The 57,671-nt window shown below is 38.6% G+C and carries 54 protein-coding genes and 1 pseudogene (1 of these 55 only partly in view); 32 read left to right on the forward strand and 23 right to left on the reverse strand.

All coding sequences use genetic code 11. The features are described from left to right. The 6 genes from argH to BN2458_RS04890 all read right to left on the reverse strand — a co-directional run. Positions 1 to 711, reverse strand: partial view of an argininosuccinate lyase gene (gene argH / locus BN2458_RS04865; RefSeq protein WP_034327269.1) — the 5' portion only. It extends 696 nt beyond the left edge of the window; the window shows 711 of its 1,407 coding nt (coding positions 1-711); it begins with the start codon at positions 709 to 711; the stop codon falls past the left edge of the window. 9 nt (positions 712 to 720) lie between these two features. Beyond that, the gene (hemJ, locus tag BN2458_RS04870) at positions 721 to 1,161 is read right to left on the reverse strand and encodes a protoporphyrinogen oxidase HemJ (protein WP_034327267.1); all 441 of its coding nucleotides are present in this window, start codon (positions 1,159 to 1,161) and stop codon (positions 721 to 723) included. A 149-nt stretch (positions 1,162 to 1,310) separates the two neighbouring features. After that, on the reverse strand, positions 1,311 to 2,591 hold the full coding sequence (locus BN2458_RS04875; protein WP_034342115.1) for a hypothetical protein: 1,281 nt from the start codon (positions 2,589 to 2,591) through the stop codon (positions 1,311 to 1,313). A 19-nt stretch (positions 2,592 to 2,610) separates the two neighbouring features. Beyond that, the gene (locus BN2458_RS04880) at positions 2,611 to 3,747 is read right to left on the reverse strand and encodes an Opr family porin (protein WP_034327263.1); all 1,137 of its coding nucleotides are present in this window, start codon (positions 3,745 to 3,747) and stop codon (positions 2,611 to 2,613) included. A gap of 223 nt (positions 3,748 to 3,970) precedes the next feature. Further along, positions 3,971 to 4,945, reverse strand: coding sequence for a radical SAM/SPASM domain-containing protein (locus tag BN2458_RS04885; RefSeq protein WP_034327261.1), 975 nt, complete (start codon positions 4,943 to 4,945; stop codon positions 3,971 to 3,973). Positions 4,946 to 4,960: 15 nt separating this feature from the next. Continuing rightward, complete coding sequence (locus BN2458_RS04890; protein WP_052082030.1) at positions 4,961 to 6,184, reverse strand: patatin-like phospholipase family protein; 1,224 nt, start codon at positions 6,182 to 6,184, stop codon at positions 4,961 to 4,963. Between the two features lie 231 nt (positions 6,185 to 6,415). On the opposite strand from BN2458_RS04890, the gene htpG reads away from it, so the two are divergent. Further along, positions 6,416 to 8,272, forward strand: a complete 1,857-nt coding sequence (htpG, locus tag BN2458_RS04895) for a molecular chaperone HtpG (RefSeq protein ID WP_034327259.1) — start codon at positions 6,416 to 6,418, stop codon at positions 8,270 to 8,272. A 358-nt stretch (positions 8,273 to 8,630) separates the two neighbouring features. Then, a complete protein-coding gene (locus BN2458_RS04900; RefSeq protein WP_034342113.1) occupies positions 8,631 to 10,739 on the forward strand; it encodes a methyl-accepting chemotaxis protein in 2,109 nt (702 codons plus the stop codon). A gap of 1,019 nt (positions 10,740 to 11,758) precedes the next feature. Here the strand turns inward: BN2458_RS04900 and BN2458_RS04905 are convergent. From BN2458_RS04905 to BN2458_RS04935, 7 genes and pseudogenes are all read right to left on the reverse strand, one after another. Next, a complete protein-coding gene (locus tag BN2458_RS04905) occupies positions 11,759 to 12,346 on the reverse strand; it encodes a phosphoribosyltransferase (RefSeq protein WP_034325745.1) in 588 nt (195 codons plus the stop codon). A 125-nt stretch (positions 12,347 to 12,471) separates the two neighbouring features. Continuing rightward, positions 12,472 to 13,059, reverse strand: coding sequence for a dTMP kinase (tmk, locus tag BN2458_RS04910; RefSeq protein ID WP_034325743.1), 588 nt, complete (start codon positions 13,057 to 13,059; stop codon positions 12,472 to 12,474). After that, positions 13,059 to 13,556, reverse strand: coding sequence for a pantetheine-phosphate adenylyltransferase (coaD, locus tag BN2458_RS04915; RefSeq protein ID WP_034325741.1), 498 nt, complete (start codon positions 13,554 to 13,556; stop codon positions 13,059 to 13,061). The genes tmk and coaD overlap by 1 nt, the downstream gene beginning before the upstream one ends. Beyond that, a complete protein-coding gene (locus BN2458_RS04920) occupies positions 13,557 to 14,144 on the reverse strand; it encodes a UbiX family flavin prenyltransferase (RefSeq protein ID WP_034325740.1) in 588 nt (195 codons plus the stop codon). A gap of 23 nt (positions 14,145 to 14,167) precedes the next feature. Beyond that, on the reverse strand, positions 14,168 to 15,097 hold the full coding sequence (gene flgA / locus BN2458_RS04925; protein WP_034343739.1) for a flagellar basal body P-ring formation chaperone FlgA: 930 nt from the start codon (positions 15,095 to 15,097) through the stop codon (positions 14,168 to 14,170). Between the two features lie 48 nt (positions 15,098 to 15,145). Then, positions 15,146 to 17,250: pseudogene (locus BN2458_RS04930) on the reverse strand (ATP-dependent helicase). Continuing rightward, the gene (locus tag BN2458_RS04935; protein WP_034325735.1) at positions 17,251 to 17,748 is read right to left on the reverse strand and encodes a DUF2147 domain-containing protein; all 498 of its coding nucleotides are present in this window, start codon (positions 17,746 to 17,748) and stop codon (positions 17,251 to 17,253) included. Between the two features lie 121 nt (positions 17,749 to 17,869). Between BN2458_RS04935 and BN2458_RS04940 the strand changes: the two genes are divergently transcribed. The 3 genes from BN2458_RS04940 to BN2458_RS04950 are packed head-to-tail and all read left to right on the forward strand — an operon-like array spanning position 17,870 to position 19,789. Continuing rightward, positions 17,870 to 18,547, forward strand: coding sequence for a hypothetical protein (locus BN2458_RS04940; protein WP_034343735.1), 678 nt, complete (start codon positions 17,870 to 17,872; stop codon positions 18,545 to 18,547). Between the two features lie 10 nt (positions 18,548 to 18,557). Then, entirely contained in the window at positions 18,558 to 19,172 is a 615-nt protein-coding gene (gene pyrE / locus BN2458_RS04945; RefSeq protein WP_034325729.1) for an orotate phosphoribosyltransferase, read from the forward strand. Positions 19,173 to 19,177: 5 nt separating this feature from the next. Then, the gene (locus tag BN2458_RS04950) at positions 19,178 to 19,789 is read left to right on the forward strand and encodes an RDD family protein (RefSeq protein ID WP_034343732.1); all 612 of its coding nucleotides are present in this window, start codon (positions 19,178 to 19,180) and stop codon (positions 19,787 to 19,789) included. A gap of 47 nt (positions 19,790 to 19,836) precedes the next feature. On the opposite strand, the gene BN2458_RS04955 is transcribed toward BN2458_RS04950, so the two are convergent. Beyond that, positions 19,837 to 20,499, reverse strand: a complete 663-nt coding sequence (locus BN2458_RS04955) for a Crp/Fnr family transcriptional regulator (RefSeq protein WP_034325726.1) — start codon at positions 20,497 to 20,499, stop codon at positions 19,837 to 19,839. A gap of 126 nt (positions 20,500 to 20,625) precedes the next feature. Here BN2458_RS04955 and mnmG point away from each other — a divergent pair, with 126 nt between their 5' ends. From mnmG to BN2458_RS04970, 3 genes are read left to right on the forward strand one after another with little or no spacing between them, the layout of a single operon-like run. Continuing rightward, positions 20,626 to 22,524, forward strand: coding sequence for a tRNA uridine-5-carboxymethylaminomethyl(34) synthesis enzyme MnmG (gene mnmG, locus BN2458_RS04960; protein WP_034343730.1), 1,899 nt, complete (start codon positions 20,626 to 20,628; stop codon positions 22,522 to 22,524). Between the two features lie 27 nt (positions 22,525 to 22,551). Then, positions 22,552 to 23,157 (forward strand): UPF0323 family lipoprotein, encoded by a 606-nt coding sequence (locus tag BN2458_RS04965; RefSeq protein ID WP_034325722.1) that lies wholly within the window; start codon positions 22,552 to 22,554, stop codon positions 23,155 to 23,157. Position 23,158: 1 nt separating this feature from the next. After that, on the forward strand, positions 23,159 to 24,334 hold the full coding sequence (locus BN2458_RS04970) for a glutathionylspermidine synthase family protein (RefSeq protein WP_034325720.1): 1,176 nt from the start codon (positions 23,159 to 23,161) through the stop codon (positions 24,332 to 24,334). A gap of 100 nt (positions 24,335 to 24,434) precedes the next feature. On the opposite strand, the gene BN2458_RS04975 is transcribed toward BN2458_RS04970, so the two are convergent. The 4 genes from BN2458_RS04975 to BN2458_RS04990 are packed head-to-tail and all read right to left on the reverse strand — an operon-like array spanning position 24,435 to position 27,965. Continuing rightward, complete coding sequence (locus BN2458_RS04975) at positions 24,435 to 25,319, reverse strand: LPP20 family lipoprotein (protein ID WP_052082207.1); 885 nt, start codon at positions 25,317 to 25,319, stop codon at positions 24,435 to 24,437. A gap of 13 nt (positions 25,320 to 25,332) precedes the next feature. Further along, positions 25,333 to 25,908, reverse strand: coding sequence for an LPP20 family lipoprotein (locus tag BN2458_RS04980; RefSeq protein WP_034325717.1), 576 nt, complete (start codon positions 25,906 to 25,908; stop codon positions 25,333 to 25,335). 22 nt (positions 25,909 to 25,930) lie between these two features. Further along, positions 25,931 to 26,542 carry a penicillin-binding protein activator LpoB gene (gene lpoB / locus BN2458_RS04985; RefSeq protein WP_034325715.1) on the reverse strand — a complete coding sequence of 204 codons (612 nt, stop codon included), beginning with the start codon at positions 26,540 to 26,542 and terminating at the stop codon, positions 25,931 to 25,933. Continuing rightward, the gene (locus tag BN2458_RS04990; RefSeq protein WP_231944727.1) at positions 26,532 to 27,965 is read right to left on the reverse strand and encodes a hypothetical protein; all 1,434 of its coding nucleotides are present in this window, start codon (positions 27,963 to 27,965) and stop codon (positions 26,532 to 26,534) included. The genes lpoB and BN2458_RS04990 overlap by 11 nt, the downstream gene beginning before the upstream one ends. Before the next feature lie 167 nt (positions 27,966 to 28,132). Here BN2458_RS04990 and BN2458_RS04995 point away from each other — a divergent pair, with 167 nt between their 5' ends. From BN2458_RS04995 to BN2458_RS05010, 4 genes are read left to right on the forward strand one after another with little or no spacing between them, the layout of a single operon-like run. Beyond that, positions 28,133 to 29,722 (forward strand): TolC family protein, encoded by a 1,590-nt coding sequence (locus BN2458_RS04995; RefSeq protein WP_052082194.1) that lies wholly within the window; start codon positions 28,133 to 28,135, stop codon positions 29,720 to 29,722. Next, positions 29,719 to 31,014: an efflux RND transporter periplasmic adaptor subunit gene (locus BN2458_RS05000; protein WP_034325713.1), complete on the forward strand. Its 1,296-nt coding sequence runs from the start codon at positions 29,719 to 29,721 to the stop codon at positions 31,012 to 31,014. Before BN2458_RS04995 ends, BN2458_RS05000 begins: the two co-directional genes overlap by 4 nt. Before the next feature lie 8 nt (positions 31,015 to 31,022). Continuing rightward, positions 31,023 to 31,814, forward strand: a complete 792-nt coding sequence (locus BN2458_RS05005) for an ABC transporter ATP-binding protein (RefSeq protein ID WP_034325711.1) — start codon at positions 31,023 to 31,025, stop codon at positions 31,812 to 31,814. Beyond that, the gene (locus BN2458_RS05010) at positions 31,811 to 33,028 is read left to right on the forward strand and encodes an ABC transporter permease (RefSeq protein ID WP_034325708.1); all 1,218 of its coding nucleotides are present in this window, start codon (positions 31,811 to 31,813) and stop codon (positions 33,026 to 33,028) included. Before BN2458_RS05005 ends, BN2458_RS05010 begins: the two co-directional genes overlap by 4 nt. Positions 33,029 to 33,173: 145 nt before the next feature. On the opposite strand, the gene BN2458_RS05015 is transcribed toward BN2458_RS05010, so the two are convergent. Further along, positions 33,174 to 35,075, reverse strand: a complete 1,902-nt coding sequence (locus BN2458_RS05015) for a motility associated factor glycosyltransferase family protein (protein WP_034325706.1) — start codon at positions 35,073 to 35,075, stop codon at positions 33,174 to 33,176. Between the two features lie 39 nt (positions 35,076 to 35,114). Beyond that, positions 35,115 to 36,659, reverse strand: a complete 1,545-nt coding sequence (locus BN2458_RS05020; protein ID WP_034325704.1) for a flagellin B — start codon at positions 36,657 to 36,659, stop codon at positions 35,115 to 35,117. A gap of 177 nt (positions 36,660 to 36,836) precedes the next feature. Here BN2458_RS05020 and topA point away from each other — a divergent pair, with 177 nt between their 5' ends. Then, positions 36,837 to 39,047 carry a type I DNA topoisomerase gene (gene topA, locus BN2458_RS05025; protein ID WP_034343711.1) on the forward strand — a complete coding sequence of 737 codons (2,211 nt, stop codon included), beginning with the start codon at positions 36,837 to 36,839 and terminating at the stop codon, positions 39,045 to 39,047. 59 nt (positions 39,048 to 39,106) lie between these two features. On the opposite strand, the gene BN2458_RS05030 is transcribed toward topA, so the two are convergent. The 3 genes from BN2458_RS05030 to BN2458_RS05040 all read right to left on the reverse strand — a co-directional run bounded on the left by BN2458_RS05030 (position 39,107) and on the right by BN2458_RS05040 (position 42,582). Then, the gene (locus BN2458_RS05030; RefSeq protein WP_173644077.1) at positions 39,107 to 40,162 is read right to left on the reverse strand and encodes a radical SAM/SPASM domain-containing protein; all 1,056 of its coding nucleotides are present in this window, start codon (positions 40,160 to 40,162) and stop codon (positions 39,107 to 39,109) included. A gap of 265 nt (positions 40,163 to 40,427) precedes the next feature. Then, positions 40,428 to 41,096, reverse strand: a complete 669-nt coding sequence (locus tag BN2458_RS05035; protein WP_231944728.1) for a hypothetical protein — start codon at positions 41,094 to 41,096, stop codon at positions 40,428 to 40,430. Continuing rightward, positions 41,026 to 42,582, reverse strand: a complete 1,557-nt coding sequence (locus BN2458_RS05040; RefSeq protein ID WP_064504577.1) for a DEAD/DEAH box helicase — start codon at positions 42,580 to 42,582, stop codon at positions 41,026 to 41,028. Before BN2458_RS05040 ends, BN2458_RS05035 begins: the two co-directional genes overlap by 71 nt. 157 nt (positions 42,583 to 42,739) lie before the next feature. Between BN2458_RS05040 and BN2458_RS05045 the strand changes: the two genes are divergently transcribed. The 19 genes from BN2458_RS05045 (at position 42,740) to BN2458_RS10570 (ending at position 57,600) form a co-directional block, all read left to right on the forward strand. Next, positions 42,740 to 43,450, forward strand: coding sequence for a cytochrome c biogenesis CcdA family protein (locus tag BN2458_RS05045; protein WP_231944729.1), 711 nt, complete (start codon positions 42,740 to 42,742; stop codon positions 43,448 to 43,450). A gap of 19 nt (positions 43,451 to 43,469) precedes the next feature. After that, positions 43,470 to 44,714 (forward strand): metal-dependent hydrolase, encoded by a 1,245-nt coding sequence (locus BN2458_RS05050; protein WP_034343714.1) that lies wholly within the window; start codon positions 43,470 to 43,472, stop codon positions 44,712 to 44,714. After that, a complete protein-coding gene (mscS, locus tag BN2458_RS05055) occupies positions 44,714 to 45,538 on the forward strand; it encodes a small-conductance mechanosensitive channel MscS (RefSeq protein ID WP_034325697.1) in 825 nt (274 codons plus the stop codon). Before BN2458_RS05050 ends, mscS begins: the two co-directional genes overlap by 1 nt. After that, positions 45,538 to 46,815 carry an aminofutalosine deaminase family hydrolase gene (mqnF, locus tag BN2458_RS05060; RefSeq protein ID WP_034325696.1) on the forward strand — a complete coding sequence of 426 codons (1,278 nt, stop codon included), beginning with the start codon at positions 45,538 to 45,540 and terminating at the stop codon, positions 46,813 to 46,815. Before mscS ends, mqnF begins: the two co-directional genes overlap by 1 nt. Further along, on the forward strand, positions 46,812 to 47,315 hold the full coding sequence (locus BN2458_RS05065) for a low molecular weight protein-tyrosine-phosphatase (protein WP_034325693.1): 504 nt from the start codon (positions 46,812 to 46,814) through the stop codon (positions 47,313 to 47,315). Before mqnF ends, BN2458_RS05065 begins: the two co-directional genes overlap by 4 nt. A gap of 12 nt (positions 47,316 to 47,327) precedes the next feature. Then, positions 47,328 to 47,711, forward strand: coding sequence for an arsenate reductase family protein (locus BN2458_RS05070; RefSeq protein WP_034325691.1), 384 nt, complete (start codon positions 47,328 to 47,330; stop codon positions 47,709 to 47,711). Beyond that, entirely contained in the window at positions 47,712 to 49,076 is a 1,365-nt protein-coding gene (locus BN2458_RS05075) for an NlpC/P60 family N-terminal domain-containing protein (protein ID WP_034343716.1), read from the forward strand. It abuts the gene before it with no gap. Beyond that, positions 49,073 to 49,969: a metal ABC transporter solute-binding protein, Zn/Mn family gene (locus BN2458_RS05080; RefSeq protein WP_034343717.1), complete on the forward strand. Its 897-nt coding sequence runs from the start codon at positions 49,073 to 49,075 to the stop codon at positions 49,967 to 49,969. Before BN2458_RS05075 ends, BN2458_RS05080 begins: the two co-directional genes overlap by 4 nt. After that, the gene (locus BN2458_RS05085; protein ID WP_052082206.1) at positions 49,966 to 50,706 is read left to right on the forward strand and encodes a metal ABC transporter ATP-binding protein; all 741 of its coding nucleotides are present in this window, start codon (positions 49,966 to 49,968) and stop codon (positions 50,704 to 50,706) included. The genes BN2458_RS05080 and BN2458_RS05085 overlap by 4 nt, the downstream gene beginning before the upstream one ends. Further along, a complete protein-coding gene (locus BN2458_RS05090; protein ID WP_034325685.1) occupies positions 50,699 to 51,511 on the forward strand; it encodes a metal ABC transporter permease in 813 nt (270 codons plus the stop codon). Before BN2458_RS05085 ends, BN2458_RS05090 begins: the two co-directional genes overlap by 8 nt. Next, the gene (locus tag BN2458_RS05095) at positions 51,508 to 51,702 is read left to right on the forward strand and encodes a DUF5408 family protein (RefSeq protein WP_034325682.1); all 195 of its coding nucleotides are present in this window, start codon (positions 51,508 to 51,510) and stop codon (positions 51,700 to 51,702) included. Before BN2458_RS05090 ends, BN2458_RS05095 begins: the two co-directional genes overlap by 4 nt. 25 nt (positions 51,703 to 51,727) lie before the next feature. After that, positions 51,728 to 54,250, forward strand: a complete 2,523-nt coding sequence (locus BN2458_RS05100) for an RNA ligase (protein WP_034343718.1) — start codon at positions 51,728 to 51,730, stop codon at positions 54,248 to 54,250. Between the two features lie 25 nt (positions 54,251 to 54,275). Beyond that, positions 54,276 to 54,650 (forward strand): hypothetical protein, encoded by a 375-nt coding sequence (locus tag BN2458_RS10145; protein WP_175576933.1) that lies wholly within the window; start codon positions 54,276 to 54,278, stop codon positions 54,648 to 54,650. Beyond that, entirely contained in the window at positions 54,650 to 55,021 is a 372-nt protein-coding gene (locus BN2458_RS05110; protein WP_034325678.1) for a hypothetical protein, read from the forward strand. Before BN2458_RS10145 ends, BN2458_RS05110 begins: the two co-directional genes overlap by 1 nt. A 15-nt stretch (positions 55,022 to 55,036) precedes the next feature. Further along, positions 55,037 to 55,336 carry a hypothetical protein gene (locus BN2458_RS05115; protein ID WP_034325676.1) on the forward strand — a complete coding sequence of 100 codons (300 nt, stop codon included), beginning with the start codon at positions 55,037 to 55,039 and terminating at the stop codon, positions 55,334 to 55,336. Positions 55,337 to 55,574: 238 nt separating this feature from the next. After that, positions 55,575 to 56,207 carry a hypothetical protein gene (locus BN2458_RS05120; RefSeq protein WP_138109578.1) on the forward strand — a complete coding sequence of 211 codons (633 nt, stop codon included), beginning with the start codon at positions 55,575 to 55,577 and terminating at the stop codon, positions 56,205 to 56,207. Between the two features lie 26 nt (positions 56,208 to 56,233). Continuing rightward, the gene (locus tag BN2458_RS05125; RefSeq protein ID WP_231944730.1) at positions 56,234 to 56,404 is read left to right on the forward strand and encodes a hypothetical protein; all 171 of its coding nucleotides are present in this window, start codon (positions 56,234 to 56,236) and stop codon (positions 56,402 to 56,404) included. Next, positions 56,401 to 57,201, forward strand: coding sequence for a hypothetical protein (locus BN2458_RS05130; RefSeq protein ID WP_034343720.1), 801 nt, complete (start codon positions 56,401 to 56,403; stop codon positions 57,199 to 57,201). Before BN2458_RS05125 ends, BN2458_RS05130 begins: the two co-directional genes overlap by 4 nt. 276 nt (positions 57,202 to 57,477) lie before the next feature. Continuing rightward, entirely contained in the window at positions 57,478 to 57,600 is a 123-nt protein-coding gene (locus tag BN2458_RS10570; protein ID WP_268902963.1) for a hypothetical protein, read from the forward strand. Positions 57,601 to 57,671: the final 71 nt, after the last annotated feature.

Consider the following 57,671-nt stretch of genomic DNA (forward strand, 5'->3'; position numbering starts at 1 on the left):
ATCAAGGGCAAAATCTCTATCACTTACAGAATCCATTGCATTAAGCGTAGGTGCGCTAAACCCCAAAATCTCTGCAAGATATACCCTATCATTACCATAAGGAGTGCCAGCTAATGCTCCACTGCCTAATGGGCAAAAGTTATTGCGTTTATAGTCATCTTCCAAACGCTCTATATCGCGTTTAAAATTACACGCCCACGCCACGAGATGAAAGCCAAAATTTACAGGTTGAGCGTGTTGTAAATGAGTCATACCCGGCATAATGCTTTGTGTATGCTCTTTAGCAAGATTCAAAATAGATTCCATAATCTCTAAAAGCAAGGAGCGAATGAAACAATTATATTTTAAAACATACAAACGAAAATCAAGTGCGACTTGGTCGTTGCGACTTCTTGCAGTATGAAGTTTTTTACCTACATCACCAATACACTCTGTAAGAGCAGATTCTATTGCCATATGTATATCTTCATCACTTGCTTTAAATTGAAAATGACCCTCTTCTATATCCTGCGCGATTTTTGTAAGTCCATCTAAAATAAGCTCCACTTCATTAGGCTGCAAAACACCGATTTTACCGAGCATTTGCGCGTGAGCTTTTGAACCAGCTATATCCTCGCGCCATAGTGCATTGTCAAAGAAAATCGAAGCATTAAATTCCTCTAAAAGTGAGCTAGATTCTTGGCTAAATCGCCCTCCCCATAACTTCGCCATTACATTTCTCTATATAGGTTTGCACACTGTCAAAATAGCAATGATGATAAGCAAAATAGTGGGTATCTCATTAAAAAATCGAAAGAATTTGTGGTTTTTTGTGCAAGAAGCATTCCCCAAAGTTTTTATAAAGTATCCACACATAAAATGATAGATAATGAGACAGAATACACATACAAGCTTGATATGAAGCCACAAACCAGATTCAGATACTTTAAGAAAGACAGGATTTAACACAATCATTGTTATTCCCGTAAGTAAAGTAAGCACAAACGCAGGCATACCTATATATTTATAAAGTCGTAACTCTTGTAATTTTACGATATTTATAAAAGATTCGTTATCACGATGTTGCGCGTGATACACAAATAAACGCGGAAGATAAAATAACATTGCCATCCAAGAAACAAGCATAATGATATGAAATGCCTTAATGTATAAAAACTCCATTTTTGCTCCTTAAGCTCTAATAAAATTACTATTATACATTAACTTTTAAGGAAATTTGTAAGTTTGCTGCTTTATTTGCAGTTTATAATGGAGAGAAGAAAGAATAAGGCTAGAGACAACCCTCTAGCCTTTGAAAGTTTCAAAGGATTTTAGAATCCAAATTTAGCAAATGCAAGAGCTGAATGCTGCCATTTATCATTAGATACAGCATTGTAGAAAGGACTTCCTTTACCTGTCCCAACATATCCAGCACCTACTGAGAAATACATATTATCGCCATTTGTCCAAAGTTTTACTGAACCAACCGCAGAAAGCTCTTCGTAATCACCGCCAGCATAGAGCAAATCAAGTGCAACGCGTTTTGCTTCTACACCACCAAATACATACCAAGTGCTATGGTTATTTAGACCACTTCCTCCTAGATAAGCACCATAGCCTGCGCCGCTTAAGCCACCACGATAGCCATAGAATCTTGCTCTATCACCAAAATTTAAAAGATGGGCATCTTTGTTTTGGCTTACATATCCGGCTCCGAGCTTCCAAATATCATTAAATCGTAATTCCTCATCAACCCAAAAAGTTACTCCGTTTGTGTTCTTGCCCTTGCCTACTATATTATTTGTGCCATAAATACCTCGTAATGTAGTGATTGATTTGAGATTCCCACTACCAAGCTCGAGTTGCGCCTTTGCTCCAGCATTTAATATATCATCTGTGCCTAGACTATTTTTTGTTGTGTCGATAGAAGTGTTCATATCAGTGAGATAAGCCACAAAAGGTGAAACCTTTAACATACCAAAATCAAAATCCAACCCTGCACTTACAAGCTCACCAATTTTTGTGCTACTCTTATAATTTTGATAAGTATTAAAGCTTGAAAGTTCATAACCCATTCTATTATAGGCTTGTCCCGCACCAAGTTGAGAGTTTCTCCAATATGCCCAAAAGCTCACTGCCTTGCTACCGACATTGAGTGCAGCACCTTGCACATTGCCATAAATCCAATCTACGCCTGTATAATTTTTACCATCTTTGCCAAGATAAAACTGCCCCATATCAAAGCGTCCAAGAATAAAGCTTAAACTTCCACCATCATAGCGCAAATACGCATCGGACACATCACCATTTTTAGGAATAGCAATATCGCCTACATAATTATTTTGATGTCCTGTGGTATAGAATGGATATGCACCCCAACCACCAAGTCCCACGCTAAGAGATTGACTTAAACCAAGCTCAATTCCAACTCTTGCACTTACATCAGCATAAGCTCGTTGCACTTCTTTGCCATTTTTATCAGTAGTAGGCAACCCGCCAAACCCTTGATGATAAAAAGCACCTAAATGCCCAAATGGAATAACTTCTACAGCATTTGCACTCATTGCCAAAGCCGAAGCTGCAACAAGTGAAACATATACTACTTTCTTCATTTTGTCTCCTTATAAGTTTTTAAAAACTAACTTGTCCAAAAAGACGAGTTAGGAGATAATTCCTGCCATCGTTAGCAAAAACAGAATCATCTAGTGTAAAATCGGCATTATTTATCATTCCTATAACTTTAACACCCACTTTTATATTACTTTGTGGCTCAGATATCAATCCAACTTCCCAGTTAAAAATATTTTTTGTGCTAATAGAAGTGTGTCGTATAGCCGCATCAAGCTGCACATACTTTTTTAAATCATATTCCAAGAATCCATACAATGTGGTAGCATTATTATAAAATAAACCTTCTCGCCTTTCAAAGTAGCTACTTTGCCCAAAAGCATCAATGCCCCTTGCGCCACTTTTATTCATAGAGATGACGCCTCCACCAGCATTAATACCAGCCCATTTTGCGCCACCTTCTAACCATACAAAACCACCATCGCCACTTGTTCTTGAACCATCAATGACCTTATCATTTTTACCCGAAAATCCAAGAAAATGCATTTTTCCATAGAGAGTAAAGCTACCTGCAGGGACAGCCACTAGGACTTTTAATCCAAATGATACAAAATCATTTGGAGCCGTATATACATAAGGTGTAACCTGCAATGGAGAATTTGGCAAAATAAGGGACGCGCCTAGATACATTGCACCTACATCGCCAAATGGATTATAGAAGTTTGCCACGCGATAATTTGTAACATACGCATTTTTCCACGCCCAAATAAAATCAACCTGTAAATTTTCTATATCTTCATACTTTACCGCCGCTCCTTGTGTGTAGTGCTTTATCCACTCGCTATCGGTTTTAAATCTCCCAGCATATATACTAATGCGTCCGGGATTCACAAAACTTGCATTAAGTTCTGTCAAGACAAAGCCATCTTTTACTTGAGAAAAATCCCCTGTGTGTGCTTGGTAGAGTTTTGTTGCAGCCCACATAGAAGTGCCCAGCCCAATGCCATGATACCTTTGCGTTTGATACGCAAGTGAGACATTTGCATCGACAAAGCTCGGTGCGCCACCCGTCATACCTTGATAATACAACCCCATATGCCCGCTTGGACGACCAGTAAGAAGCAAACGCGCCCAATCAACTGCATTTGCAACCTCAATAAATCCAAATACACAGGCAAGAATCAAGATTATTCTTTTCATAAAATCCCTTTTAGCATAGATATTCTAATTCCTTTTAGAATCTGCATTACCTCTGTATCCAGCAAAAATAATTCCATAAGTTTGCAAAAGTCATAAAATGTGCAAAATAGAGAGTAGAGCTAGTAGAGAATCTTAGAGGATTGAGCGGAGCAAGATTATATTTTTATAATCACGCTATCGTGCATACACAAGTGCTTTCGCGTAGATTTTAATACATAAGAATCTACAAAATATCTTTATACCCGCAGTTTTTGCAGAGATCACAAGGTGCTATGCCCTCTTTGAGTAAATGCCTAAATCCCTTAAAAGAGGGGGATTCTAAAATATTTTTTATGCTTTGCTCTTTCACATTGCCAAAACTCGCCTTGCCTTTGTAATCAATACAGCAAGGCACAAGCTCCCCATTGCTTAGCACTCCACACTGCTTTATCGCACCATAGCACAATGGTTTGCGCGGATTTTTTTCCTCTCTTTGTGTTTTAGAATCTTTAAAAATTTTGCAATCTTTAGATTCTATCTCTACTTGATTATGAGAATCTAACCCACCGCGCATAGTATCCACCTTTTTTATATCCTCTTGCTCCCAGCTAAAGCTACGCGTAGCGTTTAGAAAAATCTTTGGTGCAAGTTTTATGCGAATATCTCTCCCTGCTAAAAACTGCTCCAAAACATAAGCGGATAAACCAAAAAAGCTTCTTATAGATTCTAAAATCATATTAAAATCTCTACTTTTTTGCAAAATATCATTTTGATGGAGGCGGAGATTGATAAAAATAGGTGAATTTGCGTGTATGCACGCCTCACAAAAGCTTAAGATTCTATACAAATGTGATGTATGAAGCAAAAGTGGATTTGCCAAAAATGCACTTAAAGAGAATGAAACCTGCACAAAAGGCTCTTGCAGCAAAAGTTCAAAATGTCGCTCTTTCAAAAATAAGCCGGTAGTTACCAAATCGATTTTAAGATGATAAGAATGCGCAATTTGTGTATAGTCCTCAAAGTTTTTCACGCTCAGCGGATCGCCAAGTATGTGAAAGCACGCGCGCTTTGTTTTGCCCTCTATTTGCCTACATATAGATTCAAAAACTTCCTTTTGCATTGCTCCACGCACACTTTTGCGCGAGTGGCTAGGGCAAAAAGTGCAGTTTAGCCCACAATAATCGCTTATCTCAATGTAAAATTTTTCAAATTGCGCCATTTTGATATGTCTTGTCTATAAATAGCGAGAAAATAGGCTAAAAAATGCCCAAAGCAACGCGCTATCGCTATTTTGTGTGCTTAGCTCATCTATGTCAAAATGCTTCAAATGATGATTTTTTAGCTTCGTGCAAACCTCCTCTAGCTCGTAGATTCTAGTATATGGAAAGGCTTTAGAATCTGTCATTATGGTTTCTATCAAATGCAAAGCAAGGTGATATGGGCTGTGGTGCGTTATTTCACTTGTTTCACTCGCACATACACGCTCAATATGCGAGATATAGGGCGATTCTTCACTTAAGAGTTGCAGAATCTTGCTTGAAAGTGCAGGGGAAAAAACCTCAAACGCCTTATGGAGACTAAAGGGTAAAGCTTTTGTATTGCTAATCTCACTATGGAGCATAAAACAAAGTGCCTCCTCAAACGCAAAGGCGCATTTCTGCATAAACTCCTTGCAGATTCTAAAGCTATACGCCCTACCCCACAACCTCCCAAAGCTTTTAAGCGTATCAAGGTAGCCAAGTTCTATATTTTCATCAATGCTATGTTTATCAAAATCAAGCATTCCACCAAGCGGCATAAGAGGCTGTATCGTCCTCACAAGCGGGTGATTACTATAAATATGCGGATTTGGATTAAGCGCGATAGCAATAACTCGCTGTGCGCCGAGTGCAAAGGCAAAATTTACAGGCAAATTATCATAGTATCCCCCATCAATATAGCCCTCCCCCTCAATCTCACACACGGGAAATGCCGGAAAGCACGAAGCGGAAGCGAGTAGCCATAGCGCAAGATTTTTAGCATTTAGCTCATTCTTTGCCTTTTCTATCGGGCTAAATGAGGGGAGCTTCACGCTCACTAAACCATAATCAATAGGTGAGCTAAAAAATGTGCTATCCACCATAGATTCTATAATTTTCTTAAGTGGAGTAATATCCATACCCTTGTGATTTGCATAGCTTTTCAAAAAAGGGAGGAGTTTGTCAAGATTCTGTTTATAGTAGTTTAAATCCGTGCGTAGATTCAAACCATTAAGCGCAACTTTTTCAATATCAATCTCGCGCCACAGCCTCAAAGCCCTCTCATAATCCCCCTGCACCATCATCGCACCATTAAATGCCCCTATACTCGTGCCCGTAATGATTTGATACTCTATGCCAATCTCTCTTAGCCCTCGCCACGCACCGATGTGGTACGCACCCTTTGAACCGCCACCACCAAGCACGATAGCTATTTTCATCGCTACTCCTTAGGTTTTGCATTATGATATTTTCTTTGCATTATTGATAATTTTAGAATCTAGTGAGAGAGATTATATCACAAGCTTTTTAAGCATTTATATATCATTAGGATACTAAATAATTTTTATATGAATTAACTCATAAAAGTTTATAATATTAATATAAACTTTACACAAATTTATCATTTTCTGCTATGATTGCCAATTTATTTTTGATTCTAAGGAGAAAAAATGGCAACAAAACATCAATTTGAAACTGAGATTACACAGCTTTTAGATTTAATGATACATTCATTGTATTCACATAAAGAGATTTTTTTGCGAGAACTTATCAGCAACGCCTCTGACGCGCTCGATAAACTCTCTTATCTCACACTTACACAGGATAATCTTAAATCACTCGCCTTTGATGCGCGCATTGATATATCTTTTGATGAGGAGAAAAAAACGATTACAATCGAGGATAATGGCGTGGGTATGAACGAAGCGGATATGAAAGAACATCTAGGCATTATAGCAAAATCCGGCACAAAGAGCTTCCTAGCCCAACTTAGTGGCGATAAGAAAAAAGATTCTGCACTTATTGGGCAGTTTGGCGTGGGCTTTTACTCTGCGTTTATGGTGGCACATCGTGTCGTGGTAGAAAGTAAAAAAGCCGGTGAAGAAAAGGCATACGCGTGGGTGAGTGAGGGCAAAGGCGAGTATGAGCTCGGAGAGTGCATTAAGGATACTCAAGGCACAAAAATCACGCTTTATTTGCGCGAAGATGAGGCGCATTTTGCCTCTAAGTGGGAGATTGAAAGCATTATCCATAAATATTCTGAGCATATTGCTTTCCCTATTTTCCTCCATTTTACTGAATCTAGCTTCGAGGGCGAGGGCGATAACAGACAGGAGAAAAAAGAAGATAAAGTCTCACAAGTCAATACTGCTAAAGCTTTGTGGAAAATTCCAAAAGCCGAGCTTAAAGAGAATGATTACAAAGAATTTTATGCCACACTCACACACGATAACAACGAGCCTATGAGGTGGATTCACACAAAAGTCGAGGGAAATTTAGAATACACCACTCTTTTTTATATCCCTAAAAAAGCTCCGTTTGACCTCTATCGTGTGGATTACCAATCTGGCGTAAAACTCTATGTCAAGCGCGTATTTATCACTGATGATGACAAGGAGCTTTTGCCACCATACTTGCGTTTTGTGCGTGGGGTGATAGACAGCGAGGATTTACCACTTAATGTGAGTCGAGAAATTTTGCAACAAAACAAGATTCTAGCCAATATCAAATCCGCCTCCACAAAGAAGATTCTAGGTGAAATAGCAAATATCGCAAAAAAAGATGAGGAATACAAAGATTTCTATAAAGAATTTGGTAAAGTGCTTAAAGAGGGCTTATATAGCGACTATGAAAACAAAGAGAAAATTTTAGAACTTTTACGCTTTGATAGCTTCAAGGTAGAGAATCTCTCGCTCAAAGCCTACAAAGACGCAATGAGTAGCGAGCAAAAGAGTATCTATTATATACTAGGCGAAAATAAAGATTCACTCAAAAATGCACCTCTGCTTGAAAAATTCGCACAAAAAGGCTTTGATGTATTGCTTTTAAGCGATGAGATTGACGCGGTGGTTATGCCAATGGTGGGCGAGTATGACAAAACGCCCCTAAGGAGCATTAACTCCAAAGAGGCATTAGAGGAGCTAGGGGAAGATTCTATCCCTGAAGAAATTCAAAAGGCTTTTGAAGGGGTTGTGAAAGGATTTAAAGACGCGCTAGGAGGGCAAATAGCCGAAGTGAAACTCTCCACCCTAGGCGAAGCTCCACTCACGCTTATTAAAGAGGATTCTAATCCTATGATGGCAAATCTTATGGCACAAATGGGGCAAAAAATGCCAGAATCTAAGCCAACTATTGAGCTAAACATCACACATAGCATTTTTGAAAAGCTTAAAAACGCACAAGAGGACAAAATCAAACAAAGTGCACTTTTGCTCTTTGGGGCTGCGGTAGTGCTTGAGGGTGGTGCGCTAGAGAATGCGAAAACTTTTAATGCACAGCTCAATGATTTGATTTTAAGAAGTCTATAAGCTTATGGCTAACGCGCTTTAGATTTTGCAATAATTTATAGAATCTAAAAAGAATAAATCGCGCGTTTTGCTCTCCTCACGCAAAGCCAAACATACCAGATTCAATAAGCTACAGAATCTAGGTATGCTTAATATTTTATAGAAAAAAGTATGTTATATTTTTCACACGAACAGCACTTAAAAAATAAAAAATACAAATGGTGTAAAAAAATTGTCAAATTTTATTCCGCTTTATAGACTTAACGCTAGATTTATGCTACAATCGCTATTTTTTTAGTCTCTCTAAATTTCCACTTGTATATTGCTAAAGTGCGAAGTATTTAAGAACTTAAACCACAAATAATTTTAGGAGGTTGCCATGGGCTTTTTTGGTCGCTTGAACATTGGGACGAAGATTATCTCCGTCGTTTCGTTTATCGTTATACTCTGTGTCATACTGATTGTTCTTGTTGTTTCATTTTTTGCTTCGCAAACATTGGAACGCGAAAGTGATAATCTCTTAAGCAACACGGCTGCACGATACAAAAATCTTATCGTAGGGGCTACTGGTGAAATATTTTCATCTACTATAAGTGCAAATGCAGTAATAGAGTCGATGATAGGGAAAGGCTTTACGTTTGATGAGGGACAACTAATCAACATACTTGAAAATGTTGTAGATACAAACAGATATTCTGTGGGTGGCTTTATTATAATAAAAAAAGACTATACACAGAAAAATATCAAAGGTGATCATTACCTCTTGCCAACGGGCGAATTTGCAATCTTATCAATAGATGAAGATGCAGCATTAGGTGGTGTTTCTACAGGCATTATGCCCAAGGATTTGTTAGAGGAAATGCCTAGTATCTTAAACTCACTCAATAAAAGCAGCGTAGATATGACACCTTCGCGTCAAGTCAATATTAAGGGTAAGACACAATATCTCAAGGCTGCAATCGTTCCAATTATACAAAATGGTAAGCATGTGGGTGTTATAGGGAATTTCCTCAATTTGGAAATGATTGATGATATTTTGGTTTCCCCTGGTTTAAGAGTATTTGAAGGTGATAAAAGAATAGTAATTGACACCAATGGGTCAATCATATTTAATAGTGCAACGGAGGAGAGAGCTCAATGGCGTTCGCAAGATTTAAGAAATGTCAATACTCACCCTAGCGCAAAAGAGATAGTTGAAGCAGCAAAAAAACATCAAAGTGGAATTTATACATATACAAATATAATTGGTCAAAACTCAAAAGTAGCACTTAATAGTTTTGAAATATGGCCCGGTACCGACTTATGGTGGACCGTTGTTTCACTTGCACCATTTAGTGCAATCAACAAACCTATCGTTACACTACAAATAGCGCTTGTAATCGTGGGCATAGTTGCTGTTGCTCTTGTATCGCTTGTTATGTTTATATATATCAAGTCTACAATCGCAAGCAGAATTCGCCATATTTCGCATACGCTTTTTGAATTTTTTGATTACCTCAATCATAAAATCAAAGTAGCACCAGAACCACTTGTCATTATGGGTCGTGATGAGCTTGGAGCAATGGGAGAGGCTATCAACGAAAATATTGCTTCTACCAAAAATGGTTTGCAACAAGATTCTAAAGCAGTGGAACAATCAGTCGCCACAGCCAAGACTATTGAATCTGGCGATTTAAGAGCAAGAATTACAGAAACACCTCATAATCCACAGCTTAATGAACTTAAAGAAGTGCTTAATCATATGCTTGATGATTTACAAACAAAAATAGGAAGTGATACCAATGAAATAGCAAGAGTATTCGATAGCTATACTAAACTAGACTTCACCACAGAAGTAAAAGATGCAAGTGGTAGAGTAGAAGTTGTTACAAATACTCTAGGCGAAGAGATTAGAAAAATGCTCTCTACAAGTGCTGCCTTTGCTCAAACATTAGGTAATGAAGCACAAGGCTTACAAGAAGCAGTGAATAAACTCACAAATCTTACAAACTCTCAAGCAAGTAGCTTAGAACAAACAGCTCAAGCAGTAGAAGAAATTACTTCATCTATGCAAAATGTAAGCAGTAAGACAAGTGAAGTCATTCAACAAAGTGAAGATATTAAAAATGTCATTGGCATTATTAGAGACATTGCAGACCAAACAAACTTACTTGCTCTTAATGCAGCAATAGAAGCTGCACGTGCAGGAGAGCACGGAAGAGGATTTGCTGTTGTTGCTGATGAAGTAAGAAAACTAGCAGAGCGCACTCAAAAATCTCTAGGTGAGATTGAAGCCAATACAAATCTCTTGGTTCAATCTATTAATGATATGGGTGAATCTATTAGAGAGCAAACAACTGGTGTTACTCAAATTAATGATGCTATATCACATTTAGAATCTGTAACACAAGAGAATGTTGAGATTGCTAATGCAAGCTCAGAGATTAGTGAAAGAGTAGATAAAGTAGCTAAAGATATTCTAGATGATGTGAATAAGAAGAAGTTCTAAGCTCTAAGTAGGGCTTAAAAGTTTGCTTGGCTCTAGTAGCTAAGAGTCATCAAAAACTAGGGCTTTATCTAAAGACTTTAGCTCTATGGGCTATGAGCTAATAGATGAAGTTTTAGACTAAAAGTCTCTAGTGGCTCTTATGTCCTCTATGATAGAAAAATTTAAAGCAACCAATTTGCTTTAAATCCCAAAGACTACTCTTGCCCTAGTAAGTATGCTATTGGATAAAAGAAATGCTTAACTCATTAAAATAGGGATTGTGCCTAAGATAGAAAGAGCACTAGCCATAGCTCTTGCGAGATTCTATAAAGATTTAATATTCTTTAGGGTAGAAAGAAAAGAGCAATCTAACCAAAAGAGGCTTTATTATAAAACACACAAAAGATTATCTCAATTCCCCAAACATCATTAGCCATAAACCAAAGTAATAAGATAAGATTGTTAAGCTTCCCAAAACTCATAAAGGCTAAAATAACGATGTATCCCATAAAAACTATAACTAAAATAATTCCTAAAGGGTTTTTATGATGCTTCAAGACTCTTGGGCTTCTTTGAGAAATGCCACTCCATATATTAAGATGAATAAATAATGCTACTTACTCAAAATGGAATTTGTGTGCTATGAGCTTGGCTCTTTGAAAATGCTCCTTATTTAAAGATTCTTATAAGATTTATCAAATCTCACTTCTTTTAGAAACTTTGCCAAAGTATATTAGATAAGAAAGACATTAAAGCAAATAAGTAGCATTTACTTATTTGCTTTAATGTCTTTGTGATACTTACTTATCTTTGCTTTACTTTTATATATAAACAAAATACTTTATAAAAGCTTTATCCTTATATTTAGAATAATCTACTCCATAGAAATGGCTTTTAATAAGGATTTAGAATCTAGCTTAGGCAATCCTTGAAAACGAGTAAAAACAATAAAGATTTAGATTTTACATAATGAGTTTAAAAACTTGCAACTTTAGAGAAGTTTATTATTCAAGAAATATTAGAAAGCAGAATCCTTGAAACTACCTCGCATCACAAAGCGTTAGGCAAAAAACGATTTTATAATTGGGTTTTAGCACATTTATCGCTTCATTAAGACTCGTGCCTGTAGTAATAATATCATCAAATAAAATAATATGAGAATCTTTAAGTGGCTTTTGTAGCACAAATCTCTTAGGGTTTTTCTGCCTAAATGCTAAACTTTCACCCGCATATTTCACATTATTTTGTGCTTTAAACACACCATAATGCGCCTTAAAACACCCCCTGCTCTCCTTGACAAACACCCTCATCATCACACCATTATGGGAATATGCCCCATAGGGATAATCATCTAAGCCCAGTATCTGCACACCTTGCATAGATTCTAAAACCTCCATATTGTGGGTGAAAAAATAGAGAGCCGCCTTTTTAGCGAGTAATGGAAGTATGCGCGAACCAATCAAAGAATATTTGCTTTGCATCAATAGCATCACATCTTCATAACGATAAAAGCTATATGCCTTTATAGAATCCGCCAAGATTCTATAACGAGGCGTGAGCGGGATAGCTGCGATACAAGCCTTACATACCGCTTGTAGTGAAAACCTCTCGCACACTAGGCATTTCATCAGCTCACCTTTCTTTACAATCTAAAAGCCATAAATTTATATTTGCAAATTTTTGTTTTTAAGCGATAAGATTCATAAAATGAGAATCCATAAAGTAACATTTCCTCTCACTTTGTTTTCTATACTCACATATTATCATCAATCACCCTTATAATCTCCTCATAAATCTCCTCTCTGCTCTTAGCCGCATTTATCACAATATGCTTAAGCCCCACGCGCTTTGTGGATTCTAAAAGGCGATTTTGTATTTCAAGCATAAACTCAATGCCTCTCCCCTCAATACTATCGTGTGTCTTTTGGGCTAACCGCGCTTTTAGCTGCGCCTCCTCAAGCCATAAAAGCACCACAAGATGCGGGAAATGCCCCCTTAGCGCAACTTCATTAAAGATGATACTTTGCGCCATATCTATATTTCTCGCATACGCAATGCTTGAAATCACGCTTCTGTCAGAAATTACAAGCTTATCCTTATGCGGAAGCAACACCTCTGTGTAATGCTGTGCCCTGTCAGCTAAAAATAAAAAAAACTCCGCATAGCTATCAAGCGTAAAACTCTCCCTTTGGGGTGCAAAAAGCACCAAATCACGCACAGATTTGCCCAACACACTCCCGCCGGGCTCTTTGGTAAAAATCGCACGAGGATAATACTTTCTCAGTAGCTCAATCTGTGTGCTTTTGCCACAGGTATCCACGCCCTCAATTGCGACATACATTATTTTTGCTCCTTGTGCTTATTGTAAAATGTAAGGATTAAATCCGCCACACTGCTTGGCACAAGGTGTTCGAATGCACCATTATGCAACATAATCGTGCGCACGACAGAGGAGCTAATAAACGCATTTTGCAATGTCGGCATAAAATAAATCGTCTCTAGCACACTATTAAGCGAAGCATTGGCATAGCCCATTTGTAGCTCATACTCAAAATCACTCACCGCACGCAATCCGCGTATAATCATTCTCGCACCCTTTTCTTTCGCAAAATCTGCAAGGAGGTTAGAAAATCCCTCAACGCGCACATTTGGGAGATTACACACACTTGTTTTTAGAATCTCTATGCGCTCATCAAGCGAAAAGAGCGGATTCTTAGCCGATGAGTGCGCCACTGCCACAATCACATTATCAAAAATCTCAACCGAACGTTTAATAATATCCAAATGCCCATTAGTTACAGGGTCAAAAGTGCCCGGATAAATGGCGAGTTTTCTCATCTATTCCTCCTCTGTGTGATATTTCCAACGCGCATAAAGTGTGTTTGGAATCTTTAGACTATCAAGCCACTTACCAACAAAAAATCGCTCCATAGATTCTAAATCCTGCACCTTAGCATAATATCCCACAATCGGCGGAGCAATAATCACGCCAAGTGCGGATAATTCGCCCATTTGCCTTAACGCAATGGGGCTTAGAGGCATTTCACGCGGAGCTAGAAGTAAGGTGCGCCGCTCTTTAAGCATCACACTTGCAGAGCGTGAAATCAGCTCATCGCAGATACCATTTGCGATTTTTGCGAGGAGATTCATACTTGTAGGCACTATCGCCATAGCCGATACGCCAAAGCTCCCGGAGGCAATACCACTCTCCATATCATTTTCACTAAGGATTCTAAAATCTTTGCGCTTAATATCATTAAGAGAGGTTAATATATCAATGCCTAACTCATTTTTAGCGACATTTTTTGCCCCCTCACTCACCACGACATAGAGTTCAATAGAATCTGGGATATTTTCAATCAGTCTCAAGCCTAAATGCACCCCACTTGCTCCACCTATGGCAACTACGAGCTTTTCTTGTTTCATACTTGCTTCCTATTTACAATATCTCATATAATCTCGCCCCTACCCTCATCAATCACTCTTACACGCAATATTTTTCCGCTCGTGGGATTTTGCGCATTTATGACTTCATCATACGCACCATTCTGCCGAGCCTCTAGCACTACCTCCATACTTATGCCATTTTCCTGTGCTAGAGCGCGGATTTTCTCGCCTTTTTTAACAATCACTTTTGGCTTAATCTTATCGCGTGTAATTGATGTATTTGCGCGGATAAAGCTTTTTGCACTACTCTTATTCAAGTCATTTATACCAATATAGTCTGCACCCACGCGCGTAAAGGCAATATTATCTATACGCGTATTATGTCTATCAAGCACTTCATTTACAGAAATATTTTTTGTGCTTTGTAGCACCTGTAAATTCCCATCAATGCGATACAAAAAGGTAAGTTTTTTTATCTGTGTGCTAGGTGGGGTGCGATATTTAAGATTCAAAGTGCCACTATGTTTTTTAAGCATTACTTCTGGCAATTCATAGCCCACTACTTCATAATCCTTTGGCATATTTAAGAGAGGGCGCACGAGCAGATTCTCTATCTTTAGCCTCTCACCATAATACTCAATATACATCTTTTTTATAAAATCAAGTGCTTCATTCTCACGCATATCGCTTACAAAAGTAAATTCCACCCATTCGCTTTCAAAGCTCACAATCTCATAGCCATAGCGCATAAAAATGAGCTTAATATCTACACTTTTAAGTTTGAGGCTGAATTTATCCGCAGGGAGCGTGGCGATTTTAAATCTCTTGTCTATACGCGGAAACATATCAGTGGAGTAAATATCGCTATTATGCACCTTATAGTTCTTAGCCAAATGCAGTTTAGAATCCGGTATATACACATCGTCCGCATAAAGAGCCGCACAAAAAATACCAAACGCGCTAAATATCGCAGTAAAAAGAAATTTTTTCATAAACCCCACCTTTTTTGGTATTTGCAAAATACACATTTTAGAATCTTGCTACACAACTTGCACAAATGACGCCATAATCTCGCGCACCAATCCCGCAAAATTGATTTTTAACTTGCATTGTGCGCCCTTACCGCTCACAGATTCTATCACACCTATGCCAAAAAGCTTGTGTCGCACCTGCATTCCCCTGCTAAACTCCTGTGTAGAATCCGCACTGCCCTCTATCGCGCGTAAAGAACCTACTGCGATACTATCCCTTGCGCTACTTGTTACCACACCACTTTCTTGTAAAAAGCGTGAGGGCTTCAGCCACTCCCTCTTACCTTTATAGAATCTGCTTTTTGCAAAAGAGAGGATGAGAAAATCTTTCGCACGAGTAATTGCCACATAGCCTAGTCGCCGCTCCTCTTGTAGCTCATCATAGCCACCACTCAAAGGAAAAAACCCTCCTCTAAGCCAATCACATATAAATACTTAAACTCTAAACCTTTTGCCATATGCACACTCATACAGCTCACCGCCTCGCCTATGACTTCATCGGTAGGACTTGCCAAAGCTAAATCATTGAGAAAATCCACAAGGGTGTTGGTTGGATTATGTATAACATAGTCGCCAAACATACCATAAAATTCCTCAATATTGCCCTGTCTATCGACTTCATCAAGCTTACTAAATGTAAAAATAATCCGCTCTTGCATAGATTCTATAAGATCACTCAAATCATTCAAATTCTGCCAACATTTGATATGCGAGACAAGCTCCATTACACTTTCATATGCTTTTTTACCGAGTGCTTGTGTGGATTGGTCTGGATAAGTTTCAAGCGTAGCAAAGCAGGAGAGATTTTTACTTAAGGCTAGTTTCTCTAAACTCTCTTGTCCTACCTTGCCAACGCCTCTTTTTGGGCGATTGATAATGCGTAAAAATGAATAATCATCGTGTGGATTCACAATGAGGCGTAAATAGCTCAATATATCCTTAATCTCCGCACGCTCATAAAATCTCATCGCACCGATGAGTTTGTATGGAATCCTCGCACGATTAAAGCCCTCTTCAATGCTCCTTGAAAGCGCATTTACGCGAAATAAAATCGCAATATCGCTAGGATTCACACCCTCTGCGAGTAATTTTGCAATATCCTTAGCTAGAAATGTCGCCTCCGCGCTTTCATTATCGTTTTCTATAAGCCTTATATCTGCACCCGTGCCCTTTGTGCTTTTGAGATGTTTTCCTAAGCGATTTTGATTATGCGCAATAAGCGCGTTTGCGGCATTTAGAATTTGCTCACTACTGCGATAATTCTCCTCAAGCCTTACTACCTTGACTTCATCAAATGCCTTTTGAAAATTAAGGATATTGCGCACATCAGCCCCACGCCACCCATAAATGCTTTGGTCGTCATCGCCTACTACACAAAGATTATTATGCGCCACACAAAGCAGTTTTAGAATCTTATCTTGAATTTCATTTGTATCTTGGTATTCATCAACCATAATGTATTGGTATTGTTCGCTCATTTTTTGTGCTATGTTTGAATCTTGCGAGAGAATCTTATAAGTGAGATAGAGCAAATCGTCAAAATCAAGCAGATTCTTACTCTCTAAATACCGCTCGTATTCCGCGTAGATTCTATTCATCTGCTTTGTCTCATCAGTATGCGCGTAGCTAAAGGCTTCCAAAGGTGAGAGAGCAGCATTTTTCATATTTGAAATATAATAATCGCATTGCGCAGGTTGAAGCTTTTTATCACACAAAGTCTTTAAAATTGCGCGTTTATCATCGCTATCAAGCACGACAAAATTCGCCTCTCGCCCCAAAGTGTGGATAAAAAAACGCAAGAAAATCAACCCAAATTTGTGAAAAGTGCAAAGAAGCGGTGGTACATTAAAGTTATGCTCCAAAAGTGCTAACGCCCTCTCCCTCATCTCTGCTGCGGCTTTATTTGTAAAAGTAAGCGTGAGGGTGTTTTCTGCGGGAATCCCCACTTCATCAATGAGAAAGGCAAGGCGCGTGGTAATTGTCTTTGTCTTACCGCTCCCAGCCCCTGCAAGAATAAGCATTGCACCATCAGCGTATTTAGCCGCCTCCCTTTGGGCGAGATTGAGCGAATCTAGGGCTTTTTGAAGTTTTATAGAAGTAGATGTAGCTGACATTTAAGGCTTAATATCCTTGAGACTAGCCTCTACTACGGAAAAATCCGGCTTTTGCGAGAGATAGGGTTTTACTTCCTCATCACTTAGCCTCTTCCATATTTTTGTCTCGCCCATATAGCCAGTTTTATCGAGACTTCCGCGTAGCTCTAAAACATTGCCCTTAAGCGTAACCTTTGCGTAATAAATTTTCCCCGCATCAAAATTATACACCTTGCCGTCTTTAAAAACATCGCTTTTGCCATCACGCACGAGATTATAGACAAACACACTTCCCTTATCAACACGTTCTCTTAGGGCAGGGTCTGGATTATTGGCATCTTTTTTAGGTGCACTCCCATCAACATTGGCAAAGCCATAAGCGTAATATTTTTCACCCTTTTTGAAAAATTCCACGATAGATTGCTGCCCCTTTTCGCCTTTATGGGTCATATAATATCCCTCTAACTCTGCTCCAAAACCTACACATAAGTATATAAACACTAAACCTAAAATACGCATTATTGTCTCCTTAAAATCTAAAATGTGGCACGAGATTAGCTTTTATAATTACCAAAATTGTGCCTTATTTCTTGCAAGTATAGCAAAATATACTAAAATAATATGAAACTAAAGGGGTGGTATGAGTAAGAAAATATTGCTAGGGTTACTTGCACTATCGAGTATCGTGTATGGGGCTCAAAGTGTGCCGGTGCAAGACTTTGAGCACGATAAAACACCAGAAGAAGTGCTTGGAGATGTCTCACAAACGCGTCAGCAACTGCTCTATGATATTTATGGTATAAAGATAAAAAAAATCAAAGATGTGCGTGAGGGCTTATACGCGGCTGTGAGCTTAGGTGCTGTCTATACTCCCTCACTCGGCACAAGCAGTATGCTAGGTGTTGAAGCTGGATATGATTTTATTTTTAAATCTAGACACTCACTGCGTATTTTTGGATTCTTCGACCGCACAAATTATGGTGCATTTGAGGACTTAGAATTTAACCCGACAAAGCCAAATCGTATGCAAATCTACCGCGGTGGTATATCCGCAGAATATAGAATCTACGCTTCGCGCTATGTAGGGTTTCGTGTGCGTGTCGCCTCATTTGGCTCAAGCTATCTTTCACGCACAGATAATGCCACTATGCCAATATTCACACAAGAGCGCAAAATATGGTTCTACCCCACTTTTGCCTTTGGTCCAATCCTTGTGTATGGCAGACATCACGAGCTATTTATAGGCTATGATTTACTTGATTATGAGAAAGAGCGCGGCGCGACTGCAAACTATCTCAAATATACATACAAATTTTAAAGGAGATTCTATGCTTGATGTGAAACAATGCTACATAAACGCAAACGCGCTACTTAAGGGGCATTTCTTGTTAAGTAGTGGCAATCACTCTGACCATTACCTACAATCTGCGCGCGTGCTTGAAAATCCAATAGTCGCAGAGCGCTTAGCCACCGCCTTAGCTACACAGGTTAAAGATTCTAAAATCAAGGTAGATTGTGTTTGCTCCCCAGCGATTGGTGGGCTTCTAGCCGGGTATGAACTCGCAAGAGCCTTAGGCGTGAGATTTATTTTTACCGAGCGCGTAGAAGGGCAAATGCAACTCCGCAGAGGCTTTGAAGTCTCTCAAGGCGAGAAGATTCTTATCTGTGAGGATATTATTACTACCGGTGGTTCAGCTTTAGAATCTGCGCAGTGCGTAGAGTTTGAAGGTGCGGAAGTGGTAGCTTATGCAGGATTAGCTAATCGTGGATTCTGTAAGCGCGTAGGTTCAAGCTTAGAGCGCAAGAAAGAGGCTCGATTGCCCGAGCATATACCGCTTTTTGCGCTTGAAGATTTTGTGTTTAATATGTATGAGCCACACTCCTGCCCCCTATGCGCAAGTGGCGAACAAAAGGCAACTAAGCCCGGTAGTCGTGGGAACTAACACCTATGGCAGCTCCTACGCGTTGGCGCAAACTCAAGTCAGCCAATAAGCCAAATAAACAAGCACAAAATTCTAAAACGCATAAATCCCAATGGGTAAGATTCAATAATTTTTCACTCAAAAATCAACTTCTCCTAATGTTTGCAAGTGAGCGTATAAAGGCATTTATTACCGATATGTTTATGATAAATATGCCAATTTTATATCTCACAACCTATGTGTTTTTGGACGGCAAGGACGCTTTCACGCATAATCAAAATGTTATTTTTGTCTGCGGGATAAGCTATGGTGTAATCCTCTCACTTTTTTTTGCATTCAGCGCACAAACGCCGGGCTATCGCTATATGCGCCTCAAGCTCGTGCGCTATAACTCACAAGATTCACAGAGTTTAGATTCACAAAATAAAACTCAATCTATAAATACATTAGAATCCGCACAAAATGCAAATACAGAATCTAAAGGAGAAAAAGTGGGCTTTGTGCGTTCCTTTGTGCGCTATGGGCTATGGGTATTTGGCACGAGCTTTCTTTTTGGAATCTTACTAGGACTTTTTCGCAAAGATGGGCGATGTCTGCACGATGTGCTTTGCAATACGCAAGTAATAAGCGTAAAATGAGGTAAATATTTTTCACCCAAACGCCAACAAAACGCGCAAACTCATTTTTACTCGCCATAAAGCTTCGCAAAAAGCGCACTATCTTTGATATAAATCTCATTATGTTCATTTTTTGCAACTACATCTTGCTGAAACATTTTTTGTAAGATTCTACTTAAAGATTCGGTTTGGATATTCAGCTCACGCGCAATCATTTGCCGTTGATTTTGGTTAAAATAACTAAGCCTATGGCGTAAAAAATACGCTACACGTGAGGTGCTATCGTTCATTTCCTTGAAATTAACAAAATTTTTAAACACAATGAGTTTATCCATAAATTCACTCATTAGCGCGTTACTTATCTCAATATCACTCAACACAAGCTGATGGAGCTTGGTAAGCTCAAGCATTACAATTTCACTTGATTCTAGAGCACGCACATTCGCCGCTGCCACATATGGCACAAACGCACCAAAGGCATTTATCATTCTCGTCCCTGCAGATTCGCTATCCACATAGCATAAAAACATTTCATTGTCATTTTTATTCATTTTATATAACTCGACCTTGCCACGCGCCAAAAAACACGCGTGCTCTATACGCTCACCCTCATAATGCAAAACACCATTTCTTTTAAGATAATGCAATTTGCTAATCGCCTCTAAAGATTCTATACTTTTCTCGCTTAAATGCGCAAAAACGCCAATCAAAGACAAAGCCTTTCTTTTCACGACAAATGCCTCCCAATCGTCTATATTGACACTTATAGTAGCAAAAGTAACCAAATAATAATAAAATGCGCTTTTTCTTTAGAAATTCCACACTTTATCGATAAAAATGAGTAGGAGCACAGATATATGGAATATGATGTATTGGTGATTGGCGGCGGACACGCGGGATTAGAGGCAAGTATCGCTAGTGCAAAAATGGGCGCAAAAACCCACCTTATCACACTTTTGGTGCAGAATCTCGCCGTTGCAAGTTGCAATCCCGCTGTGGGTGGGCTAGGCAAGGGGCATTTAGTCAAAGAAATAGATGCGCTCGGTGGCGTTATGGGAGAAATTACCGATGAATGCGGAATTCAGTTTAGAATCTTAAACTCCTCCAAAGGTCCTGCTGTGCGTGGCACGAGAGCGCAAATTGATATGGATAGATATAGCATTATCGCAAAGCGCATAGCTCTTAGCACCCCTAATCTTACCATTTCGCAAGAGAGCGCAGAATCTCTCATCTATGAGCGAGATTCACAAGGGCGGTGCGTGGCTAAAGGCATTATCACAAATATCAAAAAAACCTACTATGCGAAAAAAATCATTCTTACCACCGGCACATTTTTGCGCGGGCTTGTGCATATTGGCGAGACGAAGCTCCATAATGGGCGATTTGGCGAGTTAAGCCCACAGAATTTGAGCACCTCACTGCAAGAAATTGGGCTAAAGCTTGGGCGATTAAAAACCGGCACTTGCGCAAGAATTGATGGGCGAAGCATTGATTTTAGCCATTTAGAAGAGCATAATGGTGATAGCAATCCCCCGCATTTTAGCTACAAAACAAGCCACTTTGCTCCCACACAACTGCCCTGCTATGTAACCTACACAAACGAAACCACGCACAAAATCATTAGGGAAAATTTCTATCGTGCGCCACTTTTTACAGGGCAGATTGAGGGTGTAGGTCCTCGCTATTGCCCTAGCATTGAGGATAAAGTCAATCGCTTTGCCGATAAAAGTCGCCACCAGCTTTTTCTCGAGCCACAGACTAAAGAAGCAGTGGAGTATTATATCAATGGGCTTTCTACTTCACTTCCTATTGATGTGCAAGAGGAGATGATTCATAGCATTCAAGGGCTAGAAAATGCACATATTACGCGCTATGGCTATGCAATAGAGTATGATTATATTGAGCCTACCGAGCTTTATCATACCTTAGAGACAAAAAAATGCGCGAATCTTTTTTTAGCTGGGCAAATAAATGGCACAACAGGCTACGAAGAAGCTGCCGCACAAGGTATTGTGGCAGGAATTAATGCCGCGCTTTCGCTTAAAAACCAATCCTTTTGTCTCTCGCGCAATGAAGCTTATATCGGCGTGATGATAGATGATTTAGTTACTAAAGGCACAAAAGAGCCTTATCGCGTCTTTACCTCTCGTGCGGAGTATCGCCTCCTGCTTCGTGAGGATAACGCGTATTTGCGACTAGGCAATTACGCATATCAGTTTGGACTTATTGATGAGGCGCGTTACCAAAACATACAAGCAGATAGAGGGCATATCTCGCGCACTTTGGATTACCTAAGCACCCATTCCCTCACACCCAGTGCAGATAATCTCGCTCTGCTCTCCTCACTCAATCTCGCGCCAATTAGCGACAAAACGCTTCTCATTCATATCATTGGGCGTGAGGGTTTAGATTCACAAACATTACGCACTTTACTTACAAACTGCGGTGTAGAAAATGTGGATTCAATGAGTGAATCTGCCCTTATGCAGATTTTTATAGAATCTAAATATTTTGATTATATACAGAAACAAAAGGCGCAAATAGGACAAATGCAGCAAATGCTTCAAGTGGAGATTCCACGCGATTTTGTGTTTGATAAGATTCCCGGGCTTAGCCTTGAAGTGATTGAAAAGCTAAAAAAATTCACGCCAAAAAGCCTTTTTGAAGCAAGTGAGATTAGCGGGATTACACCAGCGAGTATTGATGTGCTACATCTATATATCCACCTGCATCATAAAAAAATGGCAAAAATTTGATACAATTTTGCAAAAAAAGGAGCGCGTATGAAACATATCCACACAATTAAAAACTACGCAATGGTTGGTGGGCTAGGCGTTATGGCAGTTTTTAGCCTCAATGCCTGTGATGAGGGTAACTCAAATGATTTAAACAGCACTTTGCAAAATAGCCAAAAAAATGGTGCGTTTGTCATCATTGAGGAGCAAATAGATGGCACTTATAAGGTGCTTGAGGAATACCCTAGTGAGCAAACGCGCGTAATGCTTAAAGGCATTAATGGTGAGGAGAGAATGCTCTCTCAAGCGGAGATTGATGAACTCATTAAACAAGAGGAAGTTGCTATTGATAATGGGCAAAGTAGCCTCACAAATCCAAATGGCGGTGGCTTAGGGCTTGGCGGGGCGATTCTAGCAAGTGCGGCAGGGGCGATTCTAGGGAGCTATATCGGTAATAAACTTTTTAATAATCCAAATTATCAAGCTAATCAACAGCGCAATTACAAATCCCCACAAGCCTATGAACGAAGCAAAAATAGCTTTAATAACAACAAAACCGGAACAAGCACAAGCAAAGCAAGTGGCGGTAAAAGCGGATTCTTTGGTGGTAATACATCAACAAGCACAAGCAAAAACAGCACGATGGGAGGCTGATATGAAAATTAGCACACTTTCACTGCCCGATAAAAATGCTTTAGAATCTATGGGGCTCACTTGGCATACAGATGCCGATGACACCTCGTATCTAAGCGATGAGCTTATTCATATCAGCGACACAGAGGCAGAGGCTTACTATGAGGCAGGAAATGAGCTTTATGATATGTTTATAGAAGCTGGAGAGTATGTGATAAAAAACGACTTATTCTTTGAGCTAGACATTCCACCAAGTCTTATTGGTGCGATAAAACAAAGCTGGGAAGAAGATATACATTGGCATTTATATGGGCGGTTTGACTTAGCTGGCGGGCTTGATGGTAAGCAGATTAAACTTTTAGAGTTTAATGCCGACACGCCAACAATGCTCTATGAAAGTGCGCTAATGCAATGGGCATTACTTAAATATAATGGACTTGATGAGATTGCGCAGTTTAATAATATCCATAATGCTTTGAGTGAAAATTTTAAACGTCTCATTACGCTTGAAGAGGACACTTCACGCTTTGAGGAGCTATATGAGGGCTGGAAGATTCTATTTTCTTGTATAACAGAATCTTATGAGGATATTACTACCACGCGCTTTTTAGAATATGTTGCTAGAGAATCTGGCTTTGTCTGCGACTTTGCGCCCATTGATGAAGTGCATTTCTCCCCCACAGAGGGCTTAAGCCATAATGGTGTAAATTATGAATTTCTTTTCAAGCTCATTCCGTGGGAAAATATCGCCATTGATGAGCCTGAACTCGCAGCACTCATAAGTGAAATGATGGAAAATCGCAATAGCATTTTTCTTAATCCCGCCTACACATTGCTTTTTCAAAGTAAAAGAATGCTGAAGATTCTATGGGATTTATTTCCTAATCACCCGCTTTTGCTTCCTGCGAGCTTTGAGCCATTGCCACAGATGAAACAAGTGCGCAAACCTGCCTTTGGGCGCGAGGGTGCAAATGTAGAGATTTTAGACACAAATGGCAAGATTCTGGAATCTAAGTCAGGCATATATGGCAATCACAAATCGCTCTACCAAGCTCACTATGAGCTAAACACGCACAATGGCGCATATTATCAGCCTAATGTATTTTTTGCCTATGAATCTTGTGGATTGGGATTTAGAAAAGGTGGAGCGATTATTGATAATTTTTCAAAATTTGTAAGCCATTATGTCACAAGATAACGATAAAGTTTTCGCTACAAAAAGATAAAATCTACGATATGCAACTAGCAAGATTCAAAACTTGCTAGTAGATTTTTACACTCTGCAAAAGAGAATATAATTAATTTTCTATCCACTCTTGCATTTTCTTATATAGCTGGACACTCACGCGCTTGGTTGCAAACTCAAAGCCCTTATTCGTTTCCTCGCTCACATTTGTGTTAAAAATGGGATTATTACGACAATCTAAAATACTAAAAAGTACATCAATTTTTACACCCTTAGCACTTTGAATTGCACGCACCTCCGCATAAAGTGTATGTGCTGCATCATTTTGAATCGTGTAAAATTCCCCAAGCTCCTTTGCCAAGTCATTGTAGATTCTTGCACTATCTACATTGCTTCTTATGACAAGCTTTGCAGCAGGGAGTGGCATATTCGCGCTTAAAAGAGATTCGAGATTATCCAAAGAGCGAGTTTGCTTTTCTAAAGTCTGCAATAACTGACTATAGAGCCAAAGTTCATTCAAAGCATTCTCTAAGCGCAACTTATCCTTAGCAGAAAGTATCTTGCATTTGCTAAGACTTACTACATTGAGCGTGTTATAAGTATTGTTAAACTTATTTTGAAACTGCGATATAAGCGCACTTTTCAAAATTTTTGCCTGCACATAATGCTGTCCATTTTCAAACTCACTCTTTGTATATTGCACATCACTTAGCTCCATAGCCGCCACATCTAGCTGTATATCACTACTCGCCTTGTGTGTGATATTAGAATCTTGCCTCTGTGTTTGTGTTTTAAACTGAGAACTTACCTGCACACTTAGCTGTGAGCTTATATCATTTAAAGCCCTAGCCTTAGCACTCTCAAGCTTTGATGCACTACCAAAACCTATAAGATACGCACTATCCTGCGTATCTTTTCCATACCACGAGGGCGGTTTTGCACCGCCACCACAGCCCATTAAGAAAACAATGCATAATATTGGAATAATAAAGCGCATATATCACTACTCATTAAAATGAGTTGAAGTTTCTTAAAGCTTCTTGCTTAATATTGCTTGGTAAAAGTTTGTTTTGGTTAATTTGCTTTTTGACATTAGCTTCCAGCTTCGCCTTATTATCAGGGCTAAGCTTTGCAAGGACAAAAATGCGAGTAGCATCTTTATTTATCCAAGTATCCGTTTGCTTCGTGCCACTTAAAATATTAGAAACGCTTTGCTCTGTAATTTGTGAAGCAGCACTTTTCATACTCGCATCGCCAAAATCACTTTTAGACGAAGCTTTTGCTACTGAAATCAAACCTTCCACCTTGACTTCTACTTGTCTCGCAATCTCATCTCTAGCTAGGGCTAAAGCTTCATTACGCGCAAAACCTATATCTCCGCCGACAATCTCCGCGTCTCCTATGGCACTCATATCACCTTGTCCGCCATTAAGCACCCAATTTGGTGCACCCTGAATGCTAAGAGCTTTAAGAGTTTTTTTGTCGATACTCTTTCCGCCAACACCCAGTGCATCATCACCACCACAACCGATTAAAAGAAAGGCTGCTACAACACTTCCTGCTAATAATTTTACCTTTGTATTCATTTTGTCTCCTTTGTTTTAGAATCTACCAACTCACAGAAGATTTCGAACCGACTTTGATGATATTTACTTCATCGTCCCATATAACGGTTCCATCTTTGAGATTGGTAAGTGTAAGTAAGAAAAAGTAATCCACGCGCTCTTTGGAGCGAACTCTCGTATTTTTTTGCACAATCTTGCCAGAAAGCGACATTTCGGCAGATTTGAGAGTGCCTTTTTCTATTGTTGTGCGTTGGTCAAATTCATCATTATCACGCGCCTTTCTCGCCATAGTTATACCCTTTTCAGTCTTTGCACCCTGTGCGAGTGTGAGGACAAATTTACCGCCCTTTCTCATATCTCTTGTAATCTTACGACTAAGCTGGTCTGTATCAATAGTCTGCATTGTATCATTAACCACACCAGAAATCATAAGCACTTTGGGCTTCCCACCACTTGTAATGCTTCTCACCTGAGCACTACTCAATAGAGACTGCACACTATCACTTGCTGCTTTTTCAATATCGTGGTAGTCCAAGCCCATACTCGCATAAGACTGGGATTTTGAAGTATCCACATACTCCGGTCCCCCGCTACAACCAGCTATTAGAAGTGTGCTTAGTGCCGCTCCACATATTGCTAATTTGCTATTCTTCATTCACTTCCCCTTTCAAAATTTGATAGCTTGGATTCTTATCCTTCAAACGCAAATAGATAATATTATCATATTTTTCGCACAAAGTAATAAGTTTCTTTATTTTTTTATGTTTTTGCTCGCTTTTTGTGCAAGAAAATTGCACTTCGTAGAGTGTATTTTCATCTGCCTTGAGCGTAAAATCTAGTGTCTTGTTTGGAATCTGTAGAGCTAGAATGCGATGTGGCAATGCGGTAGAAATGCGTATATCCGCACTATTTGTAGCGACTGAATACATCGCCCCAACCAAAGAACCAATGAGCGCACCTGTCATTCCTAACTGCTCCCCTCCTAGATTACTTAAGGCTGCTTGAGTGCTTGCCTTGATGATAGAAGAAGTAATTGCGCGTGTGAGTATAAAGGGGAGCTTTTGGCTAAATTCATTCGTAAGCACACCTTCCAAATTGCCCACTTCAAACGCTTTAAACTCAAGGTTTTCACTATGAGTTATAGCTTTGTAAGTATTAGCACTTGCCTGTCCTCTTTTTATCTGCGGTATAGAAACACCCGCGTGCAACACCCTAGAGCTCACAATATATGCGGGTAGATCAATTGATACATCTTCGAGTGAGGCACTTCGCCCGTCCTCTATAATAAACCAAGTGTAAGTGGAATTATCTCCTGCTTGACGAGCATTCACAACCTTTAAGTCTTGATTAATTACCTGTGAGCGCGTGATACCATAAGATTCTTTATACAAATCAATCGCCTTTGGATAATCCCCCTCGCTCATAAAAAAGAGGGCTGATACATAGCTTACAGCAGGATTTATAAATCCATCATAAATCACAAAATGAGACAAATTACTATATTGAGATTCCAAAATAGAATCCGTGCTTCTGCTCGTTCTATCCTTATCGATTTGCTTCAGTTGCTGATTTTCGCGCTGTTCCTTATTGCTTTCTGCCATAGCCTTTTGAATATCTTTCCTAAAATACTCTTTCGCGCGTCTTTGTCTATCATTTGCCCGATTAAATTCCACTCGAGCAAGTGCATAATCTCCCATACGCATAGCATTAAGTGCCTTATAATAGTTAAACATCACGCCTTCATAAATATTGCCACGATAAGTTTTAACATTTTCATTCACAAGCACTGCACCCACATTGCCAAACATACCGCCCATTAGCCCCTCACCCTCATATTTGCTAAAGAGCCTCTCACCCTGCTCGAGCAAGGCACTCGTATCATTTTCGGCTAGGACAAATCCACTCATTCCCGCCTGTAAATTCCATAGCACATCGCCATCCTTGCTCGCCTGCGATTTTGCGTAAGTATAAGCCTTTTTAGAATCTCCACCATAATAATGGTTATTAAAAGTTTGTAAAGAGCTATGATGGGAACACGCACTCATAAAAACAATCGCCAGTAATGTAAATGTTATCAATATGTATTTCCTATATCCCATAGCCAATCCCACTATTATCTCACTTAAAAAATATTTAGATAGCATCAAATGTTAATATATTTGTGTTTAAGTTGCCTTGAAATTCACATTAAATTCACATTTTCCGCATATTATACTTATAATTTTAAATCTTATTAAGGATAAAGGTGAAACTACATTTTAAGTTTAATATTGTATTAATTTTTTTCGCATATAGCATATTTATAGGTTGTAGCACAGATATTTCAAGCCTTGAATATGATGTGAAGCAAACACATATCCCGCAATCATTTGAAAATGCCAAGCCCTTTAGCGAGACTTTTTCTATAAAAAATATAGAGGATTCTAAAAATACACAATCTCATAGTGGCACACAAGATTCTAAAGATTGGCAAAATGCAAAAAATACGCAAGATTCAAAAGATTCTACACAATCCACAGAACCCTTTAGTCTTAAAGAATTTAGCACCCTCATTGATGATAAACATTTACATAATCTGCTCCACATCGCGCTTAAAAACAACACAGATGTGCTGATAATGGCTTCACGCATTAAACAAGCACAATCTCAAATGAAAATCAACACCGCTAATATGTTTCCCACCATAAATGTAGGATTAAACTCAAGTTATATAGATAATCGCACACTTTCTCAAAGCACGATTGTGCGTCCAGGAGCAAATTCTATCAACGCAAATATAAGTATGAGTTGGGAGGTTGATTTATTTGGCAAACTCAATGCCTTGCGTCAATCAAGCAAAAAAGCCTATTTGCAAGCACAGAGTAATCTTTCCTCCGTGCAAATCTCCCTCATAGCGCAAGTAGCAACCCTCTATTTCACATTGCGAGAGAATGCACATTCCTTACAAATCGCAAAAGCGACACTAGAAAATTTAGAACAAATAGAATCTATAAACAAACAAAAATACAATCTCGGACTGATTGATATGAATACTTATCAAGGATTTGTGGCAAACACAACCACGCAGAGAAATAACCTCGAAAACCTCTCCTACACATTTGAGCAAAACAAAAATGCCCTACTCGTGCTTCTTAACATTAATGCCGAAAATCTCAAACAAGAAATAAATTTTCTTAGCGAGTATCAATTCCCGCGCATTGCGAGTTTCTATGTGGATAAAATGCCAAGTGATATTTTACTTTTGCGCCCGGATATTCAGGCGAGTATCTATGCCCTACACGCACAACTCTACAAACAAACAAATGCTAAAGCAGCGCGTTTGCCTACCATTTCTTTAAATGGCTCAATAGGTGATATTCTTTATAGCACTAATGCCAATTCTATTGGTTCTATCGTCTTTCAAATAGCCAATTCAATTACCGCACCGCTACTCAATCGCACTTCTTTGAAGCAAAATTATCTTATTCAAAAAGAATTAAGTAATGAAGCATTTTTAACCCTGCAAAACAACATAAACACCGCGCTAGGCGAGATAGAAAATGCGTTTTTTGATATGCAATCTAGAAGCAAACAAACCCAAAACACATATAATATGTATAAGCTAGGACTAGAAGCCTACAAAGGCAATAGCGCGAAAAATGCGCGTGGGCTACTTGATAAAAATGATTTTCTAGGGCTTGAAAATACATATTTCAATCTCAAAAATCAGCTTCACAACGCTAAGACAAATGAGATTCTCTCACTCATCACGCTTTTTAAGGCTTTGGGTGGGAATCTTGCTTTGCAGGATAAAACAAAACAAAATCAAAACTCTACACAAGGACATAAACAATGAATCTTTACCAAGCATTGCAGCCAAAAACTCGCAAGAAGATTCCATTAAAAGTATGGATTATTACTCTCATCATAGTAGCAATCTGTATCGGGGCATTCATCGTGTGGAGAATGATAGGTCCTAAAGTAGAATATGATATGATTAAGCCTATTCGTGGCGATATAAAATCCAGCATTTCAGCCTCTGGATCGCTTTCTCCTGTAAATGAAGTAGAAATCGGCAGTGTTATTTCCGGACTCGTGCTTGAAGTGCTTGTTGATGAAAACGATGAAGTCAAGGTGGGACAGGTATTAGCGCGGATAAACCCAGAGACAATTAATCAGCAAATTGCTAAATTTGAAGCACAACTTTATTCTGCACGAGCACAACTCAAGGCAAGCGAACAAACCTTGGTAGATAAAAAATGGAATTACGATAGACTAAAGGAGCTGTATGAAGCGACAAATGGCTCATCTCCCTCAAGGCTTGAACTACAAAATGCAAAAACAAGCTACACCTCCGCACGTTCTGATGTGGAGATAAAGCGCGCTTCTATTGCCGAGATAGAGACAAGCATTCAAAGCGCGAAAATTGATTTGAAAAATTCCGAAATTGTTTCGCCCGTTGATGGCATTGTGCTTATGCGTAGCGTTGAAGTCGGGCAAAGTGTGGCGGCAAGTTTTCAAGCACCTACGCTTTTTAAAGTAGCAGAGAATCTAGAGGAAATGCAACTCTATGCGAGTATTTCCGAAGCAGATATTGGCAAGGTAAAAGAGGGGCAAGAAGTTGTTTTTACCGTTGATGCGTATCCAGATAGAAATTTTCACGCTAAAGTCAATCGCGTGAATTTTGGCTCGGGCGATGGTAGTAGCTCATCATCAAGCGCGAGCAGTAGCTCAAATATCATCACCTACCGTGCAAAAATCGAAGTGGATAATAAATCCTTGCTTTTGCGCCCAGATATGAGTGCGACTGCTGATATTATCATCGCACAGGCGCAAAATGCGCTCCTCGTGCCAAGTTCTGCTTTGTATTTTGATTTAAATAAATCACTGCAAAGGGCTGGAATGAAAAAAAATACAAGTAGTTCAAATCCTATGTTTGCAGCCGCGCCCACGCGCCCACGCCCACAAAAGCCACAAGTAGATCCTAAGCAAAAATCTCAAGGCAAAAGTAGCACATTGTGGATTCTAAAAAATGGCAATCCTGAATCTGTGAATGTAAGAGTGGGTATCACAGATGGCACATACGCGCAGATTCTAAACGGGATTGATGAAAATACGCAAATTATTACAGGCATCAAAACAAAATAGGCGTATTAATGGAAGATTTTATCATTTTAAAAAATGTGCATAAGACTTATGGTAAGGGCGAGGGTGCATTTGAGGCACTAAAAGGCATAGATTTGCGTATTAATAAGGGTGAGTTTGTCGCACTAATGGGACCGAGTGGCTCGGGTAAATCAAGTCTTGCAAATATACTCGGCACACTTGATGTGGGCACGAGCGGAGAATATTTGTTTTGTGATATTGATGTGTTTAAACTTACTCAAAATCAACGCGCCCTCTTGCGTCGAAACTACATTGGCTTTATTTTTCAAGGATTCAACCTCCTTGCAAGAACCACCGCACTTGAAAATGTCGAGCTACCACTAATGTATCGAGGCATCAAAAAGGCAGAACGTGAAGCGATAGCACTCAACGCACTTGAGAAAGTGGGGTTAAAACAATGGGCTACACACACGAGCGCAAAGCTAAGCGGAGGACAGCAGCAACGCGTAGCAATTGCACGAGCAATTGCTTCAGAGCCACTTTTTCTTCTTGCTGATGAGCCAACGGGAAATCTTGACACAAAGCGAAGCGTGGAAATTATGGAGATTTTACAGGATTTAAATCAAAATCTTGGTATTACAATTCTAATGGTAACACACGAACCAGATATGGCGCAATACGCAAACAGAGAATTGCACTGCTTGGACGGACGATTAATTAATGATGAGAGCCCCATAGCACATATAAGCCAAAGTGAAAATAATCAAAATAATAACAGCACATATGACAAAGAGGGCGAAGATTCTAAAAATACTCTAAGCACAGCAGGAGAAATACAATGATACTCAATGCTTTCATACTCGCACTAAGGCAGATTAGACGCAATTTTTTGCGTGCGTTTTTAACAATGCTTGGTATCATTATCGGCGTGGGTGCGGTCATTGTGATGATTAGCCTAGGAAATGGCACAACAAAGATGATAGGAGATAGAATCTCCTCACTCGGTAGCAATCTCCTGCTTGTCTTTCCCGCACGCGCAATGAATCCAAGTGGTACAAATCTCCGCCGTAATTTTAGCCTACAAGAGGCACAAAATCTCTACTCGCTCACGCAAGAATATATACAGGCATTAGCCCCTATTGCGCAAAGTTCTGTAACGCTACAATATCAAGCACAAAATACCTCCACGCAAGTGCAGGGCATAAATGCGGCGTTTTTTGAGGTAACACAATGGGAAAGTAGTGAGGGGAGAATCTTTGAAGACAATGAGTACCGCGTGGGGAGCAATGTCTGTCTCATTGGTGAATCTGTGCGTAAAAATCTTTTTATACAAGAGAATCCCCTCGGCAAGAGAATCCGCATAAATAGCATTGTATGTGAATGTATAGGTGTTTTAGAATCTAAAGGGCAAGGCGGTATGGGAAACGACCAAGATGATATGATTTTATTACCGCTTAAAACCTTTTTGCGTTCTGTATCGGGGAATAATACATTATTTTATATCAATCGCCTTATGCTACGCACAAAAGACAGTGTAGATTCTAGCGAGATACTACCCGCGCTCACAAATTCTTTGCGTGAGGTGCGCAATGTCCGCGACGGTGAGCGAGACTCATTTGAGGTTATGGATACAAAGCAAATTAGCGAGATTCTCACTTCATCTACCAAAAGACTCACTGCATTTTTAGGTATGATTGCCGGGGTAAGCTTGATTGTGGGGGGCATTGGTATTATGAATATTATGCTTGTTTCAGTAACCGAGCGCACGAGGGAGATTGGCACGCGTATGGCGATTGGTGCTCTCCAAAGCGAAGTGCTGCTACAATTTTTGATTGAATCCATCACCCTTAGTTCGCTCGGTGGGATTATTGGTATTATATGGGCTTTTTTTGCCTCACTTGGCTTAAGTCATTCTATGGAGATTCCATTTATTTTTGATGTGCCAACCGCAATTATCGCTTTTGTGTTTTCGGCATTTATTGGGGTTTTGTTTGGGTATATCCCCGCTAAACGCGCCTCAAGACTTAATCCCATTGATGCCCTGCGACACGAGTAAAGATATAAGTTTCTAAGATAAACATTGTGCTTTAGAATTTAAACGCAATGAGAAATTTTCAAAGGATTATCTTTTAAAATCCATTCAACATAAAGCATTTTATAGGAGTTTCAACGCCTTATTAAATCTAAACCCCTTTCGCACCCTATTCTTCCCACGTTTCTAATGCTTTTTTTACAACTTCAATCACCACATCCATACCACCCGCTAATGAAAATAGCCAGTATTTATGCGCATAGATTAGCTCTGTTTGCTTGATAAGTTTCGCCTCGTGGGTGTTTGTCGGCTTCACAAGCAAACGCGCTATATCCATTTCTTGATGAAATATATATGATTGTATCGCGTCCATAAAACATTCTCTAAATCTCGTCTCACTAAACAAATCTTTCACTTTTTGGATTCTATCAATACATTCTTGTAGCTCTTCTTCTTTAAGCTCCTCTAACCTACCTTCCGTGTTGAGTAGCTCTAGCCTCTCCGTGAGTGCAGCGACTTCTAAAAAGACTTCCTCGACAAATGCCTTATCTTTCAATCCCAAATCAATCCACTCTTGTGCCTTTTGCCGCACCTTTTCTAAATTCGCTTGAGATTCTTGAGCAGTAGGATATTTAAGCTGAATAGGCTTTTTTTTGTGCGTTGTATCGATAAGCTTAATCGCTTCTTTGAACGGAATCTCCTTTGTGCCGTGTATCCGCGCTCCACCCTCTGTGGAATTAATAACCTCGATAGGATAAGGCGTATTGGCAATATCACGCTCATAAAAACTTAAAAATAACTTCCATACCTTAGTAGATTCTACCATTCCACCCCCGCCATATTTCTCTACCAAGATTTTTTGTCCTTTTTCCTCCATTTTTTCTGGGCTAATCTCATTCGCACCATATACTGCATTTTTTGCGTGAGAAGTGCCGTCCTCGCCAAAAGCTAAATCCTGCCCGATGATAATGCAACGTTTGAATCTTGAATGCACGATAAGTTCATACGCCATATTTGCCGCACTCATACCAATACCTATGTAGCCATATTCTGGGATTTTAAAATAATTTGTATAGCCAAATGGGCGCAGGGAATACTGCACTACATCGCCTTTAAGCGCATCTTTTAAACGTTTATGCACGATAGAGGTAATCGCAAAAATTACATCTTTATGCGCCTCCTTTGGCGTATCCTCATAGAATTTCGCCGTCAAATCCACGCGTTCAAGCGAAAACACAAGATCGGGTTTAATGCCCTCTTTTGCGAGGATTGGAAAGGAGGCATCAATGCAAAAAATCGTTGCATAGTCTTGAATCTGCTTAAGGAGTGGAATCTGCTTACTCAGGCTAGGACCGGTGGCTACAATGATAGCGGTATCCCTACCCTTAAGATGTGAGAGTAGCTCAAGCAAAGTTGGGGATTTTACTACATCTGGGAGATTCTGCACGTGATGAGATATACCAATAATAGAATCCTTGCTATCATTACCCACGCTCACAACGCTGTGTTCTATCGCGCGGATAAAAAGTGTATTTATGCTGATATAAAGCTCACTATATGCATTATAGTAGGCATTAAAAAGATGTAAATCATAGAGCTTTGAATAGATTTTAGCATCACGATTTGTAGCAAAGAGCGCATCAATATGCGCAAAATCGCATTCTCCAACCATCAAAAACACAATACGTTTCTCTAAAATCTCCTTACTAAAGTCCATAAAATGCAGGGCGATAAAGAGTATTTCAAGCTCTGGCTCGAGCACCACGACACGTTTTAAAAGCTCATTCTGCAAGAGAATCTTATAAAACACACCATTGCCTAGCCCAAAAAAATACAAATAGGGGTAGTGAGAATAGCCACTAAAAGCACGAATTTTATCATTTATCTCATCAAGCGGATTCTGTGTAAAAAGCGGGGTATTACTGCGTTTATCGATAATGTTGATATTCAAAGGATCATTACCGACAAAGACTTCATAGTGCATATTTGGCTTAAATTTATTAAGCTTTAATGCAAGAGCGGGCGAACGCACCGCCAATGCAGAGAGATTGAGAGAGAAAAAATCTTGCATACTCTACAAACTTTATGCAACTAGACTTAAGCACTTTGCTTATTGAAGTAGTCTAAGCACATTTTGTTGCACGGCATTTGCTTGTGCCATTGCAAAGCTACCGCTTTGTGCCAAAACATTATGCTTAGAGAATGTCGCTGATTCTGCGGCGAAATCCACATCGCGGATTTGAGATTCAGCAGCTTTGACATTAACTTGTGTAACGGAGACATTGTTGATTGTAGCGACAAGCTGCATTTGTGCCGAACCAAGGTCTGCACGAAGTTTGTCAAGCTGAATCCGTGCAGATTCTGCCATATCCATAACCACCATAGCACCTCTAAGGCTTGTAACCCCAGCACCAATACCATCAAAGTGAAGATTGGCTTGAGCGACATTTGGGTTAGCTCCACAAGCAGAGGCTATATTAGCATCCATTTCGCCACGAACATAGCGGAGATTTGCAGTATATTCAGCAATACCTTGTGAAGAGTGGAAACCAATGTGGCTAAAATTCACACCACTCACAATAATATCTCTTGCGTCTGTGCGAATAAGCGTTAAACGCCCAATAATAGCGTGTTCAGTCCCTGAAATCCCCGCAAAGTTTCCGCCACCAAACACTTTGCCGCTATCACCCTCTGTTTGGATAGAAATAGCGCGTCCATCTAAACTTCTTACATTCATACGCCCTGTAATATCAGTGTAGGCTTCAACCCCTGTGCGTTCCTTAATGGTATTAATCGCATTAAGCAAGCGTCCATCGGAGTCGTTTTTGCGCACATCATTGACATTCCCAATAGTTACGCCATTTATCACCAAGCCCCTCACCGTTCCAGAAAGCACCGGCACATCGCCTGTCGCCATAACTTGCCACGCCGCACGCACCCCAAGTGTATCGGAGTATTTATTAATTACTTCGGTTAGAACACCAATACCTGTTCCCGCAGATGTAGAAATTTTAACGGTTTCAGTGTCATAATCGTGCTTTCCATCGACTTGACGAAACTTCAACATCACCTCTGTAAGGTTTGAAGCCGCGCCAGAAGCAAGCATACCCTCACCAGCAAATGAGCCGCTTTCCATACGCACGTGCCCGATTTTATCCGAGCTTGTAGGACCAATAGAAGCTTTCACCGTGGTATTTGAATACGCACCGATTTGAAATTCTTTATTAGAAAATGCACCAGAAAGCATTTGTTGTCCGTTGTAGCTTGTGGTATTAGCAATATTATCAAGTTCTTCTAAAAGGCGGATAATATCACTCTGCAAAGCCTTTCTTGTCTCGGTGCTTTGCCCGTCTTGCGCTGCTTGAATTGCCTTTGTCTTAATCGTATCTAAGATTTTAAGCTGCTCGTCCATTGCTTTATCGGCAACTTGTATAATACCAATAGCGTCATTGGCATTTCTCACAGCCTGTCCCAAACCTTCGCTTTGGCTTCTCAAACTATCAGCAATTGCCATACCAGAGGCATCATCGGCAGCTTTATTCAGTCGTAAGCCCGAGCTTAACTTTTCAAGCGAATTATGGAGGCTTCTATTGTTTTGCACACCAATGGTGTGGGCAGTAAGGGCGGAGATGTTTGTGTTTATCCTAAAACTCATTTTGCATCCTTTGCTAAACTTTATTTCGTTTGTGCCGATAAAGCAAAAGATATTCCATTTTTTATACACGCACTTACTTATTTAAATACCCGCAAAAATGGCGCAAAATATGAATGATATATTTAGAATCTGTGCTAAACTTTTAAAAACAAAGAGAAGCGGTTAAAAAGGGTAAATATGAAAGATTTAATCATCGTAGAATCACCAGCAAAAGCAAAAACAATCAAAAATTTTTTAGGAAACAAATATGAAGTGATAGCCTCTAAGGGGCATATACGCGACTTACCAAAGCATAGCTTTGGCATAGTAGTTGAAGAGCAGCACTTCCAGCCTCAATACAATATAGACAAAGACCATAAAGAGATTGTAGAGAAGATTCAGAATGCAAGTAAAAAGGCAAAGACTACATATATCGCAACCGATGAGGATAGAGAGGGAGAGGCGATAGGCTATCACATCACTCAAGCCCTCAATCGCCCTTATGATGAGTTTCCACGAATCGTATTTCACGAGATTACAAAAAATGCCATTACCCATTCTTTAGAGAATCCTCGCGTCATTGATATGGATAAAGTCAATGCGCAACAAGCGCGGCGATTGCTTGATAGAATCGTAGGCTTTAAGCTCTCACAACTTATGGCGTCTAAGATTCAGCGGGGACTATCAGCTGGGCGCGTGCAGAGCGCGGCATTGAAGATTCTTGTTGATAGAGAGCGTGAGATTCAAGCCTTTAAGCCTACGATTTATTATGTGGTAAGCGCGGAGTGCAATGGTATAGAATCCGAACTTATCACTTATGAGAAAAAGCTAGAAAAGCTCTCTTTGCAAGATTCTAAGAAAGTAGAAGAAATGCTTACACAGATTCAAAGTGAGCAATTCTATATCCAAGAAATTAGCAAAAAAGCCAAAAAATCCCCCACGCCCCCGCCATTTATGACTTCCACACTGCAGCAAAGTGCTTCAAGTTTGCTCGGCTACTCGCCAAGCCGCACGATGAGTATCGCTCAAAGGCTCTATGAGGGCGTGAATACAAGCTTTGGGACTATGGGGATTATCACATATATGCGGACAGATAGCCTTAATATTGCTAAAGAGGCTCAAGAGGCTGCGCGAAAGCTCATTACCCAAAAATATGGTAAAACATATCTGCCTCCTAAACCTAAAAACTACACGACTAAGTCAAAATCTGCACAAGAGGCGCACGAAGCCATACGCCCGACCAATCTTGACTTCACACCAGAACTTGCCAAAGGCTTCTTGAAGCCCGATGAGATTAAGCTTTATACGCTTATTTACAATCGCTTCCTTGCCTCTCAAAGCCAAGATGCGGAGTTTGAAACTCAAAGCATTATCTTTGCGGCAAAAGGTAAAAAGAAAATAGAGTTTAAAGCAAGTGGGCGGCGACTTGTCTTCGATGGGTTTTATAAGATTCTAGGTAGCGATGATAAAGATAAGCTTTTGCCGCCTTGCACGGAGGGCGAAGATGTTGTGTTAAAAAAACTCACTTCAACAAAGAAATCCACCGAAGCCCCAGCACGATACAGCGAGGCGAGTATTATTAAAAGTATGGAATCTTTAGGCATTGGGCGTCCTAGCACCTATGCACCTACAATCGCCCTGCTCGTAGCGCGAGAATATGTCAATGTAGAGAAAAAGCAGCTCGTGCCACAAGAGAGTGCCTTTAAGGTAACAAGTATGCTTGAGGCGCATTTTAATGAGATTGTAGATTCACATTTTAGCGCGGGACTTGAAGATAAGCTTGATGATATAGCCCAAAAAAAGATTGATTGGGAGGTTATGCTTTGGGATTTTTATGAGCCATTTATGAAAAAAATAGAATCTGGCAAAAAAGATATTGCCTCCCAAAAAGTCGCACTCCCCACAGGCGAAATGTGTCCGCAATGTGGCAAGGAGCTTGTGCAAAGGCAAAGCCGATATGGTATGTTTGTCGCGTGTAGTGGCTATCCAAAATGCAAATACATTAAACCTCAAGAATCAGCGGAAAATGACGCGGATTCAAGCCCTGAAGATTTTGGCGTGTGCGAAAAATGTGGCAAACCAATGGTGAAAAAGCACGGCAGAAATGGCGAATTTATCGCGTGTAGTGGCTATCCAAAATGCAAAAACACAAAGTCGCTGCAAAATAAAGCTGCTCCAAAAAGCGTAGAGGGCGTGACTTGTCCGGAATGCGGAGGGGAAATCGTGCAGCGATTTAGCCGCAGAGGAGCGTTTTTTGGCTGTAAGAATTATCCTAAATGCACCTTTATATCAAAATTTCAACCTATCGCGCAAAAATGCGAGGCTTGTGGTGGGGCGATGTGTGAGCGTGAATACCGCAAAAAACAAGTGCGTGAGTGCCTTAAATGCAAAACCCGTGTGGAAATATAAGCCCAAAATTATCTCGCTCTATTTTCTTATCAAAGTAGAGATTTAAAGCGGAAAAAGTTTTAGAGATTAAAAAATGATTCCCTTTCCCTATCAGTGCAGTCAGAGCAGATTTTGGAAATAGAATCTGCATAAAAAGAATGTGCGCAATAATCATTAGAGAATAATTCTCTGCGTAAAATGCTAGATTTTTGAGCAAAAAATATTTCAAATAAATCCTGCGTATTGCAATCTCCAAGTATAAAATCTTTATGAAGTGGCTCATCACTTCGTGTATTACAACAAGGCATTACCAAACCATTATAATCCACATAAAATCTCATTGCCGTATGAAAACAGCCAGAATCTATAATCCTTTTTTGCTTCAATAGCTCCACACTCCCTCCCCGTGATTTTCCTATTATTTGTGGATTCCAAGTGCGATATTCAATGTTGAGATTTGATAAACAAAAACGCACACGATATTCTTGCATAGTGTCATTTATAACTTCATAAGGTAACCCAAGTTTATGAGACATTTTTTTCATTGCTGGGATAATCACTTTTTGCTTATCAAAGCTTTGATTTTTGCCATAATAATATGACATCAATATATTATTTACTCCCGCATCTTGTAATGCTTCAAAATACTCTCTTTGCGCATAGTCACCATTTGTGAAAATCGTAAATTTCGCCTTTGGCAAAAGTTTTCGTGCTTGTGTTACGCGCTTAAGTATCAGCTCACGATTGGCTAATGGCTCGTTAAATCTATGAAAATTAAGGGATTTATCATAATCAATTTCAGCAAGATTCTCAATGATTTTAAGAAATGTTTGTTCGGGCAGTTGAATGCTTGCGCTTTTCCTATCAATGTGCGAATTTGGACAAAACCAGCAAGTGCGATTACAAAAACTTGCAATTTCAATTTCTACAATCTGTAAGTAATGTTTGAGAATCTGCTTTTGCAAAGCCTTGTCTGTGATTGGTGTGCTAAGATTGATGATAGAATTGATGTGATTTTGGAATTTTTGCGTATAGAATCCATCAACATTGGTAAGTTTGCGCGTTGTTGTTTTGAGAAACATTGGACTATGCTTGTAAGCAAACTTTATCGCTCTTTTGGCAATGTTTATAGGCATTGGATTTCCTTAAGAAAAAGATAGCTTTTGGAAATAAGCTTTTCAAAAATTGCCAATTTACAAAAAAACAAATTACAAATATTGCAGAATGGATTTTAAAAGTTTTAAGAAAGCTAAAGTAAGGTTTTACACAGCGGATTCTAGAATCTGCTGTGTAAAATTTGTTTTTAGAATCTTAATTTTAGAGTTATTTCAGTGGCAAGGTATATCCTTGCCACGATAAAATTAATCGCAAAGCATTGCTTTAAAAGTGTCTTAAGAATAACTATATACTAAAATCATAATAGCTTATACTTATCATAATGCTTGAAGTATCAAAACGCTCGTTAATAAGCTTTTTGCTGCGATAATTAAAGCCCTGCGTATAGCCTACACTTAGCCCATAGCCTTTTGCTATGTCAAAAAATAGCTCTGCTCGAGCTACGCCACCATAGATATTATACTGCTCCTTGGGCTCGGGGGTAGCGAGATTACTCATCTCAAAGCCACCGCCAATCAGTCCTATCATACGCCCATTAAAAAATCTATACCCCACTTGTGCCCCCAAAGAAAACGCATAAAGTCCATTTTTCTTTTCCTGCCCGGCTCGTCCGTCAATCCACGCATTCAGCAAAAGCGTTTTTGAATCTAAAAACATAAAACCACGCTTTAGCCCAAAAATAACCGCATTGCGTGTATCCTTATAGTCTTTAAAATTCTGCATTTCCCCGCTTTGGTGCGTAATCGTGGTTTGTACCCCACCAATACTCACTGCCCCAAAGGTGCTATTATCACTCAAAATTGGCGCGGTGGAGAAGTCAAGTCCTTGTGCATAAAGGCAAAAACCCATCATAAGTGGCGTAAGTCTCTTAAATACTCGCACTTTATCCCCAAATACTGCTTGTATAGGGTTGGCTTCTATCAATATCATCGTATCGTTGCTTTTTGCCTCCACCTTTACCGCCCTTATTGTCCTTGTTATTGTGTGTTTTTTGCCTTTGTCCTTTTGCATTTTGCGCTCTTTTATTATTGGGTTTTGATTTTTTATGTGAATGTGATTCATTTTGCAGCTGCAACCCTGCAACCTGCTCTTTACTAAATCCTATTTTTGCATTGGTATTTTTCTCCAAATGCAGAGAAATAAGCTTCAAACAAAGCTGTGTCGTGTCTATTTTATCCTTGAGCTTTTCATAAATCATCAATGATTTATCGCTAATTTTTATCTGTGAAAGCTCTTGTGAAAACGCATCATCACTATATTCTTGCTCAATTTCACACAATGTCAGCTCTGCTTTTGTGATTTGTTTGATATTACTCAAATCCTTGTATTCAAGCGGTGTAGCAAGGGTGATAGCCACGCCTTTCTTTCCTGCGCGCCCGGTTCGCCCGATACGATGCACATAGCTTTCGGGATTTAAGGGAATATGGTAGTTAAACACGTGGCTTACATCGCTAATATCCAACCCACGCGAAGCTACATCGGTAGCGACAAGAATTTCAATGCGCTTTTCTTTAAAAGCTTTCATACTCTCGCGTCTCTCCCACTGCTCCATATCTCCGTGTAATGTAGCGACTTTGAACCCACGACTTGTAAGTCTTTGCGAGAGCGCATCTGCCTCCTTTTTCATACGCGTGAAAATAATACTCTTTGTAGGATTTTGTGTGTCCATTAAGCGCACAATCGCATCATCGCGCTCATACTCATTAATAATATAGTATTGTTGCTCAATATCCTTATTTGTAATATCTGTTGGTGTAATTTTCACAAAAGCCGGTTCATCTAAAATCCGCATAGCGAGTGCCTTAATCGGCTCTGGCATAGTTGCTGAAAAAAGCAAAGTCTGGCGCGTATTTGGTAAGAATGTCAAAATCTCCTCAATATCCTCCAAGAAACCCATATCAAGCATTTCATCACTTTCATCAAGCACGACAATCTTAGGCATAAAGTTGGGGATTCTGCCATTTTTGAGATGGTCTAGCAGTCTTCCGGGTGTAGCTATCATCACTTTGGGTTTTTTTTCGAGTAACTCACATTGTCGCTTGATACTTTGTCCGCCATACATACAAATGGTTTTAATCCGCCCAAATCGCCCAAGCTTTAGAATCTCCTCACTAATTTGCATAGCAAGCTCCCTCGTGGGCGTGATAATAAGTGCTTCAACATCTTTACTATGACTTAGCGCATTCAAAATAGGAATAGCAAACGCCGCCGTCTTACCCGTGCCTGTTTGTGCCTGTGCTACTAAATCCTTACCCCGCAAAACAATTGGTATGCTTTGCTCTTGCACCGGACTAGGCGTAGTGAATCCTGCCTCTTTGATGCCCTTTAACACAAAGTCTTTTAGCTTGAAAGATTCAAAACTCTTTTCGTCTTTTTGCTCCGTCTCTTGCACGTTTAAATCTTGCAAATTTTTAGAATCTTGTGCGTTATTTTTATTCATCTTATCCATAACAATGCTATCCTTTTCCCGTATTTCACATATTGCGATAAAAATAAAAGGTTCAAATTATATAACAAAATTATGCTTTTTTGTGTATTTTGTGAAAATATTATCGTGGCTTAGATATAATGCCTCTCTACTCAAGCAAAGGATAGCAGTGATTTTTGATGACGCGCTCATATCATTTTATGAATCTATGCCTTTTGGGGCGAGCTTTATCGCTGGTATTCTTACATTTTTAAGCCCTTGCATTCTGCCCCTCCTCCCCCCATACATCTCATATATCTCTGGCGTGGAAATCAAGTATTTAGAGGATAGAGGCAAATTTCATAAATGGCGCATTATTTACACTGCATTGCTTTTTATCGCTGGATTCTCACTTGTTTTTATTGCACTCGCACTTTTTACCTCAAGCACACTTAGCACGTTTTTCTCTCACCCATTTGTGCGCTATATTGCTGGAGGCATTATTATTCTTTTTGGAATCCACTTTTTATTCCCCTTTCGATTTGCCCTCTTATATAAAAGTGCAAATATTCAGCTCAATCATACGCGTTTTGGCTTTTTTGCGCCATTTGTGCTTGGCATAGGCTTTAGTATCGGCTGGAGTCCTTGCGTAGGTCCTATTCTTACCTCAATTCTTACTCTCTCACTTTTGAATCCAACTCACGCACTTTGGCTTATGCTGTGTTATTGTTCTGGATTAGGATTAGCCTTTTTACTCGTGGCAATCTTCGTGCAAAGCGCACTTAGGATTCTTAAAAAACTCACTCCATTTTTACGCATCGTGGAGGTGATTTCAGGCTTGTTGCTCGTTTTCATCGGGCTACTCATCATAATGCAAAAAACCAACTTTTTAATACCATAGAGTTTCTAAGGAGGAAACAATGCTTTTCAAAAATGCAACACTTTGTGATTATCAAGGCGTAAGAGAGGGTGATTTACGCACAGAAAACGGAATCATCACAGCGATTGGTTCGCTTACTCCACTTCCTAATGAAAAAATACTTGATGCAGAAGGTAAGCTTCTCTTTCCTGCAATGATTGACCTTAATGTTGCGCCAAAAAGCCTTTCTCTCTCACGCAAGAATCTCCTCTCGCTTGCAAAAAAAGCTCTTAAAGGAGGGGTGGGAAGCATTTTGCTCTACCCACACACAACTCCATCTTGTAGTGAAAATGGCTCTATTGAGCTTATTAAAAGCCTTAATACACAATCTCCTATTCACCTACTCCCCTCAATTAATCCACTCAATAATGAGGGGAGATTAAGCGATATTAGCACTTTGCATAATAGCGGTGGATGTGCAATCTTTGCACGAAGTGATACAGATGCTCATATTTTGATGAAAACTGCACAATACGCTCAAATGCTTGATATTCCACTGATATGCTTTTGTCAAGATTCGTCTGTGGCTGATGGCGTAATGAATGAAGGAATTTTGAGTGCTTCGCTTGGACTTCCTTCTATACCTGCATACAGCCAAACTAAAGAGGTTGCTAAAATTGCTGAAATGTTTAGAAATATGCCAATAAAAATTATTTTTGATACACTTGTATATCCGCGTAGCTTTGACATACTGCGAACTTTTAAAGAGAATCTATCGCCCATACAGGCTGATTTTTTCACACAAACTTCAATACACCATTTAATCCTTAATGAAATTTTATGCGAAAACTACAATACTGCAGCCAAGCTCAACCCACCACTTGTAGATAAAAATGCTCAAGACAAACTTATTGAAATGCTACAAAATGGACATATTAATACGCTCACAAGTCTTCAATGTGCGGATTTTAACTCTAAAAAAGACCAAGTTTTTGAATTAGCAAGTTTTGGCGTAGATGCGCTTGAGATATATTTTTCTTTGCTCTATACATATTTGCACAAGGCTTATAATATTTCGCTTCCGCTTATTTCACAACTTACAAGTTACACGCCTGCGCAGATTCTAAACCTAAATAAAGGTGCTTTACAAGAGGGCAAAATTGCTCAATTATTTGTATTTAATCCCCATACGCACTACAAAGTAAATGATATTTTCTCACCTTATCATCAACATAATCTTTATGGTAAAATTGAAGCATTTTTAAGCAACGAAACACTCTACTCACCTCATACAAAGGAGCTATAATGCAAGAACTCAAACATTATTTCATAGACTTTATTCCTCAAATACAACAGCTTAGCATTGGATTTTTAAAAGCTGCGCTTATCCTCATTATTGGTTATTATCTCTCGCGTTTTGTAGCAAACAAAATCCGTAAAGCTATTGCAAAACAAGATGAAATACTTGCGCGATTCATTGGGCAAGTGATTTTTGTCCTTTTGCTTGTTGTGATGATTATCGCAGCACTTGGCACTATCGGTGTGCAAACAAACTCTATCATCGCTGTGCTAGGCACTGCAGGGGTAGCGATTGCGCTGGGACTTAAAGATTCTCTCTCATCAGTTGCAAGCGGCATTGTGCTTATTATTCTGCGCCCATTTAAAAAAGGAGATTTAATTGAAGTGAGTGGCTTGATTGGTAATGTTGAAGCTATCAATCTTTTTACAACCAATCTCCGCTTAAGTGATGGAAAATTTGCCATTATTCCTAATAGCAATATGGCAACTGCAAATATTATTAATACTACCTATAACGACCAACGCCGCATTGAGCTTATCATTGGCGTAGGGTATGAAAGCGATATAGAATCTGTAAAAAATATCATTATTGAAGTGCTCCAATCCACCCCTGAAGTTGATTTGCAGCAGCAATATTTCATTGGCTTAACTGAGCTTGGCGCAAGCTCTTTAAATTTTACACTTCGTTTCTGGGTGAAACTTGAATATGGCGTGCTAAATACACAAAGCAAAGTTTTAGAATCTATCAAAACAAACCTTGATAAAAATGGCATTGAGATTCCTTACAATAAACTTGATATAAATATTGCACAAGCTCCTAAGGCTAACTAATGTTGCATATTTGGGGGGCAAGAGAAGCATTTATATGTGATAAACATTTTTCTATTATGCATAATGGCGCGATTGCTTTTGAAGAAAATGTGGATAAAATATTAGCTGTAGGCGAATACGATACATTATGCTCACAATTTCCTAATGCAAAAACACATTTTTTTTCTCAAGGCATTCTTCTTCCTGCACTCATTAATGCTCATATACATTTTGAATTTGGTGCGCATTTAGCACAATTTTGTTATGGAGATTTTGGCACTTGGCTTGACAGCTTAATGGATTCGCGCGATGAAGTCTTAAATATTGAAGATGCGTATTTTGAATCTATGCTTACACAAGGCATAAATGAGCAAATAAATGCAGGTGTAGGAAGTGTAGGGGCGATAAGCAGCTATGGCAATGATATGAACGCACTTGCTTCAAGTCCCTTACGTGTAGTGTATTTTAATGAAGCCATAGGAAGTAATCCAAGTGCTATTGATTTTCTCTATGCTCACATATTAGAGCGTCTTGAACGTGCAAAATCTCTCCATAGCCCTACTTTCATACCAGCAATAGCCTTGCATTCACCCTATTCACTCCACCCTATAATGGCACAAAAACTCATAGACATAGCCACCAAAGATAAACTGCCCCTTTCAGCACATTTTTTAGAATCCGCACACGAGCGAGAATGGCTTACCCAAAATAGCGGATATTTTAAAACATTTTTTCAAAGATTCTTTAAAATTGAGAATCCTCAAAGCTTTTACTCACCCCAAAGTTTTTTAGATATGCTCTCCCCCCTTAGAGACACTCCACTCTCACTTACACACTGCCTCTATATAAAGGAAGAAGAGGCAAAAATGATAGAATCTCTGCAAGCTTCTATCATTACCTGCCCTCGTAGTAATCGCCTTTTAAACAATGCTTTCTTCACACGCTCCCTTCTACGAAATAAAAAAATCCCTCTTGCACTTGGCACAGATGGCAAAAGCTCGAATAATAATGTCAATCTCCTTGATGAATTACGCACAAGTCTTTATGCATATCCGCAAGAGGATATACTTGCCCTTGCAAAATCATTGATTTTAAGTGCCACACTCTATGGAGCAAAGACTTTGGGGCTAAATAATGGCACATTAAGCGAGGGTAAAAATGTAGATTTTGCCATTTTTGAATTTAGCCAACCTTTATTTCAAACTCATCAATCTCACCCCAATCAATCGCCCCTACATTTTATTCTCCACGCTACAAAACCTACTCATCTTTTTATCAATGCAAAGGCAGTATTATGAAAGATTCTACAATTCAGAGCATACTTTTTGTGTGTTTGGGCAATATTTGCCGTTCACCCTTAGCTCAAGGTATAGCGCGACACATAGCACAGCAACATAACCTTAATATAGAAATAGATTCTGCAGGGACAAGCGGGTGGCATATTGATGAGCAACCCTGTGCTGGCTCACGTTATATAGCTAAAGAACACGGATTTAGCATTGATGATTTACGCGGGAGACGCGTAAGTGCGTATGCTGATGAAAAATTTGATTTGATTATCGCCCTTGATAAGAGCAATTATGCTGATTTGCTTGCACTTGGTTTTGATAAGGCAAAAGTCAAAAAGCTTGGCGAATTTGGATTAAAAGGAGCGGATATTCCTGACCCTTATACTTATAAGGATATGGAGGGTTTTGAGCGTATATATCAAATGATATATCTTTGCGTGTATAATCTACTCTCTATACATTATCCTATGATAGAATCTCCTCATAATACTCCCTCTACAAAAGAATAGAAAGGATAAATTATGGCAATCTCACTCTATGGCATCAAAACTTGCGGAAGTGTCAAAAAAGCAATAACACTCCTTGAAAAACATTCAATTCCCTTTACTTTTATAGATTTAAAAACCCACACACCCACCAAAGAACAACTCGCCCTATGGATTAAGCAAAAAAGCATAAAAATCGTGCTTAATACCAAAGGCACAACTTATAAAAATCTCAAAAAAGATGGAAAAATTACTGACACAATCTTAGATTCTACACTTCAAATACAAGTTGATACGCTTTTTGCCACGCCAATGCTGCTTAAACGCCCCATTATTACAAGTGATGAAAATCTCATTATTGGCTATGATGAGAGCGCTATCTTAAATCTTATTCATATTTTTCAGCAGAGGAAGCTGTAAATGAAATTCTGCCAAATCATATTTGCTATTTTTTTTGCTTTGGGTTTGAATGCTTGTGCAGACAAAATTATCCCAAGTGCTCAAGTCAAAGATTTACAAAGCTTTCCTCAAGACGCACTTTTTTATCTTCCCACAAATAAAGAGATAAAATCTAAACACGATGATAAGACTCTTTTGTCCTTTAAAAAAGATTATTTGCAAAAATATTTTTCCCCTTGGCAGCAAAAGCCAAATCCAAAGAAAAATGAAGTGTTTTGGATTCTCCCCTCACTCCAAAATATCGCCACAGGCAAAGGCAAAATAAAAAACTATGGTGAAAATCTCCAAGAAATAAGCTCGCAAGAAGCAAAAGAACTTATAGATTCTATGAATCTTAACTCTTATCCAAACCAAAATCAAAATGCCATTATTACCACTACAACTTCAGTGCGTGCAGTGCCTACAAACAAACCCCTATTTAATAAGCCAAATGGCTATCCATTTGATAGATGGCAAAATTCCCTTATTTTCGCAGGCACACCTGTGCTTATCACACATATGAGCAAAGATAAATCTTGGGTGCATATTCAATCTAGTTTTGTTTATGGCTGGATAGAATCTCAACATCTTGCTACACTCACTCAAGAGCAGGTAAAAGAAATACAAGGCTACGCACACTATGTAAGCCCTACTATTGATAAGATTCCTTTATTTGATTCTCATAAACACTTTACCTCACAAGCGCGTATTGGACAAATTTTTCCTGTGTATGGCGCACAGCTTAAACAAAGCGTTGGCATTGCAATCTATGTGCGTTTGCCAAATGGCAAAGCTCAAAGAGAGCATATCTATATTGCAAATGACAAAATCCAATCTTTCCCACAGAAATTAGATTCTCAGGCTATCGCCTCAACAATTAATGCAATGATGGGACAAAAATATGGCTGGGGCGGATTCTTAGAAAGTCGTGATTGTTCAGCCTTTATTCGCGATATTTTCGCCCAATTTGGCTTACATCTCCCGCGAAATTCTAAGGCTCAAGTCTATTATGGTAAAAATCAAATTGATTTAAGCAAACTTAATCGCAAGGAGAAAGAAGCCTTTATTATAGCCAATGCTACACCTTTTCAAAGTATTCTTTGGCTACAAGGACATATTATGCTCTATATTGGAGAATATCAAGGCAAAGCCATTGTCGCACATAGTGCGTGGAGTGTAACTACGGGTAAGCACTATGAAAATATGCTTGGTGGAGTTGTCATTACTTCTTTGTATGCAGGAGATGAGCATAATGGATTTTTTGCAAAATCTCCCTTACTCATTGATAGAATCCAAGCTATGTCTGACCTTTCGCAGCTTGCAGCACAAATCAAAGGGCATAAATGAAAATTATCATAACTCTATGCTTGTGTATTATGAGTATGTTTGCTAAAGAAATCTCGCCTATTAAAGTGCTTGTGAGTGTGCTACCACAAAAAGAAATGATTGAACGCATTGGGGGCGAATATGTTAAAGTAGAGGTGCTTGTGCCTGCGGGCAAATCGCCCGAAATATATGAGCCAAGTATTGCACAAATGAGACATATTGAAGATTCTCATATTTTTTTTGGTGTTGGAATGCCTTTTGAATCTGCTTGGCTTAAGCGATTTAAAAATACTAATCCCTCGCTTATTTATTATAATCTAGCGGATCCATTTGTGGATTCTAAAAATACAGAATCTCAACACACAGCGCATAAACACACACATAATCCGCATATTTGGCTCTCTCTCAAAGCTTCGATTTTACATACTCAAATTATCGCACAAACTTTAAGCAAAATCAACAAGGAACAAACGGCATTTTTTATGCAAAATGCTAAGCTTTTAGAATCTAAACTCCACTCCATACAAAAGCGCACTGCACATATTTTTAGCCTCGATACAGCACAAAAAAGCTTTATTATTTATCACCCAGCACTTAAGTATTGGAGCGAGGAATTTCACATAAAAGAATTAAGCCTTGAAAATGAGGGCAAAGAGCTTAAAGGTAGGGATTTAAGCGCACTCATACAAGAGGCAAAAAAACAAAAAATTGCGTCTATTTTTATTCAGCCCGAATTTGCAAAATCACGTGCAAAAAGTTTTGCAAATGAGCTTGATTTAAACATTATCGAGCTTGATGTGTTGCGTCAAGATTGGCTTTTATCCCTGCAAGAAATTGCTTGTCAGGTGGCATTTTCTCTTTCATCTACACAAAGTAAATCCTGCGTGCAGGCATATTTCAAGGACGAGCTATGAAACTTGTAGAAATCAAAGATGTGTCCTTTGCCTACACAAAGCATAATGTGTTAGAAAATGTCTCCTTTTGTGTAAAAGAAAATAATTTTTGGGCGGTTATTGGACCAAATGGTGGAGGAAAGACGACTTTCATCAAGCTTATACTTGGGCTTTTAAAGCCAAAAAGTGGCAGCATTACTTTTGCACAAGATATGAATGTGGCAAAGATTGGCTATGTGCCTCAAATTACAAATACAAACATAGACTTTCCTATATGCGTGGAAGATGTCATTCAAATGGGATTACTCAATCATATTTTTAACAGACCTAGCTCTAAGCAAATTGAGGAAATAGCATATTTGATGGAATTACTTAGTATCACTCATCTTGCCAAAAAACCTATCTATGCACTTTCTGGTGGTGAGCGTCAAAAAGTCTTTATTGCTCGCGCCCTTGTGAATAAGCCTAAACTCTTAATCCTTGATGAGCCAACCGCAAATGTCGATGTCAAAGCGCAAGATGAAATTTATAAGCTTTTATTAGAGCTAAACAATAAGCTAAGTATCATCGTTGTAAGCCACGATTTATCCATTACACTAGGCTATGCAAAAGAAGTGCTGTATATCAATAGATATACACTCATTCATCAGATTCCAAAGCTCGATTTTGACTTGAATGAGCATATTTGCGAGGTGGATATTCTTAATTTCTTTGCTAAAACGACTCAAGCACGAAACAAAGAAGGTGTAAATGGCTGATTTATTCTCGTATAATTTCGTGTGGTTGGCACTTCTTGTGTCCTTTTTAGTAAGTATTTGCAGTGGAATAATCGGCTCAATGATTGTGGCAAACAAAAATGTCTTTGTCGCTGGAGGTGTGGCACATAGCGCATTTGGTGGTGTGGGATTAGCACTTTTTTGTGGATTTAGCACAATGCTTGGAGCAATGCTTTTTGGCGTGATTATGGCATTATTTTTATCTTATGCATTTTTATACCAAAGACAACGACTTGATGCGTATGTAGGCGCAAGTTGGGCTTTTGGTATGGCAATAGGTGTGATTCTTATTGATTTAACGCCCGGGTATAGTAATGATATTTCAAGCTATCTCTTTGGCTCGATACTCGCTGTGGGCTTTGATGAAATCATAGCTATGGCGATTTTTGATATTTTTATCATCATATTTGTTTCACTCTATTACTACAAGATTTTAAACTTATTTTATGATAGTGAATTTTGTGCGCTTAAGGGTATGAATATCAATCTTTGGACAACTCTTATTTTTGTATGTATTGCTATTGGGGTTGTGATTTCAATGAATGTTGCAGGACTAATTTTGGTGCTTGCTATCCTTTCAATCCCTGCCTACATCGCAAATCTTTTCACTCACTCACTACGGGCGATGATGTGGCTCTCGTGGCTTATTTCACTAATCTTTATGTGGTTAGGGTTTTTTGTAGCTTATTGGTATAATATCAGCGTAGGAGCGTGTATAGTTGTATTACTCTCGCTCGCAATGTTTTTTGCTATCATTATTCACAAATTCACAAGGAGGATTTTATGAAAACAGAAGAAGAATCACAAAAAATTGCAAAAAGAGCGGTGAAAATCGCTTTGTTCTGTGTATTTATTACTTTGCTTTTAAGCCTTATTAATATCTATATACTGATTAACCAAATCAGTGCCACAGCAGCAATGAGCAAGGAAATCAAAGTGCTACAAGAAAAAGTAGGCATACAAAGACAAATACCTTAAATATTGTTTGTGTATAAGGAGCAAAATGCGCATTCTAGTTCTTATGCGAGGAATCCCCGCAAGTGGAAAAAGCACTTGGATTGCAAATATGGGTTTAAGTGAATATACCCTAAGTGCTGATTCTCTGCGCCTTATGGCAAGTTCGCCTGTCCTTTTACCCAAAAGCAAAAATGCCATTGATTTAGAATCTACAGAGTTTGCAAAATCGCAGACGCTTGATTCTCTTGCATTGATAGGGATTAACCAACAAAATGATAAGCAAGTGTGGAAATTGCTTTTTACTCTCCTTGAAATGCGTCTTAAACAAGGGGATTTTACAATTATTGATGCAACTCATACGAGTATAAAAGCCTTGCGCGCTTATGAAACCCTCGCAAATGCTTACCGCTATCGCCTAATAGTCGTAGATTTTAGCCATATTCCCCTAGAAGTGGCTTTGCAGCGCAATGCTTACAGAGGTTATAAATCTGTGCCCGTAGATATTTTGGAATCTATGTATAAAACTCTGCAAGATTCTCTAACCCTGCCCTCTCGTTATCTTGTTCTTAAAGCTGATGAAATTGCGCCGCTACAAGATAAAACTTGCCAAAGTATGCTGCATTTTAATCCTATTAATCTCAATACCTATACTCAAATCCACCATATAGGCGATATTCACGGCTGCTTTGAGACATTTTTAAACTATCTTATCTATACTCATTCTTCGCCATACTCACTTCAAGATGCGCTGCATATCTTGGAGCAGTCGCAATTTGCTCCCCAAATATGCGCTTCGTTCCTCAATCCCCAAAACTATTATATTTTTTTAGGCGATTATATTGATAGAGGTGTGCAAAATGCTCAAGTCGTGCGATTTTTACTAGGCATTATGGATTTACCAAATGTGTGCCTACTTGAGGGCAATCACGAGCGTTGGTTATATAAGTGGGGAAAAGAGGAGCTAGGTGCAAATGAGTTTAGCACATTTACGCTCAAAAATTTAGAACAAGGAGGTATAAGCTCAAAAGACACGCATAGGCTCTATTCTAAACTGCGTCAATGCGCTTATTATACCTTTGATGAAAAAATCATCTTATGCACGCACGGAGGACTTCCTACTTTGCCAAATAATCTCTTGCTTGTCGCTACAAAACAGCTTATTTATGGCAGCGGTGGATATGAGGATATGCAAGAATGCGCAAAAAGCTTCGCTCTTAGCACAGCTAGTAATACCTATCAAGTTTTTGGACATAGAAATAGAGAAAAGCACCCTATGCGCGTATATGAGCGAAATTTTGCACTTGAAGGTGGTGTGGAATTTGGCGGGGCATTACGCATAGCGGTATTGACAAAAACGCCTTTACCTTATCGCTATGCTACAAAAGCTCAAAACTCTAAGCTTATGGCACAAAGTCCGCTTATGGGCGTCATAAGGCATACAGATAATTTTACGCAAATCTATATGCAAAATAAACACGGCTCGCAAGAATTAAACGCATTGCACCAATCACGCTCAATCTTTGCGCTTTTACAAAAACTTCGTGCAAGTGTGCTCATCAAAGAGCGAGAGTTTGGAGAGCTTTCAAGCTTTAACTTCACCAAAGAAGCATTTTTCTCTAAGCAATGGAATAGCCTTACTTGCAAGGCTAGAGGTTTATTTATTGATACATATAATTTTCGCATTTGCGCAAGAAGTTATGATAAATTTTTTAATTACAAAGAGCGAGAAGAAACTTGTGATGAAGCTTTAAAGGAAAAATTGACCTATCCACTGAATGTGTTTGTCAAAGAAAATGGCTTTTTAGGCATTGTAAGTGCTAAAAATGCAAATGATTCTCTAAAGTTAGAATCCAAACTTTTCATCACATCAAAATCCGACCCAACAAGCCCTTTTGCACATATAATGCGTAACCTTATTGCAGAATCTCTGCGTAAAACTGCACAAGATTCTATACAAGAAGTTGAATCTGAACTTTATGAAGAGCTTAAAACGCGCAATCTTAGCCTTATATTTGAAGTGATACACCCACAAAACGACCCGCATATCATCGCTTATGAAAAGCCACAAGTTATTTTGCTTGATGCGATTTATAACACGCCTGATTATGCAAAACTGCCTTTTGCAGAACTCTGTGCGCTTGGGAACAAATTTGGCTTTATATGCAAAGAGCACAAAATAACACTTCATTGCTGGGAAGAAGTGAGCGAGTTTCTACATTGTGAAAACGCATTAGAATCTAATTCTTTATTTGCACAAGGTAAGCGGAAGAATGGCTTTATTGAAGGGTATGTGCTTGAAGATAGTGCGGGTTTTATGTTTAAGTATAAAGGTGCATATTATCGTGCGTGGAAAGATTTGCGTGAAATCGTTGAACAATGCGCACGCACTCGTGCTTTGCCTAAAAGTAAGGGTAAAAAATGGCAAGGAGATAGCGCGTATTATGAGCTTGAGGAAAAATTTATACAATGGCTATGTCAATATATAGAGCAAAATGGGTTTGAGAGTTTAGAATCTAACTCTCTTATTGCTTTGCGTGAGGCTTTTTTGCGCTCTTTGGCTGGATTTTAATCAATCCTATAAAAAAGGGGAGACAATGCGTTACATATTCATTATTCTATTTTGTTGTCATAGTCTATTCGCACAAATAGAAGAAGAAAAGACTTTTACAGATACAAATATCACGCAAGCTTATAGGCAAATGAAAAATAGTTTTTCAGAGGGCTATTATCTTCCACAAAGTATTAAGACTATGGAAAATATCACACAAACACTTGATGATGAGGAAAGTGAAATCTATGGTTATAAAACTCTCAAGGTGCAGTGGGAAAATACAAAAGAGGTGAAAATCAGCCTAGAAGCTTTTGAAAACGGGGAGAAAATTTGCACTTATGGAAGACAATTTTTATTCAAGTTATTATCAATATATAATCAATCATATAAACCCTTAAGATATGGGAAAATCATATAATGAAAAGAAAACTTAAAATACTCGGGATTATTTTTATAACACTACTCATACCTTTTGTCATAGCACTTGCAAATTTTACCATTATCTTTTTACTACAAGATAAATTTGGGATTACAAACGATTCGATTCCTTTTATAATACATTTAATCGGACTTATTTTACAATGTGTTTTGTTGTGGATTATTTTTATCAAAACAAAAGAGAAATATTTAGCAGACGCTTATATAGCTGGTATATGCTTTATTTCTATATTCATAGGAATGTTCTTTTTCGCTATTTGGATAGAAGTTTATCCTCATCTTTCATCTTATAATTATAACAAAATGATAAATTCACCTGATTGCTGTCTTGATAAGACTGATATCTTATGAGTTAGGAGAGTGTGAATGAGAACATTAATGCTATTTTATCTTATACCTTTGTGCGTAATGCTTACCTCCTGCACAAAGCCTATATATACAAGCTTTGAGACAAGCAAAGCAAAAATGGAGATGCTATCAGGGTTTAGCTTTGGACAATGTAGCAAGATAAAACAAGAACCGTATAAAAATGCTGAACAAATTTTGAGTAATAAGGACTTGATAGATTATAAGAAACAATACTATGAAAATGGCAAAATACCTCGTGGTATGAGAATCTGCTGGGATTCACACAAAGCCAAATGGGAAAATGGGACAATGTGCTAACACATCTCTCTAGCTACCTTGCTGGCGTGTATGGGGGAGTATGTGTGAGATTCCAAATGAGATTCTTAGCCTTAGGCTAAGACATGACAATTGCCCTTGTCGTGTTGCGCCCCACTTTTTTGTGTGTGTCATGTTGAGGAAAAGCGAAACATCTCACATAGATTCTCTCTATTTTGTTTTGAAAAAATATTGTATAATTAAGAGAAATCTTTCTATGAATGCGTTAAAAGGAGTATCAATGCAGATAGAAAATACCAAAGGCTTTGAAAAGGTCAAAATAATGCTATTTTTTGCCTTTATTGTGTATGTTTTTGTTTATGGCTATCCTCTTTATTATACGCATTATCTCTTTTTGTATGATTCTGTTGTTTATGATACACACCTTACGCCTATTGTTGTGAATATTTCCTATCTTATCTATGCTGCTTTAATGATAGTGGCATTGAACTTTTTTGCAAAGAAGTTGCAAAATAATAGGATTTTGTTTCTTGGTTTTTTATATCTGCTTTTTAATTATGCTTTGATTTTTTTGTATTTTATAAGTAATTTTATTTTTAGTGCCATGTCTATGTTTAAAAATGCTGCATTTTTTGAGTATGGTCCTTTGGTTATGCTTGTTTGTATGGTTGTGGTGTATGCCTTTTTCATAAGAGAATGCACAAAAAACAGCAGGCATAAAATGTTTAAAATACTTTGCTTTGTTTCAGCGATTTTGCAAAGTTTAGCACTTCTACAAATGTTTTATTTTGGGCTAAAGAATAATATTATGGTGCTCAAGCAAAGCGCTTTAATCAGTATGGTCTTTGAAATTTTAGCTTTGGGTGCTTTTATCCTTGCGTGTTGGAAATTATCCCAAAACACAAAGCAATGAAAAAGATATAGATTTAAACATAAAAAATGATACTGCCGTTACACAAGAAAGTAGTAACTTGGGGCGAAATAGACAGAAAAGTAGAAAAGATTGATGGGAAAAGCCTTAAGGATTATACTTTAACAGAATATCTTAATTATAATTTTGGTGCTATGGTATTCTTGCCTATACCTTACGAATTGGGAGAATGTGAATGAGAGTATTAAAGATTCTTTATCTTATACTCTTGTGCGTAATGCTTGCCTCCTGCACAAAGCCTATATATACAAGCTTTGAAACAAACAGAGCAAAAATGCAAGAACTATCAGGTTTTGATATCATACAATGTAGCAAGATAATAAAAGAATCGGTCAAAAATGAAGAGGAGATTCTAAGCAATAAAGGCTTAATAGATTACAAGAAACAATATTTTAAAAATGGAAGAAATATCCAAATAAATCAATACGAAATTACTAAAAATAAAGAAAAAACCATAATAAAGAATAAAACCAATAACACTATCATACAAGTATATAATGATAATGAAGCTGCAGCGTTTAATATTTCTTACGATAAGCAATATTTAGGAATCTGTGATAGAGGAAAGCTGCATATATTTGATTTAAACAAAAATTTATATGAACTTGAGCATTACAAAGATAAAAAATGCACAAGAGTTGATTTTTCTTTAGATAATAAATATCTTATAGTAAATAATAAAAATCAAGGACAAATTTATGAATTTAAGAGAGGAAATTTGGTATATGATAATCCTAATAATCCTCTTTTTGTATCATTGGATTATGCAATAGTGGGCAATGAAATTATATTATTTGATGAAGAAAAAAGAATTATTGTTGAGGGATTAGGGGACTCAAGTTTAGAAGAAAAGATTATAGAAGTTAGAAAAAATAAAGAGGGTATTGATGTATTAATTTGGGAGGGACGAAAATCTTGGGCGCCTTTTGTCTCTTTTGCGCCAACTTGTTCAATTAGAAGATTACAAGGATTCTAGTGCAGACTAAAGATTCAAATACACAAGCTTTCAATCAAGGGAGCTTTTATAATGCTAGAACAATATAAAGATTATATTATGGCAAAAGGATATTAAAATGAAAAAAATTATTATATATACAATGGCATTAATGCCTATGCTAATACTTTTTGTAATACTAATGAGAAATCTTTTATTTTTCAGCAATGGCAAGAAACTTGGGGAACATATAAATGGGGAGATAATGCACAAATTAATCAATACTATACTATAGAGACAGATGGAGCTTTTAAGGATATGATACGAGCTTGTGATATGGTTGGTTTGAAGCAGATGTTAAGTTATCTTGGAAAAGATGAAATTATAAGCAATCAAGAAGTACAAGGAAGTTATTTGGACAATATCTTGCAAGAAGATTAAATCCTTTAGTTGTAGAATTTTTGCTTAATAATAAACTTATTTTGGAAGATTTAGAAGAATCAAATCTAGTG

Source organism: Helicobacter typhlonius (assembly GCF_001460635.1).
In the GTDB taxonomy this organism is placed as follows: Bacteria; Campylobacterota; Campylobacteria; order Campylobacterales; family Helicobacteraceae; genus Helicobacter_C; species Helicobacter_C typhlonius.

Bases quoted from the DNA above. Each gene is read 5' to 3' on its own strand.
- hemJ (WP_034327267.1), bottom strand. From the start codon at position 1,161: ATGGAGTTTTTATACATTAAGGCATTTCATATCATTATGCTTGTTTCT.
- BN2458_RS04875 (WP_034342115.1), bottom strand. From the start codon at position 2,591: ATGAAGAAAGTAGTATATGTTTCACTTGTTGCAGCTTCGGCTTTGGCA.
- BN2458_RS04880 (WP_034327263.1), bottom strand. From the start codon at position 3,747: ATGAAAAGAATAATCTTGATTCTTGCCTGTGTATTTGGATTTATTGAG.
- BN2458_RS04885 (WP_034327261.1), bottom strand. From the start codon at position 4,945: ATGGCGCAATTTGAAAAATTTTACATTGAGATAAGCGATTATTGTGGG.
- BN2458_RS04890 (WP_052082030.1), bottom strand. From the start codon at position 6,184: ATGAAAATAGCTATCGTGCTTGGTGGTGGCGGTTCAAAGGGTGCGTAC.
- htpG (WP_034327259.1), top strand. From the start codon at position 6,416: ATGGCAACAAAACATCAATTTGAAACTGAGATTACACAGCTTTTAGAT.
- BN2458_RS04900 (WP_034342113.1), top strand. From the start codon at position 8,631: ATGGGCTTTTTTGGTCGCTTGAACATTGGGACGAAGATTATCTCCGTC.
- BN2458_RS04905 (WP_034325745.1), bottom strand. From the start codon at position 12,346: ATGAAATGCCTAGTGTGCGAGAGGTTTTCACTACAAGCGGTATGTAAG.
- tmk (WP_034325743.1), bottom strand. From the start codon at position 13,059: ATGTATGTCGCAATTGAGGGCGTGGATACCTGTGGCAAAAGCACACAG.
- coaD (WP_034325741.1), bottom strand. From the start codon at position 13,556: ATGAGAAAACTCGCCATTTATCCGGGCACTTTTGACCCTGTAACTAAT.
- BN2458_RS04920 (WP_034325740.1), bottom strand. From the start codon at position 14,144: ATGAAACAAGAAAAGCTCGTAGTTGCCATAGGTGGAGCAAGTGGGGTG.
- flgA (WP_034343739.1), bottom strand. From the start codon at position 15,097: ATGAAAAAATTTCTTTTTACTGCGATATTTAGCGCGTTTGGTATTTTT.
- BN2458_RS04935 (WP_034325735.1), bottom strand. From the start codon at position 17,748: ATGCGTATTTTAGGTTTAGTGTTTATATACTTATGTGTAGGTTTTGGA.
- BN2458_RS04940 (WP_034343735.1), top strand. From the start codon at position 17,870: ATGAGTAAGAAAATATTGCTAGGGTTACTTGCACTATCGAGTATCGTG.
- pyrE (WP_034325729.1), top strand. From the start codon at position 18,558: ATGCTTGATGTGAAACAATGCTACATAAACGCAAACGCGCTACTTAAG.
- BN2458_RS04950 (WP_034343732.1), top strand. From the start codon at position 19,178: ATGGCAGCTCCTACGCGTTGGCGCAAACTCAAGTCAGCCAATAAGCCA.
- mnmG (WP_034343730.1), top strand. From the start codon at position 20,626: ATGGAATATGATGTATTGGTGATTGGCGGCGGACACGCGGGATTAGAG.
- BN2458_RS04965 (WP_034325722.1), top strand. From the start codon at position 22,552: ATGAAACATATCCACACAATTAAAAACTACGCAATGGTTGGTGGGCTA.
- BN2458_RS04970 (WP_034325720.1), top strand. From the start codon at position 23,159: ATGAAAATTAGCACACTTTCACTGCCCGATAAAAATGCTTTAGAATCT.
- BN2458_RS04975 (WP_052082207.1), bottom strand. From the start codon at position 25,319: ATGCGCTTTATTATTCCAATATTATGCATTGTTTTCTTAATGGGCTGT.
- BN2458_RS04980 (WP_034325717.1), bottom strand. From the start codon at position 25,908: ATGAATACAAAGGTAAAATTATTAGCAGGAAGTGTTGTAGCAGCCTTT.
- lpoB (WP_034325715.1), bottom strand. From the start codon at position 26,542: ATGAAGAATAGCAAATTAGCAATATGTGGAGCGGCACTAAGCACACTT.
- BN2458_RS05000 (WP_034325713.1), top strand. From the start codon at position 29,719: ATGAATCTTTACCAAGCATTGCAGCCAAAAACTCGCAAGAAGATTCCA.
- BN2458_RS05005 (WP_034325711.1), top strand. From the start codon at position 31,023: ATGGAAGATTTTATCATTTTAAAAAATGTGCATAAGACTTATGGTAAG.
- BN2458_RS05010 (WP_034325708.1), top strand. From the start codon at position 31,811: ATGATACTCAATGCTTTCATACTCGCACTAAGGCAGATTAGACGCAAT.
- BN2458_RS05015 (WP_034325706.1), bottom strand. From the start codon at position 35,075: ATGCAAGATTTTTTCTCTCTCAATCTCTCTGCATTGGCGGTGCGTTCG.
- BN2458_RS05020 (WP_034325704.1), bottom strand. From the start codon at position 36,659: ATGAGTTTTAGGATAAACACAAACATCTCCGCCCTTACTGCCCACACC.
- topA (WP_034343711.1), top strand. From the start codon at position 36,837: ATGAAAGATTTAATCATCGTAGAATCACCAGCAAAAGCAAAAACAATC.
- BN2458_RS05030 (WP_173644077.1), bottom strand. From the start codon at position 40,162: ATGCCTATAAACATTGCCAAAAGAGCGATAAAGTTTGCTTACAAGCAT.
- BN2458_RS05040 (WP_064504577.1), bottom strand. From the start codon at position 42,582: ATGAATAAAAATAACGCACAAGATTCTAAAAATTTGCAAGATTTAAAC.
- BN2458_RS05050 (WP_034343714.1), top strand. From the start codon at position 43,470: ATGCTTTTCAAAAATGCAACACTTTGTGATTATCAAGGCGTAAGAGAG.
- mscS (WP_034325697.1), top strand. From the start codon at position 44,714: ATGCAAGAACTCAAACATTATTTCATAGACTTTATTCCTCAAATACAA.
- mqnF (WP_034325696.1), top strand. From the start codon at position 45,538: ATGTTGCATATTTGGGGGGCAAGAGAAGCATTTATATGTGATAAACAT.
- BN2458_RS05065 (WP_034325693.1), top strand. From the start codon at position 46,812: ATGAAAGATTCTACAATTCAGAGCATACTTTTTGTGTGTTTGGGCAAT.
- BN2458_RS05070 (WP_034325691.1), top strand. From the start codon at position 47,328: ATGGCAATCTCACTCTATGGCATCAAAACTTGCGGAAGTGTCAAAAAA.
- BN2458_RS05075 (WP_034343716.1), top strand. From the start codon at position 47,712: ATGAAATTCTGCCAAATCATATTTGCTATTTTTTTTGCTTTGGGTTTG.
- BN2458_RS05080 (WP_034343717.1), top strand. From the start codon at position 49,073: ATGAAAATTATCATAACTCTATGCTTGTGTATTATGAGTATGTTTGCT.
- BN2458_RS05085 (WP_052082206.1), top strand. From the start codon at position 49,966: ATGAAACTTGTAGAAATCAAAGATGTGTCCTTTGCCTACACAAAGCAT.
- BN2458_RS05090 (WP_034325685.1), top strand. From the start codon at position 50,699: ATGGCTGATTTATTCTCGTATAATTTCGTGTGGTTGGCACTTCTTGTG.
- BN2458_RS05095 (WP_034325682.1), top strand. From the start codon at position 51,508: ATGAAAACAGAAGAAGAATCACAAAAAATTGCAAAAAGAGCGGTGAAA.
- BN2458_RS05100 (WP_034343718.1), top strand. From the start codon at position 51,728: ATGCGCATTCTAGTTCTTATGCGAGGAATCCCCGCAAGTGGAAAAAGC.
- BN2458_RS10145 (WP_175576933.1), top strand. From the start codon at position 54,276: ATGCGTTACATATTCATTATTCTATTTTGTTGTCATAGTCTATTCGCA.
- BN2458_RS05110 (WP_034325678.1), top strand. From the start codon at position 54,650: ATGAAAAGAAAACTTAAAATACTCGGGATTATTTTTATAACACTACTC.
- BN2458_RS05115 (WP_034325676.1), top strand. From the start codon at position 55,037: ATGAGAACATTAATGCTATTTTATCTTATACCTTTGTGCGTAATGCTT.
- BN2458_RS05120 (WP_138109578.1), top strand. From the start codon at position 55,575: ATGCAGATAGAAAATACCAAAGGCTTTGAAAAGGTCAAAATAATGCTA.
- BN2458_RS05125 (WP_231944730.1), top strand. From the start codon at position 56,234: ATGATACTGCCGTTACACAAGAAAGTAGTAACTTGGGGCGAAATAGAC.
- BN2458_RS05130 (WP_034343720.1), top strand. From the start codon at position 56,401: ATGAGAGTATTAAAGATTCTTTATCTTATACTCTTGTGCGTAATGCTT.
- BN2458_RS10570 (WP_268902963.1), top strand. From the start codon at position 57,478: ATGATACGAGCTTGTGATATGGTTGGTTTGAAGCAGATGTTAAGTTAT.